Here is a 56,686-nt window from a genome sequence, read left to right as displayed (position 1 = left end):
CGGCTTCACCCACGCCCCCGCGGTCGTTCTCGGAGTCGTCGGCACGGCGGAGGCGCTCGCCCCGGCCACGGTCTTCACGGGCCGGCTCCCGGGCTGCGGCTTCCTGGCCACCCCCGTGGAGAGCCTCGTGGCCGCCTGGGGTCCGGCCGGTGTCCCGTCCCTCGTCTGCGGAGCCGCGGCGCTGACCCTGCTGTTCCACGCGACCCGCACGCTGACCAGGGCCTCGGCCCACGCACGAACGGACCGGCCGTGCTGAACGGGCCGGCCGTGGCGAACGGGCCGGCCGTGGCGAACGGGCCAGTTGTGCCGACCCGAGCCCGCCCCCGCACCTGGCCGCACCTCCGGCGCCCGCCGTCGGCGTCTCGGCCACCGGGTGCGGCGCGAACCCCGCCGCGCCCGGGCCACGCGAGGCACGCGTTCCTCCACCCAGCCGCAGTCCACCGCAACACGCTTGAAGGAGAGACCAGATGACCACCTCCCGATCCGGAGCGACCGGAGATACCGGGGCACCCGGGGTCCCAGGCGCCCCCGCGGTCACAGGAGCAGCCGGAGGAGACGGGGCGACCGGAGCCCCCGTGGCCCCGGCGACTGCCACGGCGCACACCCCGGGAGCCGCACGATGAGGGTCCTGCTGACCGGAGCCAACGGTTACCTCGGTCGTTTCGTCGCCGACCGTCTGCTCGCCGACCCGGCCGTCCAGCTCACCGCGCTCGGCCGCGGCGACGACGCCGACGTCCGCTTCGACCTCGCGTCGGGCAGCCCCGGCGCGCTCACCCGCTTCCTCGACGCGGTCCACCCCCAGGTCGTCGTCAACTGCGCGGGCACCACCCGGGGCGGCGCCCGCGAACTCACCCGGCACAACACGGTCGCCGTCGCCACCGTCTGTGAGGCGCTGCGCCGCAGCGGCTGCGGCGCACGTCTGGTGCAGATCGGCTGCGGCGCCGAGTACGGCCCGAGCCAGCCCGGCTCCTCGACGGCCGAGGACGCCGTGCCCCGCCCCGGCGGCCCGTACGGCGTCAGCAAGCTCGCCGCCACCGAACTCGTCCTCGGCTCCGGTCTGGACGCCGTCGTGCTCCGGGTCTTCTCGCCCGCCGGTCCGGGCACGCCCGCCGGCTCTCCGCTGGGCCGGCTCGCCGAGGCCATGCGCCGCGCCATGCAGTCCGGCGACGGCGAGCTCAAGCTCGGCGGCCTCGGCGTGCAACGCGACTTCATCGACGTCCGGGACGTCGCCCGCGCCGTGCACGCGGCCTCGCTCTCCGCCGCGCAGGGCGTCATCAACATCGGCTCGGGCCGCGCCGTCCGCCTGCGCGACGCCGCCGCGATCCTCGCGCGGGTGGCCGGGTACGGCGGCGCACTGCACGAACTCGACGGGCCGTCCGGCGGCCACCTCAGGGCCGCCATCGGCCACCCCCGGCCCGAGTCGGACCACGCGGGGCCCGTCGCGTACCCGTATCCGGACGGCTGCGGCAGCTGGCAGCAGGCCGATGTGCGCACCGCCCGGGACCGGCTCGGCTGGCGGCCCCGCATCAACCTCGAGGAGTCCCTCGCCGACATCTGGATGGAGGCCGCATGTCGTATCTGACCGGAACTCCGGCGGGCACGGCGAGTGCCGGCACCACCGACGTCCGCACCGGCTTCGGCGTCCCCGGCATCGCGCACCCCCTTCTCGCGCCGACCGAGTGGCGCGAGCTCGCACGTCCCGGCAGACCCCTGCACTGGGTCGTCCTCGACGTCGCCGACGGCCCCGGCGACCGCCCCGACCCGCGCTGTCTGGAAGCCGCGGGCCGACTGCGCAACGCCGGCGTCCGTGTCCTCGGACACCTGGACATCCGTTACGGCGCCCGTCCCTTCGCCGAGGTGATCTCCGACGCACAGCGCCACCTGGACTGGTACCAGGTCGACGGCTTCCTCCTGGACCGGTGCCCGGCCGGGCGCACCGCCCTCCCCGAGCTGCGCCGCACGGTCGGGACGCTCCGCGCCCTCGGCGACGCGCCCCATATCGTCCTCGGCCACGGCGCCCACCCGTACCCCGGCTACGCCGAGCACGCCGACCAGGTGGTCACCTTCTCGGGCTCCTGGAGCGACTACCGCTGGTCGCAGGTGGCCGAGTGGACCGCGGAGCACCCGCCCGAGCGGTTCTGCCACCTCGTGCACGGCGTGCCGCGCGGCCACCTCGACGAGGCGCTGCGCATCGCGCGCTGGCAGGGCGCCGCGACGATCTGGTTCACCGACGGCGCCGACCGCGGCGGCCTCGCCGACCCCTGGGAGACCCTGCCCGGCTACTGGGACGAACTCGTCTCGCGGATCGGAACGGGTGTCTCGGAATGAAGAAGGCCATGGCAGTGTTACGGGGAGAACAACTGTAGTGATCGACCGACCAACGGAGTCCCCGTGTCGCTGCCACCCCTGGTCGAGCCAGCCTCTGAGCTCACCGTAGACGAGGTCCGCAGGTACTCCCGCCACCTGATCATCCCCGATGTCGGGATGGACGGGCAGAAGCGGCTGAAGAACGCCAAGGTGCTCTGTGTGGGCGCCGGCGGCCTGGGCTCGCCGGCGCTGATGTACCTGGCCGCGGCGGGGGTGGGCACGCTCGGCATCGTGGAGTTCGACGAGGTCGACGAGTCGAACCTCCAGCGGCAGATCATCCACAGCCAGGCCGACATCGGCCGCTCCAAGGCCGAGTCCGCCCGTGACTCCGTCCTCGGCATCAACCCGTACGTGAATGTGGTCCTGCACGAAGAGCGGCTCGAGGCCGACAACGTGATGGACATCTTCAGCCAGTACGACCTGATCGTCGACGGCACGGACAACTTCGCGACCCGCTACCTGGTCAACGACGCGTGCGTGCTGCTGAACAAGCCGTACGTGTGGGGCTCGATCTACCGCTTCGACGGCCAGGCGTCCGTCTTCTGGTCCGAGCACGGTCCCTGCTACCGCTGCCTGTACCCGGAGCCCCCGCCGCCGGGCATGGTTCCCTCCTGCGCCGAGGGCGGCGTGCTCGGCGTGCTGTGCGCGTCGATCGGCTCCATCCAGGTCAACGAGGCGATCAAGCTCCTCGCGGGCATCGGCGAGCCGCTGGTCGGCCGCCTGATGATCTACGACGCCCTGGAGATGCAGTACCGCCAGGTCAAGGTCCGCAAGGACCCCGACTGCGCGATCTGCGGCGAGAACCCGACCGTCACCGAGCTCATCGACTACGAGGCCTTCTGCGGCGTCGTCTCCGAGGAGGCCCAGGCGGCGGCGGCCGGCTCGACGATCACTCCCAAGCAGCTCAAGGAGTGGATCGACGACGGCGAGAGCATCGAGATCATCGATGTCCGCGAGCAGAACGAGTACGAGATCGTCTCCATCCCGGGCGCCAAGCTGATCCCGAAGAACGAGTTCCTGCTGGGCACCGCCCTGGAGGGCCTGCCGCAGGACAAGAAGATCGTCCTGCACTGCAAGACGGGTGTCCGCAGTGCGGAAGTCCTCGCGGTCCTGAAGTCCGCGGGCTTCTCGGACGCCGTGCACGTCGGCGGCGGCGTGATCGGCTGGGTCAACCAGATCGAGCCGAGCAAGCCGATCTACTGACCCGGCCGTTCCCCCGGCGCACCGGGAGAACCGGTCCGATCGGCGGGGGCTTCGCGTACCACGAGTGCGCGAAGCCCCCGCCGTCGTCATGAGCAGACCTTGCCGTCCTTCGGCACCGTCCCCTTCAACAGGTACGCGTCCACCGCCGAGTCGACGCAGTCGCTCCCGCTGCCGTACGCACCGTGCCCCTCGCCCTTCCAGGTGAGCAGCACACCGACGCCCTTGCCGAGCTCGTCCGCCATCTTCCGGGCGCCCTCGTACGGCGTCGCCGGGTCCCCGGTGTTGCCGACCAGCAGGATGGGCGCCGCACCCGCCGCGCTCACCTCCGGGGTGTCGTACTGCCCGGCCACCGGCCAGTCGTGGCACCAGCCGGCCGTGTCCCAGCCCAGGAAGTCCCCGAACACGGGCGAGATCTTCTCGAACTCCGGCAGCAGCTTCTTCGTCTCCTCGGCGGTCGGCCGCTGCTTGTCGTCCAGGCACGATATGACCCGCTGCGAGTGGGTCGTCGTGCCGTAGTGCCCCGAGGTGTCCCGCTCGTTGTAGCCGTCGGCGAGCGTCAGCAGTTCGGAGCCGTCCCCGTCCTCCGCCGACTCCAGGGCGCTGGTCAGGCTCGGCCAGCCCTGCTTGCTGTACAGGGGCAGGACGATCCCGGTGACCGCGAGCGTCTGCGTCAGCTTCCGCCCGTCCGACGTGGGCAGCGGGTCGGTGTCGATCCGGTCCAGCAGGGCCGCGATCTTCGCGCTGCCCTTCGCGGGGTCCTGGCCCGTCGACTCGAGGTAGTCGTCGAGGGCCCGCTGGAAGCCGCGTGCCTGGTTCTGCGCGTGGCCCACCGAGTCGGCGCTCGGGTCGACGACCGCGTCGAGGATCAGCCGCCCCACGTTCTTCGGGAACAGGTGGGCGTACACACCGCCCAGTTCGGTGCCGTAGGAGATGCCGAAGTAGTGCATCTTCGAATCGCCGAGGACTTGGCGCATCAGATCCATGTCGCGGGCGGTGTCGGTCGTCGACACATGCGCCAGCAGCTTGCCGGCGGCCTTCTCGCAGCCCTTGCCGAATGCGGTGGCGTCCGTGAAGTACGCCTGTTCCTCGGCGGGGGTGTCCGGGGTGGAGTCGAGGGACTCGGCGGTCTGGATGTCCTTGTCGGCGCGGCAACGGACGCCCTCGCTGGCGCCGACCCCGCGCGGGTCCCAGCTCACGAGGTCGTAGCGCTCGCGGAGCGAGGAGAAGGCGGAGCCGTAGGAGGGGAGCGTCGACACTCCCGAGCCGCCGGGGCCGCCGAAGTTGAACAGCAGCGAGCCGGTCCGCTTGCTCCCCTGGGCGCGGGACTCGGTGCGCACCAGGGCGAGGCCGATCGTGTTGCCGTCTGGCTTCGACCAGTCCAGCGGCACCTTCAGCGTCGCGCACTGCCAGTCGCTGCCCGGCGCGGCGGAGTCCGCGGTGGCCTTGCAGCGTCCCCAGTCGAGCTTCTGCCCGGTCAGCGAAGCGGGCAGCGCGGCCGTCGCGGCGGTCGCTCCGGAGGCGGCGGTGGGCCGTGCGTCGGACGTACCGCCCTTGTCGTCCCCGTCCCCGTCCGACGCGCCGCTGCTACAACCCGTCACCAGCAGTGCGGCGACGGCCCCCAGCGCCGTCCACCGTACGAATCGCGCCATGTGCACTTCCCCCCTCGCAGGCCGTCCGCACTCGGCGGCGCACGGCTGTCAGGCCATATTAGGCGGCGCACGGCCCACCCGTCCGGGCCTGTGGATAACCTTTTGACCTGCGGGTTTCCCGGGAATCTGTGAGGGCGTCAGGAGCAGACGGTCCCCGCGGCCGGCACCTTGCCGTTCAGCAGGTAGCCGTTCACCGCCGTCTGTACGCACTTGTTCTTGCTGCCGTACGCACCGTGCCCCTGCCCTTTGTACGTCAGCTCGACCCCGACCCCGGGGCCCAGCGCCTCCACCATCTTCCGGGCCCCCTCGTACGGGGTCGCCGGGTCGCCGGTGTTGCCCACGACGAGGATCGGCGCCGACCCGGGCGCGCTCACGTCGGGATGGTCGGCCGCGCCGGCGACGGGCCAGTCGGTGCAACTGACCATGCCCCAGGCCAGGAAGTCCCCGAACACGCTGGAGGCGGCCCGGAACTCCGGCAGCCTCTGCTGCACCTGGGCGGTGGAGTAGCGCGGCTTGTCGTCGGCGCAGTTGATGGAGATGTTGGCGGCCGTGATGTTGCTGTACTCGCCGTTCTCGTTGCGGCCGTTCATCAGGTCGGACAGCAGCATCAGGATCTTGCCGTCCCCGGCGTAGGCCTGCTCCAGGCCCTCGGTGAGGTACTCCCAGAAGTCCTTCGAGTACAGCGCCTGCGCGATGCCGTTGGTCGCGGCGCTCTGGGTCAGTTCGCGCGGGAAGATGCCCGGGATCGGCTTGCCGTCGAGGTTCTTGAGGAGCCCCGCGATCCTGTCCTTCACGTCCTGCGCGGTGTCCCCGACGGGGCAGTCCTCCGTCTTGGACGTGCAGTCGTCGGCGAAGTTGTCGAGGGCGAGCTGGAAGCCCTCGGCCTGCCCGAGCGAGCCCTGTTCGGACGTCTGCGTCGGGTCGACGACCGCGTCGAAGACGGCGCGCCCCACGTTCTTGGGGAACAGGTGGGCGTACACGCCGCCCAGTTCGGTGCCGTAGGAGATGCCGAAGTAGTACAGCCGGTCGTCGCCGAGGATCTGGCGCATCAGGTCCATGTCGCGGGCCGCGTCCGTGGTCCGCACGTTCGGCAGCATCTTCGCGGAGTTCTTCTCGCAGGCCGCGTTGAAGTCCTTGGTGTTGTCCAGCAGCGCGGTGCGCTCGGCGGCGTCGTCGGGTGTGCCGTCCTGCTGGAAGTACGCGTCGAGCTGCTGGTCGTTCTCGCAGTGCACCCCGGCGCTGCGGCCGACCCCGCGCGGGTCGAAGCTGACCAGGTCGTAGCGGGTGCGCAAGGCCGCGTACTCCGCACTGAAGGCGGGCAGGGTGGAGACGCCCGAGCCGCCGGGGCCGCCGAAGTTGAAGATCAGGGAGCCGATCCTGCGGCTCTCGTCGCCGCTCGTCCGGGCCCGGATCAGCGCGATGTCGATCGTGTCGCCCTTGGGGTCGTCCCAGTCGCGGGGCGCCTTCATGGTGGCGCACTGCCACTGGTCGCCGTCCGGCAGCGGAGACGGGGCGCTGCCGCCGCCCTCCGCCTGGGAGGGGGCCGGGCAGTCCTTCCAGCTCAGTTTCTGCGCCGTCAGATCCTCGTCCTGCGCATCGTCGCCGCAGCCCGCCACCATGGAGGACAGCAGCAGGGCGGTGGCGGTCACGGCGACGGCGCGCAGGCGGGAGGGGTTCGGCATGATCCCATCCTGCGGTGGTGCCCGGGCACGCGCGCGGGGCGCGGGCCGTACGAGGTACGGGCGCCGGCGCCCTCCTACAGGGCGCCCTTGCGGGTGAGGTGGTTGAAGGCCAGCCAGCCCGGCAACACCGGCAGCCACAGCGTCAGCAGGCGGAAGAGCAGCACCGCGGGAGCGGCGACCTCCTTGGGCAGGCCCACGGCGATCAGACCGACCGTCAGGGTCGCCTCGACGGCGCCGACTCCGCCCGGTGTCGGGGCGGCGGAGCCGAGCGCGTTGCCGGCGAGGAAGACGACGGCGACGCTGGCGATGCTGAGCGAGGTCGACTCGTCGCCGAACGCGCGGATCGACGCGTCCAGGCACATCACGAAGCAGGCGGTGAGCAGGAGCATGCCGCCGATGCCGGTGACCAGCTTCTGCGGCCGCTGGAGCACGTCCAGCATGCGCGGCACGACCCCGGCGAACAGGGACCGCACCCGCGTGACGACGAACTTGCGCAGGAACGGCACCGAGGTGACCACGAGCACGAGCACCGCCACCGTGAGCAGACCCGCGATGACGGTGCGGGACGGCGACAGCGACGGCGTCTTCTCGGTACCGGTCAGATAGCCGAACGACAGCAGCATCAGGATGTGGCAGCCGAGGCCGAACAGCTGCGAGGCGCCGACGCTGGCCACCGCGAGGCCGGGCCGCACCCCCGCGCGCTGGAGGAAGCGGGTGTTGAGGGCGACCCCGCCGACCGCGGCCGGGGCCACGATCTTCACGAACGACCCGGCGACCTGCGCGGCCACGGTCCGCGGGAACGGCACCCGCTCCGGCACGAACCCCAGCAGGGCCATCGCCGCGGCGACGTAGCTCACCGCGGAGAACAGCACGGCCGCGGCCACCCAGCCCCACTCGGCGTTGGCCATGAGCGGACCGAACTCGATGTGGGTGAGCTGCGTCAGCAGGAAGTAGGCGCCGATGGCACCGGCGATGAAACTCATCAGGGTGCGCGGCCGCACCCGCTCCAGCCGGGCCGGCTCGACCGGCGCCTGGGGCCGGATCAGCAGCACCTGGTGCCGGATCTGCGTCAGCAGATCCTCCTCGCGGGCCTCTTCGAGCGCGTCGTCGATGGCCCGCTTCTCGGCCCGTGCCTCCGCGCGTACGGCCTTCTTGTCCGGCTTCTCGAGGACGACGGGTGAGGTGTCGTGCCCTGCCGCCTCCAGGCGGGCCTGCTTGGCCTGCTGCGAGGCCTCCAGGACCGCCTCGCGCTCGCGCTGCGCCCGCTCGCGTGCCAGTCGGCGCAGCGTCGCGCGCGTGGAGCGGGTCAGTGCGATGGGCTGGAGCATCGGCAGACAGTCCGCGACCGCGTCCGGTCCGAGCACGCCCACCGCGGAGGCCACCGCTCGTTCGGCGCCCACCAGCAGGCCGAGGGTCGTCACCAGCTGGGCGACGTCCATGCGCAGCAGCAGGTCGCCGGCCGCGATCTCACCGCCGCGCAGATCGGTGAGGATCACCGTGCCGGAACGATCCACCACAATCGCGTCGCCCGCGAGGCGGCGGTGCGCGATGCGCCGCGACTGGAGTGCCTGCACCTGGTGCCAGGTGTTGCGCAGCAGGTCGTCGGTGATCTCGTCGTCCGCCAGCGAGTCGAGGGTGCGGCCGCCGGTGTGCTCGTAGACGAGCATGACCGCGTCGGGACCGAGCTCGGAGGTCGCGATCAGCTTCGGCGCGTTGGCGCCGGCCGCGATGGCCGCGTAGGCGAGCAGCGCCTCCTGCTCGAGCGCCTGGCGCAGCGACTGGAGGCTGCTGCGGGTGGCGAAGCCGCGCAGGGTCAGATTGCGCCACGCGCGGTAGAAGAACCCCTGGGCCTGCTGTTCCCGGTCGACGACCGTGACGTCGAGCGGTGGACCGTCCTCCAGGGTGACGAAGTAGCGTCTGCCCCGGTCGTTCTCCGCCGCGTCCGGGCTCTCCTCGCGGGCCGCGCTCACCGGGCGGAAGCCGACGTGCCGCAGGCCCGCCATCAGCGTCCGCCCGGTGGGGCGCACGTTCGGGGAGCCGACGGCGTACAGCGTCCCGTAGGCCACCGTCCAGCCGATCAGCACCGTGAGGATGATCGAGAACGGTGTCGTGTAGCCGGTGACGAGCATCGAGAAGGCGTCGAGGAGCAGCACGATCCACAGCACCGAGCGCCAGCGCGGCCGACGGGACATGCCGACGGCCGTCATATAGGCGATGACGGGCGCGAGGTAGCCGTGCACGGGGTCGGTGAGGGCGTGGATGTCACCGGGGGAGGGCTGGGTGAGCGCCTCCTGGATCGAGCTCGGGGCGGCCTTGGCGACCCACAGGTCGGTGGCGAGGGTCACACCGTGGGCGAGGACCGCGGCGAGGACGCCGTCGGCGATGCGCAGCCCGTCGCGCTTGATCAGCCGCTCGATGGCGAACGCGACCGGCACCAGCAGGATCGCGATGCTGGACGCCAGCCCCGCGATCTTGATGAGGAGATCGGGAGCCTGTCCGGTGCCCTTGTTGATGTCCTGTTCGAGGCCGGAGGTCGTCCCGTGCGCGAAGGCGGCGATGCCCAGGAGAAGGACCACGGCGAGCACGCCCACCAGCAGCCGCATCAGGTCGGAAGGGCGGTGCACGCGCGCGGGGAGGAGCGGTTCGTCGCCCTCGACCTCGTCGATGTGCACCTCTTCCCGTGCCTCTTCGGTGATGTCCGGGCGCGGCTCGGCGTCAGAGGTGCCTTCCGCGCCCTCAGGATGCACGCCCTGCTGCTTCATCGTCTCTTCTTGATCTCGTATCACCGGTGTCACCGCCCGCACGATGGTGGCATGCCCCACTGACACACGGGGGCATCAGGGTGCAAATGCGGGGGCGCACAGTCTGCCTGAAGCGCCGCCCGGGGGCGAGGGTCGCCCAGGGTCGCCGGCCCGTCCCATTGTCGGTGCCGTGGGGCAGGATGGGCCGGATGAGCGAGCAGAGCCTTCCGGACGACGCCCGCCCGGAGTACACGGACGCGCTGCCGGAGTACGCCGAGCGGGTCCTCGAGGTCGCGGAGCTGATCCCGCCCGGGCGGGTCATGACGTACGGGGACGTCGCGGAGTGGCTGGAGGAGGGCGGGCCGAGACAGGTGGGCCGGGTGATGGCCCTCTACGGCGGCGCCGTCCCGTGGTGGCGCGTGGTCCGCGCGGACGGGATGCTGCTCCCGGGCCACGAGTTGCGGGCGCTGGACCACTACCGCGCCGAGGGCACGCCGCTGAAACAGGCGAGCAGGGCCGCCCAGGGTCACCTGCCGCGCCTCGACATGAAGCGGGCTCGGTGGGACGGCGGCGGGCGCGCGGAAGGTCACACCTGACAGCTTCCGCCATCGGACGGCGCCGAGGGGATCTTGTGGCTCGTACGGGGGAAACGGCGCAAAGGGGGCACGTCCGCGGCATGGCGTACGTTCGAGGGGCGAGAGACGTGCGCGGCGGGCGGGACGGGAGGGGCGTGAGGGCTGCGAGGGCCTTGAGAGAAGAACCGGAAGCAGTCCTTCCGGACCGCTCGTCGGCGTAGCGTCGGCTGCACGCGTCCCCCTCATCCCGTGATCACCGCCCTCCCCGCGCGGTGCTCCGTCAACCAGTACACCCACCAGGACCGGCGAACCACGTGAGCTCCTCTTTCTCCACCCGGCGCCTGTCGCACCCCCAGGGGCGACAGGGGGACCGTGGCGCTTACCGACTGGTGCGTACTCCGCCTGCCCGCGTGGGTCCCCCCCGTCTGGACGCCGCACAGCGCTCCGTGGTTGACCACGGTGCCGGTCCACTGCTCGTCCTCGCAGGTCCGGGCACCGGCAAAACCACCACCCTCGTCGAGTCCGTGGCGGCCCGGATCGCCCGCGGGGACGACCCCGAGCGCATCCTGGTGCTCACGTTCAGCCGCAAGGCGGCCGTGGAGCTGCGGGACCGGATGGCGCACCGCATGGGAGCCGCCCGCGCGCCCCAGGCCACCACCTTCCACTCGTACTGCTACGCCCTGATCCGCGCCCACCAGGACGCCGACCTCTTCGTGGAGCCCCTGCGGCTGCTCTCGGGACCCGAGCAGGACGTGGCCGTCCGCGAACTGCTCGCCGGCCAGCTCGACCTGCAACGGCTCGGCCTCGCGCATGTGCGCTGGCCGGACGAACTGCGCGCCTGCCTCACCACGCGCGGCTTCGCCGACGAGGTCCGCGCGGTGCTCGCGCGCAGCCGCGAACTGGGCCTCGACCCCGCCGCCCTGGACGCCTTCGCGCACCGCATCGGCCGCCCCGACTGGCGCGCCGCCGCCGCCTTCCTCGCCGAATACCTCGACGTGCTCGATCTGCACGGCGTGATCGACTACGCGGAACTCGTCCACCGCGCGGTCCTCCTCGCCCACCGCCCCGAGGTGGCCGAACGGCTCGCCGCGCGGTACGACGCCGTGTTCGTCGACGAGTACCAGGACACCGACCCGGCCCAGGTACGGCTGCTGCACGCCCTCGCCGGCGGCGGCCGCAGCCTGGTCGCCTTCGGTGACCCCGACCAGTCGATCTACACCTTCCGGGGCGCCGATGTGAACGGCATCCTGGACTTCCCCGAGGACTTCCCCCGCCCCGACGGCCGTCCGGCCCCCGTCGAGGTCCTGCGCACCTCCCGCCGCTCCGGCGCCGCCCTCCTGGCCGCCACCCGACGGCTCACCCAGCGGATGCCCCTGACCCGCCTCCCGGCCGAGAAGGTCCGCGCCCACCGCGAGCTGGCTGCGGCACGCGACGGCGGCCGCGTCGAGGTCTACACGTACCCGACCCCCGGCACCGAGCTGGACAACGTCGCCGACATCCTGCGCCGCGCGCACCTGGAGGACGGCGTCCCCTGGCGCGAGATGGCCGTACTGGTGCGCGCCGGCTCCCGCACGATCCCGACGGTCCGCCGCGCCCTCACCGCCGCCGGCGTCCCCCTCGACATCGACGGCGACGATCTCCCCCTGCGCCACGAACCCGCCGTGGCGCCCCTGCTGACGGCCCTGCGGGCGGTGGCGACGGCGGAGGCCTCCGCGGCGGCACCGGCGGGGGACGAGGACCCCGAGACCGGCGCGGACGCCTGCTGGCTCGACACCGAGACCGCCCTCACCCTCCTCGCCTCCCCGCTGGCCGGCATGGACGCCGCCGATCTGCGCCGCCTCGGCCGGGCCCTGCGCGAGGAGGAGCGCGCCGCGGGCAACGCGCTGCCGCCACCCTCCGACGTGCTGCTGACACGCGCCCTCGCGGAGCCGGTGCGGCTGGTCGCCCACGACCCGACGTACGCGCGCGGCGCCCAGCGCCTCGGCGCGCTGCTGGCGACGGCCCGGGAGGGCCTCGCGCGGGGCGGCACGGCCGAGGAGGCGCTGTGGGAACTGTGGGACGGCACGCCCTGGCCCGCGCGTCTGGAGCGGTCCGCCCGGCGCGGCGGCGCGGCAGGCCGCAACGCCGACCGGGACCTGGACGCCGTGTGCGCGCTCTTCGCCACCGCCGCCCGCGCGGAGGAGCGCACCGGCGGCCGGGGCGCCCTGAACTTCCTGGCCGAGATCGAGGCCGAGGACATCGCCGCCGACACCCTCACCCGGCGCGCCGCGCGCCCCGACGCCGTACGCCTGATGACCGCCCACCGCGCCAAGGGCCTGGAGTGGAGCCTGGTCGTCGTGGCCGGCGTCCAGGAAGGCCTGTGGCCGGACCTGCGCCGCCGTGGCTCCCTCCTGGAGGCCGACCGCATCGGCCGCGACGGACTCGCCGAGCCGCTCAACCCGGGCGCGCTGCTCGCCGAGGAGCGCCGCCTGTTCTACGTCGCCGCCACACGCGCGCGCGAGCGGCTCGTCGTCACCGCCGTGAAGGCGCCCGCCGACGACGGCGACCAGCCTTCCCGCTTCCTCACCGAACTCGGCGTCGAGCCCAAGGACGTCACCGGCCGCCCGCGCCGCCCCCTGGCGGTCGCCGCGCTGGTCGCCGAACTACGCGCCACGACGGTCGACCCGCGCGCCTCCGCCACCCTCCGGGAGGCCGCGGCCCGCCGGCTGGCCCGGCTGGCCGCGCTCGCCGACGAGGACGGCAGGCCCCTGGTGCCGTCCGCCCACCCGTACCGCTGGTGGGGCATGTTCGAGCCGACCGAGAGCAAGGTGCCGCTGCGCGACCGCGACCAGCCCGTCGTGCTCTCCGGCAGCGCCCTCGACCAGCTCGCCAACACCTGCGCCCTCCAGTGGTTCCTGGGCCGCGAGGTGAAGGCCGACGCCCCCGCCACCGTCGCCCAGGGGTTCGGCAACGTGGTGCACGTCCTCGCCGACGAGGTCGCCTCCGGGCACACCCCGGCCGATCTCGACGTCCTCATGGAGCGCCTCGACTCCGTGTGGAACGCCCTCGCCTTCGACGCGCCGTGGAAGTCCGCGCAGGAGAAGGCACACGCGCGCGTGGCGCTCGAACGCTTCTTGAAGTGGCATGTGATGGACCGCACGGGCCGCACCCCGGTCGCCAGCGAGCACGACTTCGACGTCACCCTCGAAGCGGGCGAGTACGAGGTGCGCATCCGCGGCCAGATGGACCGCGTCGAGGCCGACGCCGAAGGCCGTGCCTACGTCGTCGACTTCAAGACCGGCAAACAGGCGCCGACCGCCCGCGAGGTGGAGCGCCACCCCCAGCTCGCCGTGTACCAGCTGGCCGTCCGCGAGGGCGCCGTCGACGAGGCCTTCGACGGCGTACGGCCCCCACCGGGCGGCGCCGAACTCGTCCAGCTGCGTCAGAGCGCCGCCAAGCGGGACGGCGGCGAGAGCCTGCCCAAGGTGCAGGCGCAGGACGCCCTCGAGGGCGCGGCGGGGGAGTGGGTCGGCGACCTGCTCGCCACGGCGGCCGGCAAGGTCCTCGACGAGCGCTTCACCCCGACCGCCGGCCAGCAGTGCACCCACTGCGCCTTCCGCGCCTCGTGCAGCGCCCGGCCCGAGGGACGGCACGTGGTCGAGTGAACGACCCGTGTGACGGACCGCACCACACCTGCTGACCTGGGCTTCTCTCGGTCCCGCCGGGCGATTTGTCATCGACTGTCAGTGCCCGCCGCTAGCCTCTCCCCATGCCCGCCCGTATCAGCGATCCCGAGCAGCTCAAGGAGCTCCTCGGGATCCCCTTCACCCCGGAGCAGACGGCCTGCATCACCGCGCCGCCCGCCCCGCAGGTGATCGTGGCCGGAGCCGGGTCGGGAAAGACGACCGTGATGGCCGCGCGCGTGCTGTGGCTGGTCGGCACCGGCCAGGTCGCCCCCGACCAGGTCCTCGGCCTGACCTTCACCAACAAGGCCGCCGGAGAACTCGCCGAGCGCGTCCGTAAGGCGCTGGTCAAGGCGGGCGTCACCGACCCCGACGTCATCGACCCGGACAACCCGCCGGGCGAGCCGGTGATCTCCACCTACCACTCCTTCGCGGGCCGCCTGCTGACCGACCACGGTCTGCGCATCGGCCTGGAGCCGACGTCCCGCCTGCTCGCCGACGCCACCCGCTACCAGCTCGCCGCGCGCGTGCTGCGCGAGGCCCCCGGCCCCTACCCGTCCCTCACCCGCTCCTTCGCCGACCTGATCAGCGACCTTCTCGCGCTCGACGCCGAACTCGCCGAACACCTCGTCCGGCCCGAGGACCTGCGCGCGTGGGACGCCGGGCTGCTGAGCGGCCTGGAAGGCGCCAGGCTCACCAACGCCGACCTGCGCAAGGTGCCCGAGACGGCCGCCGCCCGGCGCGAACTGGCCGACCTGGTGCTGCGCTACCGGACCGCCAAACGCGAGCGCGACCTGCTCGACTTCGGCGACCAGATCGCCCTGGCGGCCCGGCTCGCCCAGGTTCCCGAAGTGGGCCCGATCCTGCGCGAGGAGTTCCGCGTGGTCCTCCTCGACGAGTACCAGGACACGTCGGTGGCCCAGCGCATCCTCCTGGCCGGCCTGTTCGGCGGCGGCACCGGGCACCCCGTGACCGCCGTCGGCGACCCCTGCCAGGCCATCTACGGCTGGCGGGGCGCCTCCGTGGCGAACCTCGACGACTTCCCCGAGCACTTCGCGCACACCGACGGAAGCAGGGCGCGACGCCAGTCGCTCAGCGAGAACCGCCGCAGCGGCGGCCGTCTCCTGGACCTCGCCAACGGCCTCGCCGAGCCGCTGCGCGCCATGCACGCGGGCGTGGAGGCCCTGCGCCCGGCCCCCGGCGCGGAACGCGACGGAGTGGTGCGCTGCGCCCTGCTGGACACGCACGCCGAGGAGATGGACTGGATCGCCGACTCCGTCGCCCACCTCGTGCGCACCGGCACGGCACCCGGTGAGATCGCCGTCCTGTGCCGCACGGCCACCGACTTCGCGGAGATCCAGGGCGCGCTGGTCGCCCGGGACGTCCCCGTCGAGGTGGTGGGCCTCTCCGGTCTCCTGCACCTGCCCGAGGTCGCCGACCTGGTCGCCGTCTGCGAGGTCCTCCAGGACCCCGGGGCCAACGCCTCCCTGGTCCGCCTGCTCACCGGCCCGCGCTGGCGCATCGGCCCCCGCGACCTCGCGCTCCTGGGCCGAAGGGCACGGCTGCTCGTCACCCACGCGCGCGGGGACGGCGACGACGACCCGAACCGCCGTCTCGCCGAGGCCGTCGAGGGGGTGGACCCGTCCGAGGTGATATCGCTCGCGGACGCCCTCGACACCTTCCTGGAGACGCCCCTGTACGGCGACGGCGGTGGCAGGTCCGGCCACGACGACGGGCTGCCCTTCTCGCCGGACGCGCGCGTGCGGTTCGCGCGACTCGCCACCGAACTGCGCGACCTGCGCCGTTCCCTGGCCGACCCCCTGATGGACGTGCTGCACCGCGTCCTCGCCGTCACCGGCCTGGAGGTCGAACTGTCCGCGTCCCCGCAGGCCCTGGCCGCCCGTCGCCGCGAGACCCTGTCCAACTTCCTCGACATCGCCGCCTCCTTCGCCGCGAGCGAGAGCCAGGCGAGCCTGCTGGCCTTCCTCGGCTTCCTGCGCACCGCCGCCCAGTACGAGAAGGGCCTCGACAACGCCCTCCCGGGCGGCGAGAACACCGTCAAGGTGCTCACCGCGCACAAGTCCAAGGGCCTGGAGTGGGACGTCGTCGTCGTCCCCGGCCTGGTCACCGGAACCTTCCCCAGTGGTCAGGGCCGCGAGAAGTGGACCGCCCAGGCCAAGGTGCTGCCGCACGAGCTGCGCGGCGACGCCGACACCCTCCCCCACCTCGCCTCCTGGGACGCGCGGGGCATGAAGGCCTTCCACGAGGCCATGAAGGACCACCAGCACACCGAGGAACTCCGTCTCGGCTACGTCGCCTTCACCCGCCCCCGCTCCTTGCTCCTCGGCTCCGGCCACTGGTGGGGCCCCACCCAGAAGAGGCCCCGCGGCCCGTCCGACTTCCTCCAGGCGCTGTACCGACACTGCGCCGCCGGGCACGGTGAGATCGAGGTCTGGGCGGACGAGCCGGCGGAGGACGAGGAGAACCCCGTCCTGCACCGGGCGACGGCCGACCAGGTCTGGCCGCTCCCGCTGGACGACGACTCCCTCGCCCGCCGCCGCGCCGCCGCCGAGACCGTCCTCGCCCACCTGGAGGACCTCGCCTCGCAGCAGGACGGCCACCCCGGCGCCACTCACGACCCGGACACCTACGACGACCCGGACTGGCCCGTGCCGCCGGACGAGGACGAGCTCGCCTACGAGCCCGAGTACGACGACCCTCGGTACGACGAGCCTCGGTACGACGACGCCGAGTACGGCGATCCGGGGTACGGCGGCCCCGAGCACGACGAGCCGTCCTACGGCGAGTCCGACCCGTTCGGGGACGCGCCCTTCGAGGGCGCCCGCCTCGCCGTGCCCCACCAGGCCACGGCCCCCGAGCTTCCCGCGACCCGCCCGCGCAGGCCCTCCCTCACCCCCGAGGAGTCCCGCGCCGTCGCCTCCTGGGACCGTGACCTCGACGCGCTCGCCGGCGAGCTGCTGCGCGCCCGCCGGAGCGTCACGGAGGTAGCCCTGCCCACGACCCTGACCGCCTCGCAGGTGCTGCGGCTGGCCGCCGACCCGGACGGCCTCGCGCAGGAACTCGCGCGCCCCATGCCACGCCCCCCGCAACCGGCCGCGCGCCGGGGCACCAGGTTCCACGCCTGGGTGGAGGCCCGCTTCGAGGAGCTGACGCTCCCCCTGCTGGAACCGCACGAGCTGCCCGGCGACGACGCCGAGATCGCCGACGAGCGCGACCTGGAAGCGCTCAAGGAAGCCTTCGAGAGCACCGAGTACGCCCACCGCACGCCGTACCGCGTCGAGGCCCCCTTCCAGCTCGCCCTCGCCGGCCGCGTCGTACGGGGCCGTATCGACGCGGTCTACAAGGAGGGCGACGGAGACACGGCCACCTACGACATCGTCGACTGGAAGACCCACCGGGCCCACACCGCCGACCCCCTCCAGCTCGCCCTCTACCGGCTCGCGTGGGCCGAGCAGCAGGGTGTGCCCGTGGAATCCGTCACAGCGGCGTTCCTCTACGTCCGCAGCGGCGACGTCGTACGACCGGAGGGTCTGCCCGATCGTGCCGCGCTGGAGCGCCTGTTGACCGGGGAGGACGGTGCCGGGGACGACGCCGGCGGACCGGCCGCGCAAGTAAACCCTGCGCAAGGGCCCGGCGAGGATGTCGCTGCGGGCCGATAGGCTCGTGACCATGAGCCATACCGTTGACAGTGCCGTCAGCGCCGTCCGCACGTACATCGAGCAGCACCGCGCCGCCTTCCTCGACGACCTCGCCGAATGGCTGCGCATCCCGTCGGTGTCGGCACAGCCCGACCACGCACCCGACGTACGGCGCAGCGCGGACTGGCTCGCGGCCAAGCTCAAGGAGACCGGCTTCCCGACCGTCGAGGTCTGGCAGACGCCGGGCGCGCCGGCCGTCTACGCGGAGTGGCCCTCCGGTGATCCACAGGCTCCCACCGTCCTGGTCTACGGCCATCACGACGTGCAGCCCGCCGCCCGTGAGGACGGCTGGGACAGCGACCCCTTCGAGCCCGTCGTCCGCGGGAACCGCCTGTACGCGCGGGGAGCGGCCGACGACAAGGGCCAGGTCTTCTTCCACACCCTCGGTGTCCGCGCCCATCTCGCCGCCACCGGCCGCCGGGCCCCGGCCGTCGGCCTCAAGCTGCTGATCGAGGGCGAGGAGGAGTCCAGCTCCCCGAACTTCCGCGCGCTGGTCGAGGAGCAGGCGGAACGGCTCGCCGCGGACGCCGTGATCGTCTCCGACACCGGGATGTGGTCCGAGGACACCCCCACGGTGTGCACCGGCATGCGCGGCCTCGCCGAGTGCGAGATCCGGCTGTTCGGCCCCGACCAGGACATCCACTCGGGCTCCTTCGGCGGTGCCGTGCCCAACCCGGCCACCGCGGCCGCCCGTCTTGTCGCGGCCCTGCACGACGAGCACGCGCGCGTGGCCGTGCCCGGCTTCTACGACGGCATCGTCGAGCTCACCGACCGCGAGCGCGAGCTCTTCGCCGAGCTGCCGTTCGACGAGGACCAGTGGCTGCGCACCGCCAGGTCGCACGCCACCCACGGCGAGGCCGGACACACCACCCTGGAGCGCGTCTGGGCCCGCCCCACGGCCGAGGTCAACGGCATCGGCGGCGGCTACCAGGGCCCGGGCAGCAAGACGATCATCCCGTCCTCGGCCTTTGTGAAGCTGTCGTTCCGGCTGGTCGCCGGACAGGACCCCGACCAGGTGGAGAAGGCCGTCCGTGACTGGGTCGACGCGCAACTGCCCGCCGGGATCGGGCACGAGATCACGTTCAGCCCGGCCACGCGCCCGTGTCTGACCCCGTTGGACCACCCGGCCCTCCAGTCCGTCGTCCGCGCCATGGGCCGCGCCTTCGAAGGGCCCGTCCGCTTCACCCGGGAGGGCGGCTCGGGACCGGCCGCCGACCTCCAGGAGGTCCTCGGCGCCCCCGTGCTCTTCCTGGGCATCTCCGTCCCCTCGGACGGCTGGCACGCGCCGAACGAGAAGGTCGAGCTGGACCTCCTCCTCAAGGGCGTCGAGACCACCGCGTACCTCTGGGGCGACCTGGCCGAGAGCTGGCGCCATGAGCCCTGACGCGCCCGCACGGTCCGGAGGGGGCACGCGCGCGGGGCACACTGGAAAGACCGCTCCGCCCCGCGACACCGCACCCAGACCGGTCGTCGTCTGCCGTACGTCCCGCTGAACCGCCCGCCGAAACAAACCGTTCCACCGGGGGAGTTGGAAGTACCCGTGACCACCTGGACCGACCAGAACGCCGATCGACCCATCTCGCTCACCGCGCCGAGCGGTGTCGACCGGGCTGCCCACCACCGGCTCGACGAGGCCTGGCTCGCCGCGGCGTGGAGCCACCCCACGACGCGTTGTTTCGTCGTCTCCGGCGGCCAGGTGCTCATCGACGAGACGTCCGAAGGCCACACCGAGCTCGTCATGACCCCGTCGTTCGAGGCGCCCCTCACCGAGGCGCACCGCTACTTCCTGGGGACCGACGAGGACGGTGTCAGCTACTTCGCCCTCCAGAAGGACGCGCTGCCCGGCCGTATCGACCAGTCCGCGCGCCCGGCCGGTCTGCGCGAGGCGGGCCTGCTGCTGTCGCCGCGCGAGACGGGACTGATGGTCCACGCGGTGGCCCTGGAGAACTGGCAGCGCCTGCACCGCTTCTGCTCCCGCTGCGGCGAGCGCACGGTGATCGCCGCGGCCGGCCACATCCGCCGCTGCCCCGCCTGCGGCGCCGAGCACTACCCGCGCACCGACCCCGCGGTGATCATGGCCGTCACGGACGAGGAGGACCGCATCCTCCTCGGTCGCCAGGTCCACTGGCCCGAGGGCCGCTTCTCGACCCTCGCCGGCTTCGTCGAGCCCGGGGAGTCCATCGAGCAGTCCGTGCGCCGCGAGGTCTTCGAGGAGGTCGGTGTCACCGTCGGCCAGGTCGACTACATCGCCAGCCAGCCCTGGCCCTTCCCGTCCAGCCTCATGCTGGGCTTCATGGCCCGTGCCACGTCCACCGACATCGACGTCGACGGCGACGAGATCCACGAGGCCCGCTGGTTCTCCCGCGACGAACTCGGCGCCTCCTTCGAGTCCGGCGAGGTGCTGCCCCCCTACGGCATCTCCATCGCGGCCCGTCTGATCGAGCTCTGGTACGGCAAGCCGCTGCCGACCCGCAGCTTCGTCTGACCCACGACGCGAGAAGGGCGGCCCCCCGATCCATCGGGGGGCCGCCCTTCTCGCGTACGGCCGGGGCGCCGAGCGCGGTTACGCGCCGATCTTCTGCTTCACCTGCGCCAGCGACGGGTTCGTCAGCGTGGAGCCGTCCGGGAACAGCACGGTCGGGACCGTCTGGTTTCCGCCATTGGCCTTCTCCACGAACGCCGCGGACTGCGGGTCCTGCTCGATGTTGATCTCGGTGTATCCGATGCCCTCGCGGTCGAGCTGCTTCTTCAGCCGCTGGCAGTAGCCGCACCACGTGGTGCTGTACATCGTCACAGTGCCCAGCATGTCTCTTGTGCTCCTTAGGCGGGTCGGGGGCAGGTGGTCGCAGTGGGAGAACATACGTGAAAGGGCCACCATTCCCGCGGCCATCAATTCCGCCGGGTGCCATGCCCGCGAGGCACAGACCTCCGAGCGTGACACTCGCCGCATTAATACGACTGCGAGGGCCCACCTGTGGACAACCGGCTCGTCCGTCTCCGCCGACCTGGCAGCATGGCCATGTGACAGCAGCAACGCACTCCCCCCTCTTCCCGCGGGTACCGGACTCGGCCGACGCGGTGCTCGAAGGGCTCGACCCCGAGCAGCGCGAGGTGGCCACCGCCCTGCACGGTCCGGTGTGCGTGCTGGCAGGAGCGGGCACGGGCAAGACCCGGGCGATCACCCACCGCATCGCCTACGGGGTGCGCGCCGGCATCGTGCACCCGTCCAGTGTGCTGGCCGTCACCTTCACCAACCGTGCCGCCGGGGAGATGCGGGGCCGGCTGCGCCAGCTCGGTGCCCAGGGCGTCCAGGCCCGTACCTTCCACTCCGCGGCCCTGCGTCAGCTCCAGTACTTCTGGCCGAAAGCGATCGGTGGCTCCCTGCCCCGGCTCGTCGACCGCAAGATCCAGCTCGTCGTCGACGCGGCGGCCGCGTGCCGCATCCGTCTCGACCGGGGCGAGCTGCGGGACGCCACCGCGGAGATCGAGTGGTCCAAGGTCACCCAGACCGTCCCCTCCGACTACGCCCTGGCCGCCGCGAAGGCGGGCCGCGCGATCCCCCGCGACCCCGCCGAGATCGCCCAGCTCTACGCGGCCTACGAGGACCTCAAGCGGCAGCGCGGTGTCATCGACTTCGAGGACGTCCTGCTGCTGACCGTCGCCGTCCTCCAGGACCGGCACGACATCGCCGAACAGGTCCGCGCCCAGTACCAGCACTTCGTGGTCGACGAGTACCAGGACGTCAGCCCGCTCCAGCAGCGGCTGCTCGAGCTGTGGCTCGGCGAGCGGGACAACCTGTGCGTGGTCGGGGACGCCAGCCAGACGATCTACTCCTTCACCGGAGCCACCCCCGACCACCTCCTCGACTTCCGCACCCGCCACCCCGGCGCCACCGTCGTCAAGCTGGTCCGCGACTACCGCTCCACCCCCCAGGTCGTCCACCTCGCCAACGGTCTGCTCTCCCAGGCCCGGGGACGCGCCGCGGACCACCGCCTGGAGCTCGTCTCCCAACGCGGCCCGGGCCCCGAGCCCGGCTACGCCGAGTACCCCGACGAGCCCGCCGAGGCCGAGGGCGCGGCCCGCCGGATCCGCGAGCTCCTCGACGCCGGTGTCCCGGCCTCGGAGATCGCCGTCCTGGTCCGCACCAACGCCCAGTCGGAGACGTACGAGCAGGCCCTCGCCGACCGCGGCATCCCGTACCAGCTGCGCGGCGCGGAGCGCTTCTTCGACCGTCCCGAGGTCCGCAAGGCGGGTGTCGCCCTGCGTGGCGCGGCCCGCTTCGGCGGCAACGACACCCTCCTCGAGGACACCGTCGACCTGCCCTCCCAGGTGCGTGCCGTCCTCTCGGGCGAGGGCTGGACGCCGCAGCCCCCGGCCGGCTCCGGAGCCGTCAGAGAACGCTGGGAGTCGCTGGCGGCGCTGGTCCACCTCGCGCAGGACTTCGCCGCCGCGCAGTCCGGCGCCACCCTCGCCGACCTGGTCGCCGAGCTCGACGAACGGGCGAGCGCCCAGCACGCCCCGACCGTCCAGGGCGTCACCCTGGCGTCCCTGCACTCGGCCAAGGGCCTGGAGTGGGACGTCGTCTTCCTGGTCGGCGTCGCCGAGGGCATGATGCCGATCACCTACGCCAAGACCGACGAGCAGATCGAGGAGGAGCGGCGCCTCCTCTACGTCGGAGTCACCCGGGCCCGCGAGCGCCTGTACGTTTCCTGGGCGCTCTCCCGCTCACCCGGCGGCCGTCCGAGCCGCCGCCCCAGCCGCTTCCTCGACGGTCTGCGTCCCGGTTCGGGCGCAGCCGCCGGCCGCGGAGGCAGCGGCGGAGGCAGCGGAGGCATCGAGCGCGGCTTCACCGGTGCCGCGGTGGCGGGCGCCCCCGTCGAGCGGCGCCGGACCCAGCGGAGCCCGGCCCGCTGCCGGGTCTGCGGGCGCACCCTGACCGACGCCGGCGAGATGAAACTGATGCGCTGCGAGGAGTGCCCGTCCGACATGGACGAGGGGCTGTACGAACGGCTGCGCGACTGGCGAGCGGTCCAGGCGTCGCAGGCGGGACAGCCGGCGTTCTGTGTCTTCACCGACAAGACCCTGATGGCGATCGCCGAGACCGTCCCCGAGGAGGAGGGCGAGCTCGCGCGGATCCCGGGGGTCGGCGTACGCAAGCTCAACCGCTACGGAGCCGATGTCCTGGCCATCTGCGCAGGCCAAGACGTCGGAGGGGACGAGGAGGGGGACTGAGGGCGGATGGCCGGGCAACTGATCCGAACTCGTCGGAAAAATAGTTTGCGCATGCCCCGGCAATCCCCATAGGTTCTTAGACACGGGAACGGCGGCCTTCTCGAAGGCCCTGATTCCGTGCTGTACTTGCATACCCGCCGGACCGGATTCACCCCGGTCCCCCGAGACGCCGAGAGGAGGCGATTCCAGTGATCATCATCAACAGCGGCTCTGTCGCCAAACTGACCGATCCCTCGGTCGTCTCCACGTGCATCCTCGACGCCTCGATCCTGGGCACCGGTCTGTCCGGCATTCGTGCCGACCGGTCGGCGTCCTCCTCCGTTGTCCTCGTGGGTCTTCCCAGCCGAGAGCGCAATGAGCGACCGACCGAGGCACTGGAAGCAGTAGGGGCACAGGCGCACGCCTATGCCTTTACGGCAGCCGGTGCCGGAGACCGGAAGCAGACGACGCAGCACCACCTGATGTGGGCCTTCCGTGGGCCAGAACCCTGGAGTGATCCAGCCTGATCGTCGATCAGGCCGGCGCCTTCAGGGCCGCGGAACCCACCCGGGATCCGCGGCCCTTCTGTTTGCCCCGAACAACGGGGACAGCGGAGTGAAGGGGCCTCGGGACAAGAAAAGAACCCGGTACCCAGCCGACACCCGGTCCTACAGGACCGGACCGACAGACGAGGAAGACGATCCGTGCAACTCGAAGCGCACGCCCCGTCAGTACCGCCTTCCGAAACGATCCCCCCGCCCGGCCTCACGGAGGACTCCACCTTGACCCCGCTCACGGCGCTCACCGCGCTCGACGACGCCATCGAGAACCTCGGCGTACCCGTCCCCTGCCGTTCCTACGACCCGGAGGTCTTCTTCGCCGAGTCGCCGGCCGACGTCGAGTACGCCAAGTCCCTCTGCCGCACCTGCCCGCTGATGGAGGCCTGCCTCGCCGGCGCCAAGGAGCGGCGCGAGCCCTGGGGCGTCTGGGGTGGCGAGCTGTTCGTCCAGGGCGTCGTCGTCGCCCGGAAGCGGCCGCGTGGCCGCCCGCGCAAGAACCCGGTTTCGGTATGAACACCGCAGGAACGATCGACCGCCCCCTCACGCAAGACCCCAAGAAGCAGGCCCCGATGAAGCCGTTCCCCAGCGAGCCCGAAGGCTCCGCGACCGAAGACCTCACCACCACCGGCGCGTACGACTCGCGTCAGAACAGGACACGCGAGATGCAACTCATCCCAGAAGCCCTGGCTCGTGCGCATATGCACGACCGGCTGCACGAGGCCGAGCGGGAACGCCGGGCACTGCGCCTGGCGACCGCTCGCCGGATGCAGCGCCGGGCCGAGCGCGCTTCGCTGCGCGCTCGGCGGGCGCTCGCCATCGCCGTGATGCAGTAACCACGCACACCTGAAGCGGTGGCCTCCCGAACGGGGGAGGCGAAGCTCTTCCCCGCGGGGGCCGGTCCGTCCGAACGGACCGGCCCCCGCGGTGCGTTGTGCGGGCGATCCACCGACGCGGCGTTACCGTCCCGAAGATGACGAGTCCTCGCGGAGACGGTGACCCGGGCGGTTCCCCGACGGAACCCCGCCCCCTCGTGTGCGCCCGCTGCGGCGCCCGGGCCGAGGAGCCCCCGCCCGTCGCCTGGACCTGTTCGGTGGAGAACGGCGTCCGGCGCTACTTCTGCGAGGCCTGCGCCCGCGAGAACCTCCGGGCGATCGAAGGACGACTGGACTCGGAGTGGTGGTGATTCGCGTCACAGGCCGGGGAGGAGGTCCAGTGGCTCACGCCTCCGCTATCGACTCCTTCGCCTCGAAGTCCTCCAGGACGTCCGCCGCGAGGAAACCGGGCAGCCACTTCTCCAGTTCCTCACGCAGCCGCACCGTCGCGCCGAGCTGGCACAGCACGCCGATCGTGCTGAGCGTCACCCGGTGTATCAGCAGATAGGCCGGCGGCAGGTTGAGCTGCTTGCCCAGCTGATGGGCGGGGGAGCGGGGGTCGGCGATCCGGGCCGCCTGGCTGCGCATCCAGCCGCGGCTGAACGTGAACTCCTCCACCTGGGCCGGTTCGATGATCGGCAGGAGGTAGTCGAGGACCGCGTCGGGATCCAGCTCGATGGAGTCCTTGACGAAGCCCTCCGTGCGCAGGAGTTCGTAGACCGCCTCTGCGTCGCCGTCGAGGGTCATGCGCAGGGACTCGCCGATCGGGTCCGGCAAACCGCCCGGGAGCCGGTCCACCGTGCCGAAGTCCAGTACGCCCAGGCGCCAGTCGTCCTCACCGTCCGGTCCGCCGGGCAGCAGACGGAAGTTGCCGGGGTGCGGGTCGGCGTGGAGCAGGCCGGTGCGGGCCGGGCCGGAGAAGAGGAACAGCGACAGCAACTGGCCTGCCCGGTCGCGTTGCTCCTGGGTGCCGTCGGTGATCACCTCGGACAGGGGCACGCCGTCGATCCACTCGGTGACCAGGACCTGGTCGCACTGGTGGACCACCGCCGGGATCACCACGTCGGGATCGTCGGCGAACTCCTCCGCGTGGGCCTGCTGGGCCTGGGCCTCCAGGGCGTAGTCGAGCTCCTCGGAGACCCGGTCCCGGAGTTCGGTGATCAGCGGCTTGACGTCCATGCCCGGGATGAGGGGGCCCAACAGGCGGGCGAAGCGGCTGAGTTGGTTCAGGTCGGACAGCAGGGCCTCACCGGCCCCGGGATATTGGACCTTGACCGCGACCTCCCGGCCGTCGTGCCACACCGCTCGGTGCACCTGACCGATCGAGGCCGCCGCGGCCGGTTTGTCGTCGAACTCCAGGAACAGCTCGGGCCAGTCCTCGCCGAGCCGCTCCGCGAGCACCGCGTGCATCGTGCGGGTGGGCATCGGCGGCGCCGCGTCCTGCAGCTTGGTGAGGGCCGCGCGGTAGGGGCCGGCGACCTCCTCGGGCAGGGCGGACTCGAAGACGGACATGGCCTGTCCGAACTTCATCGCGCCCCCCTTCAACTCGCCCAGCACCTTGAAGAGCTGCTCGGCGGTGCGCTGCTGTAGCTCGCGGCTGACGATCTCCGCGGACTCGCCCACGATCCGCTTACCCAGACCCCAGGTCGCCCGCCCGGCGAAGCCGAGCGGGAGCGCGGCGAGTTTGGCGGTCCGGGTGACCGCCTTCCGGGGAAGATCAGACATGCGCCCTCCAAGTACCGGCCAGCCGCGCCGCGTCTGTCGTACGGCGAAACTCCTTCGAATGCTGCCTTGCCATTGTCGCGTGCGTTACCCGCTCCTCGGAGATGTGTTCCTGCTTACCTTTCTCCGCGGCCCCGCACGGGCACGCGGAATGGGGTCGTACCGGTCGGGAGTGCCACTGGAGGGCGGGGGTGGAGACCTCCCAGCGGGCGCCGGCGCTCGACGGGGTCCGGCCGTCGAGGAAGGTGAGCGCGTGGGCGGCCGCCAGCCCGGCGACGGTCGTGGCCAGCGTGAGGTCGCAGGCGCGTGCCGCGCGCCGTCTCCCGGAGTGCCACTGGGCGACCAGCCGCGGCCAGGCCGGGTCCCGGTCGGTGCGCTCCTGATGCAGACAGCCCGCGCAGCCCGTTTCACCCGGCAGCACGAGCGGACCGACGATGCCCGTCCCCTCCACGACCCCGGCGTAGAGATGCGGCGTGCCCGAGGCGATCAGAGGCTCCGCCGCCGAGGGGGCGGGCGCGTGCACGCACACGTCGTCCCGCGGGGCGATGATCACCAGGGAGAAGCCCGGGGCCTCCGTCCCGGCCGGTGACCGAGGGCTCCTGCGGGGTGCGCGGCCCGGGGCGGCCCGGCGTACGGCGCGGCGGGCCGACTCGTCCCGGCGCTCGCCGACCGCCTCGGCGAGCAGACCGCCCGGTGCGATGTCCCCCGGCTCGACCCGGCCGCCGTCCCGCACGTCCACCTCGCCGACCCCCGCGCCCGAGAGCAGCGCCGCCAGCACCGCCCCGACCCGGCCCGCGCCCCGCACCTGGACCCGCAGCCGGCGTCGGACGGTCAGCTGCTCGATCGCGTCGCCCGGTTCCGAGGTGAGGAGGGACAGCGCGGCGAGGTCGGGCCGCAGCCGGTCCAGGACCTCTTTGCGCTCCCGCAGATCGGCGGCTTCCGGCCCGCCGCCGCGTGCGTCGTCGAGCAGCCCGGCCCGCGCCAGCCGCTCCACCAGCCGGTCGACATGACCGTCCGGCAGGTCCATTCGGCGGCCCTCCTCCCGCAGCAGCGCCAGTCCGCGGGTGCCGTCCAGCAGGTCGAGAAAACTGCCCGTCGCCGTGTCCACCGGGCCGAGCGTCAGCGCGTGCGCCGGTGTCATCCCGAACTGCACGGTGTTGAGGTCACGCCAGCCGCGCCGCAGCGCGGGCTTCACCATCGGATGCATCAAAGGCCCCCGTATGCCTGGAAACTCCCCGTCACATCGGCGGAGCGGGGGCGTGGGGGTGTCCCCGCTCCGCCGACGAGTGCCAGCATGCCCGGACCCGCCCGAGCGTGCCGAAAGTTGTCCACAGGCAGGGGCGTTCATCGTACAAATCCATCGTACGAGGCAAATGCGGCAGGGCGGATCGGAACCGAACCGTCCCGGAGGCGGGACTTCCCCCGTGTGCAGCGGGTAACGTCGGGGCGTGTCCGCCGACCCACTGCACCGCGCCGGAACACCACCGCGCAGCACGACGAGCCAGCCGCCCAGCGGCTCACGGGCGAGCGCGATCGAGGTCCGCAGGAGCGCCCGTCGACGTCGGACGGTCTCCGCGTACCGCGAGGGCGATCGCACCATCGTGCTCATCCCTGCCCGGATGTCCGAGGCCGAGGAGCAACGCTGGGTGAGCGTCATGCTCGACAAGCTCGCCGCCCAGGAGAGCCGGCGCGTCCCGGGCGACGCGGAGTTGGCCGAGCGCGCCGAGCGGCTGTCGGCCCAGTGCTTTGGCGGCCGGGCCCGGCCCGCCTCGGTCCGCTGGGTGACCAACCAGAACACCCGCTGGGGCTCGTGCACACCGGCCGAGGGCAGCATCCGTCTGTCGCACCGGCTGAAGGGCATGCCCGAGTACGTCATCGACTACGTCCTCGCCCACGAGCTCGCGCATCTGCTCGTGCCCGGTCACGGCCCCGACTTCTGGCGGCTGCTGGAGGCGTACCCGCGCACCGAGCGCGCCCGTGGCTACCTTGAGGGCGTCGTCGCGGCCGAACGGCTGCCCCACCTGCCCGTCGCGGGCGAGGAGTGACCTGCGGCGTACGCGCTGAACCCGTCTCCCGTCGCGTGACGCCGGTTGTGTACCGGGTCTGTACCGACATCGTGCGTTGTCCGACTTTGCCGTTAGCCTGACGCGACGCATTCACAATCGGGATGGGGGACGGTCGTTACGCATGCCCAGGGAATTCCAGCGCGGCCACAAGGCCAAGATCAGTGACCTCACCGCGGGCACCGATCTGTACGTAGGCGTGCAGATCACCGCCCCCGGCCTGACCTTCGACATCAGCTGTTTCGGCCTCGACGCCGACGAGCGGCTCTCGGACGACCGTTACTTCATCTTCTTCAACCAGCCGAAGTCCCCCGAGGAGTCCATCCAGCTCCTGGGCGCCCAGGCGGGCGACACGGAGTCCTTCCGTATCACCCTCGACCGGATTCCGCCGCAGATCCAGAAGCTGTCCTTCACGGCGACCCTCGACGGCGCCGGGCAGATGTCGCAGATCAACCCCGGCTATCTCCGCATCGTCGCCGGTGGCGAGGAAGTGGCCCGCTACGCGTTCAGCGGCTCCGAGTTCTCCAGCGAGCGAGCCGTGATGCTGGGCGACTTCTACCTGAAGGACGTCTGGCGGTTCGCGGCCGTCGGACAGGGCTTCGACGGCGGTCTGGACGCGCTGCTGAAGAACTTCGGCGGCGAGGTCGCGGAGGAGGAGGCGCCCGCCGCGCCGCAGCAGCCGCAGCAGCCGCAGGCCGGTGCCGCCGCTCCCGGCTTCGCCCCGCCCGCGTTCGGCGCACCGTCCGCGCCCGCCCCGGCTCCGGCGCCCGCTCCGGTGCACCCGCAGCCCGCCGTGCAGGGCTTCGCGCCCCCGCCCGCGCCGGCGCCCGTGTCCTCGGTGCACGCCGCGCCGACCATCATCGCGCCCCTGACCCCGCCCGGCGGCGGCCAGGTGCCGCCACCCTCCCCGGCCCCGGCGCCCTACGGTCAGCCGCCCCAGCAGCAGCCGTACGGTCAGGGTCCCGCGCCGACCGCGCCCATGCCCCCCGGCTACGGCCAGCAGCCCCAGGCGCCCCATGCCCCGCAGGCCCCGCCCGGCTACGGTCAGCCGCCGCAACCGCCCGGCTACGGCCAGCAGCCCGCGTTCGGGCAGGTCCCGGGCCAGCAGGCGTACGGCGCACTGCAGGGCGCGCCCCAGGGCGGTGCCGGAGTGGCCGCGGCGCTCCAGCAGTTCAAGGAGACGCCCACCGGACAGCGCTGGACCCAGCAGAACAGGAAGCTGGTCCGCGTCGACCTCGGGATGGGCGGCCAGCCCGTGCTCGCCCGACAGGGCAGCATGGTCCTCTACCAGGGCAAGGTCGACTTCAGCTACAAGGGCGCCGGGTTCGCCGGCCGGATCGTCGGCAACGCCACCGGTCAGGAGATGCAGCTGATGCGCTGCACCGGCCAGGGACAGGTGTTCCTCGCCGAGAACTCCACGATGCTGCACCCCATCGAACTCCAGGGCGACGGCATCTGCGTCTCCGCGGAGAACGTCCTCGCCTTCGACGAGAGCCTCCAGTACGAGGTCCGCCGTATCGAGGGGCACGGCATCCCCGGCGGCGCCCTGTTCACCATGCAGTTCACGGGCACCGGCACGATCGTCGTCAAGACGCACGGGACGCCCGTCGTCCTGCCGGTCACCCCCACCACGTTCGCCGACTGCAACGCCGTCGTCGCCTGGTCGTCCGCCGCCCAGGTGGTCGTCTCCAGCCAGGTCCGGATGCGCCGCAACGCCTACCCCGGCGACACCGGCGAGAGCGTGAACCTCCAGTTCCGGGCCGCTCCCGGCAACTTCATCGTCGTCCAGCCGTACGAGGTCTGAGGGAGCCCGTCATGAACCAGCCACTCGCGGGCTACGCCCCCGCACCCGTCACCGCCCGTATGGAGAACCACGGCAACCACATGCTGAAGGTCGCCCTCCAGACCGGGAACGACCTTCTCGCGCGCGTGGGCTCGATGGTCGCCTACGAGGGCTTCGTGCAGTACGAGCCCAACCCGCCGGCCGTGCGCCAGATCGCGCGCGACTGGATGACCGGCGAGGGCGCGCCCCTGATGAAGTGCTCGGGCGACGGCCTGCTCTACCTCGCCGACTACGGCGCCAACGTCGTCGTGATCAACCTCAACGGTGACGGAATCTCCGTCAACGCCACCAACCTGCTCGCCTTCGACGCGCACCTCACCTGGGGTGTCGAGCGCGTCAAGGGCCTCGCGAAGTTCGCCGGTCAGGGCCTGTGGAACACCAAGATCTCCGGGCAGGGCTGGGTCGCGCTGACCTCCCGGGGCAAGCCGATCGTCGTCGACTGCGGCGGTGGCGAGGACGAGACGTACGTCGACCCCGACGCGCTCGTCGCCTGGTCGCCGAACCTCAAGGTGAAGGGCAAGCGCAGCTTCAAGGCGCAGTCGCTCATCGGCCGGGGCAGCGGCGAGGCCTACCAGATGGCCTTCTCCGGCCAGGGCATCGTCGTCGTCCAGCCCAGTGAGGACAGCACCGACCGCCTCCGGGTCCGGGGCTGAGGGGGAGCCAGAAACGCCATGCAGAGCTCACTTTTCGCGCACAACGACTCGCAGACCCAGGAGCGCTGGAGTCTTCAGAACAAGCAGATGCTCCGGGTCAGCCTCGAAGGCCACGACGACATCCTCGCCCGCAAGGGCACGATGGTCGCCTACCAGGGCCTGATGGAGTTCGACGCCGAGTACCAGAACAACCAGCAGGGACGCGCGCGTGCGCACACGGGCGAGGGTCTGGACCTGATGCGCTGCCACGGGCAGGGCACGGTGTACCTCGCCAACCTCGCCCAGCACGTCCACGTCATGGACGTGGAGCAGGACGGCCTGACCGTGGACAGCAGCTACGTCCTGGCCATGGACTCCTCGCTGCACCACGAGGTCATCGCCGTCGACAGCCTCTACGGGATCTCCGGCTCCGGGAAGTACCAGCTCAACATCACCGGCCGCGGCAAGGTCGCCCTGATGACCTCGGGCGCGCCGCTGATGATGCAGGTCACGCCGGACAAGTACGTCAACTGCGACGCCGACGCCATCGTCGCCTGGTCCACCGGGCTGCGGGTGCAGATGCAGGCCCAGACGCACTCCTCCGGAGTGTGGCGCCGACGCGGCAACACCGGTGAGGGCTGGGAGCTCAGCTTCATGGGCACCGGCTACGCGCTCGTCCAGCCCAGCGAGCTGCTGCCGCCGCAGAACGCCCAGATCGGCTCCGGTCTGGCCGCCCAGTACGGCATGGGACAGCAGGGCGTACGGCAACAGAACCAGGGCAACGCCTGGAGCTGACCGTCCGGAAAGCAGACGTAAGGGGCGGCCACCCTTGAGGTCGCCCCTTACCCGTTCCGGCTCACCGCCGCCCGCACACTCACCCGTCGGCTCACAGCCGCGCGCGAGTCGCTTCCAGCAGCCGTACGACCGACTCGTCGGCCACGCCCCCGACCTCGTCATAGGGGAACCAGCGCAGGTCGAGGGACTCGTCGCTGATGGCCTCCACGGCCCCGGCCGGAGCGAGCGCCGCGTACTGGACGTCGTAGTGCCACGCGCACGGCGTGTGATGCTTGTCCAGGCGCACCGGGCCGCCGGAGAGCAGCGTCAGCCCCCCGATGCCGGACTCCTCGGTCGCCTCGCGCAGTGCGGCGGACCGCAGGGTCTCGTCGACCGGCTCGCAGTGGCCCCCCATCTGGAGCCACATCCGCATCTTCTTGTGCAGGGTCAGCAGCACCCGGCCCCGCTCCGGGTCGATCACCAGCGCGCTCGCCGTGATGTGCCCGTCCCGGCAGGCCTTCCATAGGCCGTCCGGGTGCGCCCCGAGATGGTCCAGGTAGGCCTGGCGCAGCTCTTCCTGGCCCTCGTACCCCTTCAGGACGAGGACCGCGTCGTCGTACAGGCTCACTCGGTGTCGTCGTCCTTCGGGTCGGTCCCGTCGGCGTCCTTCTTCAGGTTCGGCTTGTCGCCGGAGCCGCCGCTCGCCGCCTCGCCGAGCATCTTGTCCAGCTCGGAGAAGTCCAGCTGCTCGCGGTGTACGAAGCCGTCCGGGTCGTCCAGGTCGGACGCCGTGGGCAGCATGTCCGGGTGGGCCCACAGGGCGTCCCGGCCGTCGACCCCGCGCGCGTCCGTGAGGGACGCCCACAGGCGGGAGGCGTCACGCAGGCGGCGCGGACGCAGCTCCAGGCCGATCAGCGTCGCGAACGTCTGCTCCGCGGGACCGCCCGAGGCACGCCGGCGGCGCAGCGTCTCGCGCAGGGCGTCCGCGGACGACAGACGCGGTTTCGCGGCCGCGTGCACCACCGCGTCCACCCAGCCCTCCACGAGCGCCAGGGCGGTCTCCAGACGGGCCAGGGCGGCCTTCTGCGCCGGGGTGTCCTCCGGCTGGAACATGCCCTGCTGGAGCGCGTCCTGCAGCTGCTCCGGGTTCTGCGGGTCGAACTGGCCGACCACGTCCTCCAGCTTGGCCGTGTCGACCTTGATCCCGCGCGCGTAGCCCTCGACCGCCCCGAACAGGTGCGAGCGCAGCCACGGCACATGCGCGAAGAGGCGCTGGTGGGCGGCCTCGCGCAGCGCGAGGTAGAGCCGCACCTCGTCCTTCGTCACGCCCAGGTCCTTGCCGAACGCCTCGATGTTGACCGGCAGCAGCGCGGCACGCCCGGCCGGGCCGAGGGGCAGGCCGATGTCGGTCGAGCCGACGACCTCGCCCGCGAGCACGCCCACGGCCTGGCCGATCTGCGAGCCGAACATCGCGCCGCCCATGGAGCGCATCATGCCGATCAGCGGGCCGGCCATGGCCTGCATCTCCTCCGGCAGGACATCGCCCATGGCCGCGCCGACGCGCTCGGCGACCGGGTCGACGAGCTCCTTCCACGCGGGCAGGGTCGCCTCGACCCACTCCGCGCGGGACCACGCCACCGCGGAGGCCGCGCCGGACGGCAGGGAGGTCGCGTCGTCCAGCCACAGGTCGGCCAGGCGTACGGCCTCCTGGACCGCGGTGCGCTCGGACGGGCCGACGCTGGCGTCCTTCACACCGTCGGCGGTGCCCTGGGCGACCGTCTGGCGGGCGATCTGCTTGGCCATGTCCCAGTTCACCGGGCCGCCCTCGTAGGAGAGCATCTGGCCCAGCTGCTGGAAGGCGGCTCCCAGGTCGTTGGGGTTCAGGGACCCGAACATCGCGGCGAGCGGGTTGTCCGCACCGGGGGCGCCAAAGCCTCCGGCGCCGGGCAGCCCGCCGAAACCGAACGGGTTGGCCGGTCCCTGACCACCGCCGCTCTGCGGGTCCTTCTTGCCCTCGTCGCCGTCTTCCGGCTCCTCCGGCGGAAGGCCGAATCCGAATGGGGTGTCACTCACGGGGTTCCTCGGCTGGTAAGGCCACCGGTTATCGGCCGGCGGCGACTGCCCTGCAACACCACCCAGCGTAGACACCCCGGCTCGATCGGGCCTCGGTGCTTCGCCGACTCCTGGCCTGCGGCAGGATGGATGCCACCTGGTACGTACGCTTCACTCGCGCCCGTATGCCAAGACAACCGCTGGAGACACCTGGTGAGTTCCCCAGATCCGCAGGTTCGCGCAGCGCGAAACCACTCAACCCCGGGCGGCGCGCGCGGGCCCGTCGTCGCCGTGACCGGCGCCGCGACCGGGATCGGCGCGCTGCTCACCGAGCGGCTCGCCGCGTCGGAGGAGGTCAAGCAGGTCGTCGCCATCGACGAGCGTCGGGGTGAGTGCGACGCGGCTCAGTGGCACATCCTCGACGTCCGTGACCCGGCGATCGCCGACAAGCTGCGCGGCGCGGACGTCGTGGTCCACCTCGCGCTCGACCTCGACCTGGGGAGTGAAGCCGCCGCCCGGACGGCCTACAACGTGCGCGGTACGCAGACCGTGCTGACGGCCGCCGCGGCGGCCGGGGTGCACCGCGTGGTGCTGTGCACCTCCGCGATGGTCTACGGCGCGCTCGAGGACAACGAGCTGCCCCTCTCGGAGGACGCCGAGCTGCGGGCCACGGCGGAGGCGACCGGCGTCGGGGACCTCCTGGAGATCGAACGGCTGGCCCGGCGCGCGCCCCGGGCGCATCCGGGGCTCAACGTCACCGTGGTGCGGCCCGCGGTGCTGGTCGGCGGCACGGACACCGCGCTGACGCGGTACTTCGAGTCGCCGCGGCTGCTGGTCGTCGCCGGGTCACGGCCGGCCTGGCAGTTCTGCCATGTCGAGGACCTGGTGAGCGCCCTGGAGTACGCCGTCCTGGAGAAGGTGGACGGCGAGCTGGCCGTCGGCTGCGACGGATGGCTGGAGCAGGAGGAGGTCGAGGAGCTCAGCGGGATCCGGCGCATGGAGCTGCCGTCGGCGGTGGCGCTGGGCGCCGCCGCCCGGCTGCACCGGATCGGGCTGACGCCGTCGCCGGCCGGCGACCTGGCCTACACGATGTACCCCTGGGTGGTGAGCGGGAGTCGGCTGCACGACGCGGGGTGGCGGCCGCGGTGGACCAATGAGGAGGTCCTGGCGCAGCTGCTGGAGGAGGTGGCCGGGCGGCACACCGTCGTCGGTCGGCGGCTCGGGCGCAAGGACGCCACGGCTGCGGGGGCGGCAGGGGCGACGGTCGCTCTGCTGGGCGCGGCGGCTGTGGTGCGGCGGGCCCGGAAGGCCCGGCGGCGGTGAGCCACGGGGTGGCGGCCGTTTTTTCGCCCCCGCCGCCCCTTTCCGTCCCGCCGCTTCCCTTCCCGACCCCGTCCCTTCCCGTCTCTGGGGGCTGTGCCACAGGCCCCCCGTTCGGCCCTGCAAGGGCCTCGTCCTCAAGTTCCCCCAGAGGGGGTACCCCCGGACGGGCTCTTTTTTTGGAGGTCGCTCCAAAGCGGCACGCGCGTGTGCCGGGTGATCACGCTATTTCGCCTGCTTCCCGGGGTGCGGCACGATGGGGGCATGGCAGCCATCGACGACCATCCCGGCGAGCGGGCAGCGCAGGATCCCATCAAGCTGATCGCCGTCCGTGACACCGCGCTCTCCCTGGACGAGGTCTTCAAGGCCGTAGGGGACGACGCGGCGGGCGGGACCGCACTGTTCGTGGGCACGGTGCGCAACCACGACGGGGGCGCCGACGTCGACGCCCTCGGGTACTCCTGCCATCCCGGCGCGGAGGCGGAGATGCGGCGGGTCGCGGAGAAGGTCGTCGCCGAGTACCCGGTGCGGGCGCTGGCCGCGGTGCACCGGGTCGGGGACCTCGCGGTCGGTGATCTCGCCGTGGTGGTCGCCGTCTCGTGTCCCCACCGCGGGGAGGCCTTCGAGGCCTGCCGGAAGCTGATCGACGATCTCAAGCACGAAGTGCCCATCTGGAAGCACCAGAAGTTCTCCGACGGTACCGACGAATGGGTCGGCGCCTGCTGAAATCTCTTCCGGTTGCGTAACCGGACCCCTGCCGTGAGCGTTGTCGGAGCAGATGGTTAATCTGCTGATCAGTCAGTTGTGGTGGCTCATAGGGGTTGGGAGGTCGGCATGGCGGCACTCGCCTGGTTGCTGATTCCGCTTGTCGCCGCCATCGGCGCCGGTCTGTGGGGGACTTGGGCCAACCGGACCCGGAAGGCCCGCAGCGACGGCCCCGAGCTGGATGGATACGCCCGCTTCCGGGCGGCCATGGAGAAGCCCCACTCCCGTACGTGACCCGGGTGGCAGCCCTGACGGTGCGCCGACAGAAGCGTCCCGTAGTGTCGAGTCATGCCACGCCGCACCGCGACGATGCTCGCCTCCACCCTGATGCTGATCGCGCTCCTGTGTGCGGGCGTACTCATCCCCGTGCCGTACGCGGAGATGTCCCCCGGGCCGACGGTGAACACCCTCGGCGATCACGCCGGCGAGCCGGTGCTTCAGATCTCCGGGCGCAAGACCTATACGACCAGCGGTCACCTGAACATGACCACCGTGCGGGTCACCAGCGCCGACTACCGGATGAACCTCGTCGAGGCCGTCTACGGATGGCTCGCGCACGACAACAAGGTCGTGCCGCACGACACGCTGTACCCGGACGGCAAGACCGAGGAGCAGTCCACCCAGGAGAACGCCGAGGAGTTCAGCCAGTCCCAGGAGAGCGCCAAGGTCGCCGCCCTGAAGGAGCTGGACATCCCCGTGACGTCCTGGGTGATCGTCTCGACGGTGGTGAAGGGGTCCCCGGCGGAGGGCCGGCTGCACGCCGGTGACGTGATCAAGGCCGTGGACGGCACCGCGGTGAAGGAGCCGGGCGACGTCGCGAAGCTGGTGACCAAGCACAAGCCGGGGGAGAAGGTCGTCTTCCGCATCGTTCCCGCGAAGGAGCAGGCGGCCGCCGAGAAGGCGAACAAGACGGTGACCAAGACCCAGGACGTCACCATCACGACCGCGACCTCCGACGACAGCGGCGAGAAGCGGGCCATCGTCGGGATCTCGGCCGGGACCGACCACACCTTCCCGTTCACCATCGACATCAAGCTCGCCGACGTCGGCGGGCCGAGCGCCGGTCTGATGTTCGCGCTCGGCATCTACGACAAGCTCACCCCGGGCAGCCTCACCGGCGGCAAGTTCGTCGCCGGCACCGGGACCATCGACGACGCCGGCAAGGTCGGGCCGATCGGCGGCATCGAGATGAAGACGGTCGGCGCGCGCAGTCAGGGCGCCCAGTACTTCCTGACCCCCGCGGAGAACTGCGCGGCCGCCGCCACGGACACCCCCTCGGGGCTCAGGCTCGTCAAGGTGAACACCATCGACGACGCCCTCGACGCCCTCAAGGACATCCGCGGCGGCGACACCGCGGACCTGCCGAAGTGCACGAAGTAGCCGGAAGGGCTACTCCGCGAACGTCACCTACTCCGCGAACGTCACCGACAACGCCTCGGCGAGGCCCGGCACCAGGCCCGCGCCGGTGAGGACCTCCGTCGGGGCGTCCTTCTGGCGCAGCCGGAGGGCCGAGTCACGGGTGCCGTCACGCAGCACGCCGACCGTCATCCGGACCTCCTGACGGTCGGGGTGCTCGGCGACCCACTTCGCGAGCTTCTTGTCGCTCAGGCCCTGCGGAACCTGGGCCTCGGCGGACGGGGGCAGCATCAGACGCTCCACGGTGAGGGCGCAGCCGACCACGGAGTCGGGCCAGGCGATCGTGGCGAGGAACTCGTCGAGCGGCTTGTCCGTTGGCACTTCGTCCTGCTCGATCGGGGTGAGACCGGTGGTCTCGGACTCGTCCTGAAGGCCGAGCTGGGCGGCGAGCGACGGTTCCTGGGTTCGCAGCCGAGCGGTGTCTACGAGGGCGAAAAGGCGGGCGGGCTGGTCCCAGCCGAGGCCGGAGGCGTACTCGTCGATCTCGAGTACGGCCCGGGTGAGCGGGCTCGCCGCCATGGGAGTGTTGGACATGGTCACAATCCTGCCTCGTTCAGGGGTGGAATCGGGAACCGAGTAAACGGTGAGTAAGTTGCATAGGTGTGGGCCCACGATCACGGGGGGCCACGAAAGGTCCACGAACACGCGGGCCTGACGGATCAACTGCGACTTTCGAGGTGCGCACCTTGGCTTTCCAGATGCCGGACCGCGGCGGAGGCCCCACGGGGCCGCGGATCAGAGTGGGCCGCCCGTCCCGGCGCGTCCGGACCCTGCTCATGACGCTGGGCGTCCTAGCCGTACTCGGCATGGCGTTCACGATGTTCGCGGGATTCTGGACGGACTGGCTCTGGTACCGGTCGGTGAACTACTCGTCGGTCTTCACGACCACACTGTGGACCAAGATCGGGCTGTTCTTCGTTTTCGGCCTGCTGATGGCCCTCGCGGTCGGCTTCAACATCTGGCTGGCGCACCGGCTGCGGCCACCGCTCAGCGCGATGTCGGTGGAGCAGCAGAGCCTCGACCGCTACCGCATGGGCATCGCGCCGTACAAGACATGGCTGCTGCTCGGCATCACCGCCCTCGTCGGCCTGATCGCGGGCGCCTCGGCGGCGGGTCAGTGGCGGACCTGGCTGATGTGGGTCAACGGCGTGCCCTTCCACCAGAAGGACCCGCAGTTCCACCTCGACGTGTCCTTCTTCGCGTTCGACCTGCCCTGGTACCGGTTCCTGCTCGGCTTCGGCTTCGCCGCCACGATCCTCTCGCTGATCGCCGCCGCGCTCACCCACTACCTGTACGGCGGGTTGCGCGTCACCAGCCCGGGCGCGCGCGCCACCGCCGCGGCCACCGGCCACCTGTCGGTGCTGCTGGGCATCTTCGTCACGCTGAAGGCGGTCGCCTACTGGCTGGACCGTTACGGCCTGGCCGTGAAGTCCAGCGACTTCAAGGCGACGGACAACTGGACGGGCCTGCGGTACGTCGACGCCAACGCCTATCTGCCGGCCAAGACGATTCTGTTCTGCATCGCCGTCATCTGCGCCCTGCTGTTCTTCGCCACCCTGTGGCGGCGCACCTGGCAGCTGCCGGTGATCGGCTTCGGCCTGATGGTGCTCTCGGCGATCCTCATCGGCGGGCTGTACCCGGCGATCGTCCAGAAGTTCCAGGTCCAGCCGAACGAGCAGGCCAAGGAAGCCCCGTACGTCGAGAAGAACCTCAAGGCGACACGCGAGGCGTACGGCATCGACGGCGCGCAGGTCACCGACTACTCGGGGACGAGCGCCACCAAGGACAAGACGACGCTGCGCGACGACGTCGACGCCACGGCGAGCATCCGCGTCCTGGACCCGAACATCGTCTCCCCGACGTACCAGCAGCTCCAGCAGATTCGGAAGTACTACGCGTTCCCGACCAACCTGGACGTGGACCGCTACAACGTGAACGGGGCCGACCAGGACACCGTCATCGGTCTGCGTGAGCTGAACCTCGCGGGCGTCGACAAGCAGAACTGGATCAACAACCACTTCCGCTACACCCACGGCTATGGCGTGGTCGCCGCCAAGGGCACCACCGCCGACGCCGAGGGCCGACCGCTCTTCACCGAGTCCAACCTGCCCTCCGTGGGCGACCTGGGCACGTACCAGCAGCGGATCTACTACGGCGAGAAGACGACCGCGTACTCGATCGTCGGCGGTCCCCAGAAGGAGATCGACTACTCCGACGACGCCGGTGAGAAGACCACCAGCTACACCGGCAAGAGCGGGGTCAACCTCTCCAACCCGGTCAACCGGGCCGCGTACGCGGTGGCGTTCGGCGAACCGCAGATCCTGTACTCCGGGGCCATCGGCGAGGGTTCGCGGATCCTGTACAACCGCACGCCAAAGGAGCGCGTCGAGGCGGTCGCCCCGTGGCTGACCATCGACGGCGACGCCTACCCGGCCGTGGTCAACCACAAGATCCAGTGGATCGTCGACGCGTACACCACGACGAACGGCTACCCGTACGCCTCCCGTACGACCCTCGGCGACACCACGGCCGACTCGCTGACCGCGACCAACGACAACCGCGCGGTGGTGGCCCAGCAGAACCAGGTCAACTACATCCGCAACTCGGTGAAGGCGACCGTCGACGCGTACACCGGCGAGGTCAAGCTCTACCAGTGGGACACCGAGGACCCGGTCCTGAAGACCTGGATGAAGGCGTTCCCCGGCACGGTGAAGTCCAAGTCGTCCATCTCGGCCGACCTGATGGCCCATCTCCGCTACCCGCAGGACCTGTTCAAGGTCCAGCGCGAACTGCTCACCCGCTACCACGTGAAGGACGCGACGACGTTCCTCAGCGGCAGCGAGGTGTGGCAGGTGCCGGACGACCCGTCCAACAAGTCGGGTGACGCGGTGCCGCCGTACTACCTGAGCATGAAGATGCCCGACCAGAAGGCGCAGGCGTTCTCGCTGACGACGACGTTCACGCCCAACGGCCGGGACAGCCTCAGCGCGTTCATGGCGGTCGACTCCGAGGCGGGCACGCCCGACTACGGCAAGATCAGAGTGCTGAAACTGCCGACCAGCACGACCGTCGACGGACCCAAACAGGTGCAGAGCCAGTTCAACTCCGAACAGGACATCGCCGAGTCCATCAGGCTTCTGAAGGGCGGCGACTCCGACATCGAGTACGGCAACCTGCTGACGGTGCCACTCGACGGCGGTCTGCTGTACGTGGAGCCCGTCTATGTGCGCGGTGGCGGACTCAAGTACCCGCTCCTGAAGAAGGTGTTGGTGACCTACGGCGGCAACACCGCCTTCGAGGACACCCTGGACGAGGCGCTCAACAAGGTCTTCGGCGCGGAGGGCACGACCCCACCGCCGGTGGACGAGGGCGACGGCACGACCCCACCGCCGACGTCCACCAACCCGACGGTCCGCGAGGCGTTGGCCGACGCCCAGAAGGCCTTCACGGCCGGCCAGGAGGCTCTGAAGAAGCCCGACTGGGACGCGTACGCCAAGGCGCAGAAGGACCTCGAAGCCGCGCTGAAGCGGGCCGAGGACGCGCAGGCCGAGGCCGACAAGGGCGCCAAGGCGAGCAGCAGTCCGAGCCCGACGAGTTCGGCGAGCCCGAGCGGTGGCTCGGGAGGCGGCGCCAGTAGCAGTCCGAGTCCCAGCCCCAGCAGCGGCTGATCTTGCCCGCCCCGCGTCGTGATACGGTTGTAGAACACGACGCGGGGTGGAGCAGCTCGGTAGCTCGCTGGGCTCATAACCCAGAGGTCGCAGGTTCAAATCCTGTCCCCGCTACTGAATACGAAGGCCCGGATCCTGAAAAGGATCCGGGCCTTCGTGGTGTGCGAACGCATGTGCCGGGGGGACTGGTGGCCGCGCCGCAGTGGGGAGTTGGGCGATCCGTGTTTGACTTGTCTCTCTGTGGGCATGTCGACAAAACGCTGAAGTGACCTTACGGGCCGCGGTATACCAGGTATACCCGGGTTGCGGGTGGTGCGACGATGGACGTTATGGGGGACAAGGCAACTCTGTTCGAGACAGGGCGGTTTGTGCAGCCTTCCGGTGAGGAAGCGACCCCGGACGAGAGCCGGGACGAGACGGCGGACGCCGTCGAGACGGGGGAGGCCGTCGAGGAGATGAGCCTGCGGCTCGCGGCGCAAGCCGGCGATGTCGAGGCCGTCAGCGTCCTCGGGGCCATGTTGCTGCGCCGCGGTGACCTCGACGGAGCCGAGCCCCATCTGCGTGCCGCCACCGCGGAGGGCGACCGGGCCGCCGCCAACAACCTGGGCGTCCTCCTCCACCAGCGCGGTTACCCCGACGAGGCCGCCGGCTGGTGGCGGGTCGCCGCCGTCGCCGGCTCCGCCGCCGCCGCGCACGCCCTGGGCCGCCACCGCCGCGAGTGCGGCGACGAGCCGGCCGCCGAGTACTGGCTGCGCCAGGCCGCCGAGCAGGGGCACGCGCTGGGCGCGTACGCCCTCGCCGACCTGCTGGAACACCGTGGGGACCCCGGGGCCGAGCAGTGGATGCGGGCCGCCGCCGAGCGGGGGCACCGGGAGGCCGCCTACCGGCTGGCCCGGGCCCTCGACCACCAGGAGTGCGGGGACTCCCGCGCGGACGGCGAAGCGGACGAATGCGGGCATGACAACGGTGTCATCGTGCGGGCGGAAGCCGAGCAGTGGTACCGCCAGGCCGCCGCGCGCGGACACCGGCGGGCCGCCCTGCACCTCGGGACGATCCTGGAGCGGCGCGGCGACCTGAAGGAGGCCGGGCGCTGGTACATGACGTCCGCCAAGGACGGCGAGGCGCGGGCCGCCTGCGCGCTCGGGTTTCTGCTGCGCGACGCCGGCGACACCGAGAACGCGGCCATCTGGTGGCTGCGGGCCGCCCAGGAGGGCGACGGCAACGCGGCGAACGCGCTGGGCGCGCTGCACGCCGAGCGGGGACAGACCCAGACCGCCGAGCGGTGGTACCGGGCCGCGATGGACGCCGGTGACGACAACGGCGCCTACAACCTCGCCCTGCTCTGCGCCGAGCAGGGCCGCACCGTGCAGGCCGAGCAGTGGTACCGGCGCGCCGCCTACGCAGGGCACCGGGAGGCGGCCAACGCGCTCGCCATCCTGTTGCTCCAGGGCGGCGACACGGCCGGGGCCGAGCCCTGGTTCTCCAAGGCGGCGGAGGCGGGCAGCGTCGACGCCGCGTTCAACCTCGGGATCCTGTTCGCGGGGCGGGGCGAGGACGCCGTCGCGCTGCGCTGGTACGAGCGGGCGGCGGCCGCCGGACACACCGAGGCGGCGCTCCAGGTCGGCATCGCGCGCCTGCGCGACGGGGACGAGCGGGAGGCCGAACGGCATCTGCGGTGCGCGGCCGGCGGCGGGAGCGCGGAGGCGGCCTACCGGCTGGCGGCCGTGCTGGACGCGCGGCGACCGCAGCAGCCCGCGCACGAGCTCGGCGAGATCGTGCACGAGAAGACCGAGTGCGAGGAGTGGTACGAGCGGGCGGCGACCCAGGGGCATCGGCGGGCGCAGGTCCGGGTCGGGATGCTGGCCGCCGCGCGCGGGGACGTCGTCGAGGCGGCGCGGTGGTACCGGACGGCCGCGGAGGCCGGGTCGCGCAACGGCGCCTTCAACCTCGGACTGCTGCTCGCGAGGGAGGGGAGCGAGCCCGAGGCGGCTGTGTGGTGGACGCGGGCGGCCGACGCGGGGCACGGGCGGGCGGCGTTGCGGCTCGCCCTGGTCTACGCGCGTCGCGGTGAGCTGGCCGAGGGGCAGCGGTGGGCCGACCGGGCGGTGTCGCTGGGGCCGGGAGAGGTGGCCGAGCGGGCGGCTCGGCTGCGGGACGCGCTGCGGGAAGAGCTGTCTGCCTGACGGCGCCGGTTCGGAGGCGGGGCGGGAGAGGGACCGGCGCTGGGCCCCCGGTTTCGGCTCTCAGCGGGCCTCGTCCTCGGGCGCCGGACCGGCTGACACGCCCTGACCTGCGTCAACAGGTGCCGAGTAATGGATTTGCCTTTGCCCTTCGCCTTCACGTAACGTTGCATTCAACGGCGCGGGGTGGAGCAGCTCGGTAGCTCGCTGGGCTCATAACCCAGAGGTCGCAGGTTCAAATCCTGTCCCCGCTACTAAAGGCCGAGGGCCGGAATCCGAAAGGGTTCCGGCCCTCGGTCGTTTCTCGTCGCGGCGGGGCCGTCAGGGCCGTCACGGTTCATGGCCCACGGCCTCCTCGTACAGGCGCCGGTCCACCGTTCTCGACTCCGGGAGCGGAGACGTCGATTCCGAGGTGACCCCCTGGGCCTCGTAGGCGGCTTGCAGGCGGTCGGTCGTGCCGGCGCGGATCTCCCAGTCCATCCGGAGCGAGGGCGTGGACTCCAGGATCGCCTCGTCGATCTTCAGCAGCTTCGCGAGGTACGTGACGAACGCGGCGTCCTTCTTGTAGTCCGCGACGAAGTACGTGTTCACGGTGCGGAGGTAGGCCCGCAGCAGGGCCACCCCCGCGTCCATGTCGTCGGCGAGCAGACTCGGGCCGTACAGCAGGCCGCCCAGGGGTTCGCCGGGAGGCTGGCCGCCGAGGAAGGCGTACCCCGGCTTGTCGTCGACCCTGCGCCAGACCGGGTCGAGCAGCCAGGCCGAGTCGACGCCGCCGTTCTCCAGGGCGATGAGGACATCGGCGGAGCCGAGCTGCTGATACTGGATCCGGGCCAGGTCGCCGCCGTGCCGTCGCAGGGCCTTCTCCATGGGGTAGGCGATCACCGAACCCTTGCCGATCATCGTGCCCAGCCGCCTGCCCGACATCTTGACGTCGGCCGCGCTCTCGCCGTCCTTCAGCCGTACCCACAGACCGCTCTTCGAGCCGGGGCCGGGCGAGAAGTTCCCCGCCACCCAACGGATGTCGAAGCCGCCCCGGACGCCGTTCATGACCGCCGCCTCCGGGGCCGCCCACAGGGCGTCGACGTCCCCCTTGGCCAGCAGGGGCAGCGCGTCGGGCGTGGGCAGCACCCTGAGGGTGACGTCCAGGCCCTCCCGCGCGAACTCGCCCTTGTCGAGGGCGACCTCCAGCGGGGCCACGTACTCCGCGCTCAGCGTGCCCGTCGCGATCGTGATCCCGCGGCGCTCGGAGAGGGGCACGGGGGGTGGGGCTCCCGGTTGGCAGCGGGCGAGGGTCCGGTCGGCGGAGAGGTCCGCCGGGTCCGTCCAGGAACTGGTGCCGCAGCCCTCCACCGGACGGATCGCGCGCGTCGCGCCCTCGGACCGCGCCCGCGCGTCGGCGTCGTCGCCCGCGTAAGGCGACGAGCACGCCGTCGCCGTCAGCGCCGTCAGCAGGGCGGCCACGGCCAGTGCGACCGGCACCGTCGGCGCGAACCCCTGGAAACGTCTCCTCATGTCTGCCCCCGGCCCCGGTCCCGCGGCGCCCACGGCGTGAGCAGCCGTCCCACGATGCGCACCAGCTCGGAGAAGACCACCCCGAGCGCCGCCACACAGACGATCCCGACGAACATCACGTCGTTCTCGAACAGCGCGCGTGAGTCGAAGATCAGGTGGCCCAGCCCGTCCGCCGCGGCGATCTGCTCCGAGGCGACGATCACGAGGACCGCCACGCCCGCCGCAATCCGCGCGCCCACCAGGACGGCGGGCAGCGAGGCCGGGAGCAGGACATGGCGGAACATCTGCCACGGGGAGGCGCCGAAGACGCGGCCCGCGTCACGATGACCGGCGGGGATCGCGAGCACCGCGGACATCGTCGAGATCCACACGAAGAAGAAGACCGTCGTCGCCACCAGGGCCACCTGCGGGCCCTCGCCCAGGCCGAACATGTTCAGGAAGACCGGCAGGAGGGCCAGTTTCGGGACGACGTACAGGGCGTCCAGGAGCGGTTCCAGGGCCGCCCGGACCAGCGTCAGGGAGCCCATCAGCAGGCCCAGCGCGTAGCCTGTCGCCGTGCCGAGCGCGTAGCCGCCCAGGACGCGCTTCAGTGTGGCCCACACGTCCGGCCACAGTTCGCCGGCCGCCGCCCGGTCCCAGCCGTCGGCGAGGATCGTGGACGGGGCCGGGTAGACGCGGTCGTCGATCCAGCCGCGGACGGCCGCCAACTGCCACAGCAGGACCAGCAGCAGGGGGACCGCGACCGCCAGGGACAGTTCCAGGGCCCTGCGGCGGCGGTGGGTGCGTACGGGGTGCAGCTCCTCGGGGCCGGGGCGGCGGACCAGGACCGGTTCCGCCGGATCCGGGTCGGCGCCCGGGCCCGAGTTCTTCAGCAGGGTGCTCACGCGGGTACGGCCTCCCTCCGCAGCAGGTCCCACAACTCGCCCTTCAGGGCCGTGAACTCGGGTGTCGCACGGATGTCCCCCGTGCGCGGGCGCGGGAAGGGCGGCCGGTGCTCGGCGATGATCCGGCCGGGGCGGGCGGACATCACCAGGACGCGGTCGCCCAGGACGATCGCCTCCTCGAGGCTGTGCGTGATGAAGAGGGTGGTCGTGCGGGTGGCCTGGGCGAGGTCGAGGAGCTCGTCCTGGAGGATCGTGCGGAGTTGGGCGTCCAGGGCGGCGAAGGGCTCGTCCATCAGCAGTACTTCCGGTTCGACGGCCAGGGCGCGGGCGATGGCCACCCGCTGACGCATACCGCCCGAGAGGGTCGCGGGGTAGGCGTCCGCGAAGTCCGTCAGGCCCGTGCGGGCCAGCCAGTCGTCGGCGCGGGCGTTCGCCTCGCGGCGGGGGACGCGCTGGACGTCCAGGCCGAAGCGGACGTTGGCGCGGACCGTCTTCCAGTCGTAGATCCCGTAGTCCTGGAAGATCATCGCCGCGGGCCGGGGGCTCGCGGTGCGGATCTCCAGCGTGCCGGTGCTCGGGCGCAGCAGACCCGCGGCGATCCGCAGCAGGGTGGACTTGCCGCAGCCCGAAGGGCCGACGACGCAGGTGAACTCGCCGGGGGCGACGGTCAGTTCGAGGGGGCCGAGGGCAGCCACCGCGCCCGGGCCCCGGCCGAAGGTTCGGGTCAGATCACGTGCGCTGAGTTTCGGATACGGAACTCCCACAGCCCCTGACGATATGACGACCCGTCAGATTCGGGAACCCCACGTGCGGGGGAGGGGGCGTGGGGAGGGGGCGCGGAGGGCGGGGCCGGAGGCGGGAGTTACGCCGCCGCGCAGTCCGGGCAGATCCCGCGGTACGTCACCTCGACGTCCGAGACCGCGAAGCCGAAGCGCTCCGAGTCGGGGAGGTCGGCCAGCGGGTTGCCGCCCGGGTGGACGTCCTTGATCGCCCCGCAGCGGGCGCACACCAGGTGGTGGTGCGGGCGGTGCGCGTTCGGGTCGTACCGCTTGGCGCGCTTGTCGGTGGCGACCTCGAGCACCTCGCCGAGGGAGACCAGCTCGCCGAGCGTGTTGTAGACGGTCGCCCGGGAGATCTCGGGCAGCCGGACGACGGCCCTGGAGTGCACCTCGTCGGCGGTCAGGTGGACATGGTCGCCGTCGAGCACCTCGGCCACGACACGCCGCTGCGCGGTCATTCGCCATCCGCGTCCGCGCAGCCGTTCCAGAAGGTCGCTCATGGAATCAGCCTAGCAGCTAATGGGACCAGGTCCCGAACAGGTGTGACTTTAGATCCTGGATTGAATTGGATGAAGTCCATTGTAGGATCAAGCGCACGGAATCCGCGGTGAGCGGCTGAAGGTCGCGGTCCAGGACCTGCGCGGCCGACGGCACTGGACCGCTCGTCGTGGGCGAACGGGCCGGGTCTCCCTCACGGGGCCCGGCCCGTTCGCGCGCTCAGACGGGTACCTGCTGCCGCGCCGGCGCCCAGCAGCGGATGATGTCGCGGACCGAGACGATGCCGGCCGGTTCGTCGCGGTCGAGGACGATCAGGTGCCGGAAGCCGCCGTGGGCCATCGCCCGGGCCGCCTCCTCCAGGGTCCAGCTCGGGGCGGCGAAGACGACGTCGTTGGTGGTGTGGGCGTGGGTGCGTTCCGTGTCCGGATCCTGTCCCAGGCCCACGGAGTTGAGGATGTCCCGCTCGGTGAGGATGCCGATGCCGCCGGCGTCCGGGTCGAGGACGATGGCCGCGCCGACGCGGCGGGCGGCCATCAGGGCGGCGGCCTGACGGAGGGTGTGTGCGGGGCCGATGGTGAGGACCACCGTGCTCATGGCGTCGCGGACGAGCATGGCTGGAGCCACCTCCTTTGAATCCACGGTTGTTCATGGATTCACAAGTTCACAAGTGGGGGGTGCTGTCAGCGTGGCAGGTAAAGCGGGGGTCAACAAGAGGGCGCGCGCAGCCAATTGAGGGCGCGCGCGCTCATCTGTGAAGCCCGGGCGGGCTTTTCAGTGGCGTTCGTTGAGATAGCCGAGCAGCTCCTCGTGGAGCAGTCCGTTCGACGCGGCGGCGTTCCCGCTGTGCGGACCCGGGCGGCCGTCGAGACCCGTGAAGGTGCCGCCGGCCTCCGTCACGACGATCGCCGTGGCCGCCATGTCCCAGAGGGACAGCTCGGGTTCGGCGCACAGGTCGACCGAGCCCTCGGCGACCATCATGTACGGCCAGAAGTCGCCGTACGCGCGCGTGCGCCACACCTCGCGGGTCAGGTCGAGGAAGCCGTTCAGGTGTCCGCGCTCCTCCCAGCCGGTCAGCGAGGAGTACGCGAAGGAGGCGTCCGAGAGCTCCGAGACCCGGGAGACGCGCAGGCGGGACGCGGAGGTCAGGCTGCGCCCGGTGAAGGCGCCGTGCCCCTTCGCCGCCCACCAGCGCCGGCCCAGCGCCGGGGCCGAGACGACGCCGACCACGGGCTGGTAGCCCCCCTCGGCCGCCTCCGTCAGCGAGATGAGGGTGGCCCAGACGGGAACGCCCCGTACGTAGTTCTTCGTGCCGTCGATCGGGTCGATCACCCAGCGGCGGGGGCCGGTGCCCTGGACGCCGTACTCCTCGCCGAGGATCGCGTCGCGCGGACGGGCCCGCTGGAGCTGACCGCGGATGAGCTCCTCGGCGGCCTTGTCGGCCTCACTCACCGGGGTCATGTCCGGTTTGGTCTCGACCTTGAGGTCGAGGGCCTTGAAACGGTCCATGGTCACGGCGTCGGCGGCGTCCGCGAGGACGTGCGCGAGTCGGAGGTCGTCGTGGTAGTCCGGCATGGGACGAACCGTATCCGCCGAAGGTGAGAACGGGCCACAGGGGACCGCGGGATGGACGGGTGGAGCAGCCGCGGACGCGGCCGGTGGACCGTCGGCCGCCCCGCGAACCCTTGACAGTGCCCCCGTCCGCGTCAAACCTGGGCGCAGAGCCGCTCGCCCCAGGGAGGCGATGATGCCTGCAGCGCGGGAATCCCTACTGGACGCCGCCTTCAGGGCGCTCGCACTACGGCCGTGGGCCGCGGTGCGGATGGTGGACGTCGCCGCGGCGGCCGGGGTGTCCCGGCAGACGCTGTACAACGAGTTCGGCAGCAAGGAGGGCCTGGCCCGGGCGCTCGTGCGGCGCGAGGCCGACGGTTACCTCGCCGGGGTCGAGCGGGCGCTGGCCGCGCACGGCGACGCCCGGGAGAGACTCGTCGCCGCCGCCGAGTGGACCACCGCCGCCGCCCGCGACAACGTCCTCGTACGGGCCGTCCTCACCGGATTCTGGAGCGAGCGCCTGCCCTCGCCGACGCTCTCGGCGGTGCCGTCCTCCTCCGCCGTGCCGGCCCAGCGGCGGGCGGACGGGCCGCTGCCCTCGCCCGGTGACCTGGTGGGCGCCGTCCGCGACCGGGCCGTGGCCGTGCTCTCCGGTCCCGGCGCCGTCCGGGCCGAGGCCGCCGACCTGGCCCGCTCCTGCGAACTGGCCGTCCGGCTCGCCCTGTCCTGTGTGGCCGCGCCCGTGGCGGGAGAGGGCGGGGTCGCGGAGCTGGTGCGGGGGGCGCTCCAGCGGCATCCGGCCGACCGGTCGGGTCAGTGAGCCGACCCCGACAGCTGGAGCCCGATCACTCCTATGATCACCAGGCTGATCGAGACGAGCTTCAGGACCGACACCAGGTCGCCGAGGAAGATCATGCCGTAGATCGCGGTGCCCGCCGCGCCGATGCCCGTCCACACGGCGTAGGCGGGGCCCACGTCGAGCTTCTTCAGAGAGAGCGTCAGCAGACCGAAGCTCCCCAGCGCGAAGGCGCAGAAGGCGATGGTGGGCCAGAGCCTCGTGAAGCCGTGGGACAGCTTGAGGCATACGGCGAAACCGGTCTCGAGCAACCCGGCCACGACGACCAGCAGCCACGCCATGTGCTGTCCCTCCGTCCGCCCGGCCCGGTCCGGCTCCGGCTCGGTGCGATTATGCACTTACCGAGCCCGGGCGGACGCAAACAACGCGATGGTCAGCAGGTGGATCAGCCGGTGGATCAGTCTGCGGATCAGCCGGTGGATCAGTCGCCTTCCGTGCGTTCACGGGTGGCCAGCAGCCGGCGCAGGGAGTACAGCCGCGCCGGATCGGCGTGCCCCTCGGCCACCCACGCGTCCAGCGCGCAGTCCTTCTCGTCGTGGCTGCACGCGCGCGGGCAGCCCTCCGTGCCCGGCACCAGGTCGGGGAAGGCGAGGACCACCCGGGACGGGTCGACGTGGTGCAGGCCGAAGGACCGCACGCCGGGGGTGTCGATCACCCAGTCGTCCGTGCCCGCCAGGGGCAGGGCCAGCGCCGACGTCGTGGTGTGGCGGCCGCGGCCGGTCACCGCGTTCACATGGCCGGTCACCCGTCGTCGCTCCTCCGGGACCAGCGCGTTGACCAGGGTGGTCTTTCCGACGCCCGAATGACCGACGAACGCCGTGATCCGCCCGGCCAGGAACGCGCGCACCCGGTCCGCCGCGTCGCCGTTCTCCAGCTCGTCGCGGCTGGTGACGACGTACGGGATGTCGAGATGGCCGTACAGCTCCAACAGCTTGTCCGGCGAGGCCAGGTCCGACTTCGTCATGACCAGCAGGGGGGTGAGGCCGGCGTCGAAGGCCGCCACCAGGCAGCGGTCGATCAGCCGCGGGCGGGGCTCGGGGTCGGCGAGGGCGGTGACCACGGCGAGCTGGTCGGCGTTGGCCACGACGACGCGCTCGTAGGGGTCGTCGTCGTCCGCGGTACGGCGCAGTGCCGAGGTGCGCTTCTCGATGCGGACGATGCGGGCCAGGGTGTCCTTCTTGCCGGACAGGTCCCCGACGATCGCGACCCGGTCGCCCACGATCGCGGCCTTGCGGCCCAGCTCGCGGGCCTTCATCGCCATCACGATCCGGTCGTCGACCAGACAGGTCAGCCGGCCCCGGTCCACGGTGAGGACCATGCCCTCGGCGGCGTCCTCGTGCTTGGGCCGGATGTGCGTCCGAGGCCGGTTGCCCTTGCGGTTCGGGCGGCTGCGGATGTCGTCCTCGTCGGTGTTCTTGCTGTAGCGGCGCATGGCGAAAGTCCCTATACCCCGAGCATCCCGGTCCACAGTTCCGGGAAGTCCGGCAAGGTCTTGGCCGTCGTCGCCACGTTCTCGATCTGCACGCCCTCCACCGCCAGGCCGATGATCGCGCCGGCCGTCGCCATGCGGTGGTCGTCGTAGGTGTGGAAGATCCCGCCGTGCAGCCGGCGCGGGCGGATGTGCAGACCGTCGGCGGTCTCCGTCACATCGCCGCCGAGCTCGTTGATCTCCTTCGTCAGCGCGGCCAGCCGGTCCGTCTCGTGCAGGCGCAGATGGGCCACGCCCCGCAGGGTGGACGGGGAGTCCGCGAGGGCGGCGACGGCCGCGATGCCCGGGGTCAGCTCGCCGACGTCACCGAGATCGACGTCGATGCCGTGGATCGAGCCGGAGCCGGTGAAGACCAGGCCGTAGTCGGCCAGTTCGCAGGAGCCGCCCATCTCGGTGAAGATCTCGCGCAGCCGGTCACCCGGCTGGGTGGTGCGGGCCGGCCAGTCCGGGATCAGCACCCGGCCGCCCGTCACCAGCGCCGCCGCCAGGAACGGCTGGGCGTTGGACAGGTCGGGCTCGATCGTCAGGTCCCGGCCCAGCAGGGCCCCCGGGGTGACCCGCCAGACGTTCGGCTCGCCGCCCGACTCCGGGGTGTCCACCTGCGCGCCGACCGCGCGCAGCATGTCGACCGTCATCCGGATGTGCGGTACGGAGGGCAGCGTGGAGCCGGTGTGGCGGACCTCCACGCCCTGGTTGAAGCGGGGGCCGGAGAGGAGCAGGGCCGACACGAACTGGGACGAGGACGAGGCGTCGATCTCCACCGTCCCGCCGTCCAGCGCACCCCCGCCGTGCACGGTCAGCGGCAGCGCGCCGCGGCCGTCGTCGTCGATCCGGGCGCCGAGGACACGCAGCGCGTCGACGACGCCGTTCAGGGGACGCTCGTACGCGCGCGGGTCGCCGTCGAAGCGGACGGGGCCGTCGGCGAGGGCGGCGACCGGCGGCAGGAAGCGCATCACCGTGCCCGCGTTGCCGACGTCGACCGTGGCCGGTCCGCGCAGCCCCGCGGGGAGGATCCGCCAGGCCTCGCCGGTGCCGTCGGGGCTCCCGGCGCCGGAGGAGCTCGACGACACGGTCTCCTCGATGCCGACGCCCATCTCGCGCAGGGCGGCCGCCATCAGCAGCGTGTCGCGGGAGCGCAGCGGGCGGCGCAGCCAGCCGGGCTCGGAGGCGAGGGAGGCGAGGACGAGGGCACGGTTGGTGACGGACTTCGACCCCGGGACGTGGACCGTCGCGGCGACGGCCTCGCCGGCGTGCGGGGCGGGCCAGAGGGCGGTGTGGGCGGGGTTCGGAGCCATGGGCCCCACTTTAGTGGTCGGCCGTCCTTCGGGTGCCGCGCCGTCGGGGCCGGCGGCGCCCCGCGACGAAGCCGTGGACGTCACCTCCGGCACCCCTGCGACGCGCCGCTTCGGGACTGCGTCACAGCCCCAGCAGCCACCTGCCCCCGCCCAGCAGGGCGCACAGGCTCACCGCGTGGAACAGGAACAGCCACAGGCCCGCCGGTACATGGGTCAGACGGGACAGCTGGTCCGCGTCCGAGTCGCCCGCGCCCGCGCGCGAGCGCTTCGCCTGGAGCTCGAAGGCGGGCCGTACGCCGCCCAGCAGGAGGAACCACACCACCGCGTACGCGAAGGCCGCCTGTACCTGCGGCCCCGCCAGCCAGGACACCAGCAGGAAGGTGCCGCCGGTGAGGACCACCGTGAGGACGCCGTACGCGTTGCGGATCATCACCAGCATCACGACCAGCAGCGCCGTCGCCACCCACAGCAGCAGGGTGATGCGGCCGGCGCCGAGGAGGGAGGCCCCGCCCAGGCCGAGCAGTGGGGGAGCGGTGTAGCCGGCCGCCGCGGTGAGGATCATGCCGAGGCCGTGCGGCTTGCCCCGGCTGAGGGTCAGGCCACTGGTGTCGGAGTGCAGCCGGATCCCGGTCAGCTGGCGGCCGGTCAGCAGCGCGACCAGGCCGTGACCACCCTCGTGGGCGATGGTGATCGCGTTGCGGGATATCCGCCACAGGGTGTGCGGCACGACGACCGCGAGGGCGGCGACCGCGGTGGCCACCACCACCCACAGGTCGGGGTCGGGCTGGGTGCCGACGAGACGGTCCCACAGGTCGGGCAGCGCGAGGGCGGCGGTGCTCTCCATGTTTTCTGGTGGCTCCCTTTCGGCTCAAGGAGTCTGGCAGTGTGGCACGTATGTGCGGACGGTATGCAGCGAGTCGCAGGCCCGAGGATCTCGCAGGAATCTTTGAAGTCGACAAGTGGGAGCCCGAGGAGGCCCTGGAGCCCGACTACAACGTGGCGCCGACCAAGGAGGTCTACGCCGTCCTCGACCGTCCGGTGAAGGACGCCGACGACAAGCGCCCGGTTCGGCAGCTGCGGAAACTGAAGTGGGGACTGGTCCCCTCCTGGGCGAAGACCCCCGAGGGCGGCGCGCGGATGATCAACGCGCGTGCCGAGACCGTCCACGAGAAGCCCTCCTTCCGCCGCGCCTTCACCAGCCGGCGCTGCGTCCTGCCCGCCGACGGCTACTACGAGTGGGTCACCGGCGTCCAGGAACGGGACCTGGAGGTCGAGGGGAAGAAGAAGCGGCCGCGCAAGCAGCCCTACTTCGTGCTCCCGGCCGACGGCACGGTCTTCGCGATGGCCGGGCTGTACGAGTTCTGGCGGGACCGGACCCTGCCCGACGACCATCCGCAGGCCTGGTGGGTGACGTGCTCGGTGATCACGACCGAGGCGGAGACCTCCCCGCTCGCCGTGGCCCCCGCCGACGGCCCGCACGCCCTCGCCGACATCCACCCCCGGATGCCGTTGATGCTCACCCCGGACCGCTGGGACGCCTGGCTGGACCCGGCGCGGACGGACGTCGACGACCTCCGCTCCCTCCTCGAACCCCCACCGGCCGGACTGATGCGCGCCTACCCGGTGTCCACGGCCGTCAGCAGCGTCCGCAACAACGGCCCGGAGCTGCTGAAGGAGCTGGAGGGGCCCGAGGAGGGCACACTCTTCTGACGTGAGCAGCGAAACAGTGGTGAGCACCGAAACGGTGGAGACCGACGCGGGTACCGCCCGCGTCACCTGGCACCACGCCGAGAAGCCGCGGCTGGTCCTCGCCGTCAGCCATGGCGCCGGGGGCGGTGTCGAGGCCCGGGACCTTCGGGCGCTCGCCGCCGTGCTGCCCGGACACGGGGTGAGCGTCGCCCTCGTGGAGCAGCCCTGGCGGGTGGCGGGCAAGAAGGTCGCGCCCGCGCCGAAGACCCTCGACGTCGGCTGGCGCGGGATCTGGCCGGCCGTCGTCGCGCCCGGGCTGCCGGTGATCTCGGGCGGCCGGTCGGCGGGCGCGCGGGTGGCCTGCCGCACGGCCACCGAGCTCGGTGCGCACGCCGTGCTCGCGCTGAGCTTCCCGCTCCACCCGCCGGGCAGACCGGAGAAGTCCCGCGCCGACGAGCTGCTCGGGGCGGGGGTGCCCACCCTCGTCGTCCAGGGCGGCAACGACCCCTTCGGCAGACCGGACGAGTTCCCCGCGGGCGGGTACGCCCTCGTGGAGGTGCCGTACGGCGACCACGGGTTCGCCGTGCCCAAGCGGGCCGGGGTCACCCAGGAGGAGACGCTGGAGGTCGTCACCGCGGCAGTCGTCGGGTGGGTCGCTTCACTCGGGTGAGGTGACGGGTGGGGAATGCGGAGGAGCCGGGCGCTGTTGAGGCGGACAGAAGTGCTGAACAACCGGCACCGAAGTCAGTGGGAGAGGAAGTCCGCCGCATGGGTTCGACCATCTGCCCGAGTCGCAGCAGCCGCGCCGATCTGGACTGGACGGTACTGCACGCGGCCAGGACCGCTCCTATTGGAGCGGCGGCAGGCGCGGGTAGTCGTCTATCCTCCGATTCGAGTGGGATCGCTTTCGGTCCTACCCGCGATCTTGAGGAGGTGGGTCCGGTCACCGGTACCGACGCAGGGACCGACAACGGCCAGGCGGAGCTGCCCGAGGGCCAGGGCGTGAGCCAGGAGACGGGCGCGGAGTCCACCGCCGAGCGCAGCGCGCGCTTCGAGCGGGACGCGCTCGAGTTCCTCGACCAGATGTACTCGGCCGCGCTGCGCATGACGCGTAACCCGGCCGACGCCGAGGACCTGGTGCAGGAGACGTACGCGAAGGCGTACGCGTCCTTCCACCAGTTCCGCGAGGGCACCAACCTCAAGGCCTGGCTGTACCGGATCCTGACCAACACCTTCATCAACTCGTACCGCAAGAAGCAGCGTGAACCCCAGCGCAGCGCGGCCGAGGAGATCGAGGACTGGCAGCTGGCGCGTGCCGAGTCGCACATGTCCACCGGTCTGCGCTCCGCGGAGTCGCAGGCGCTGGACCACCTGCCCGACTCGGACGTGAAGGCGGCGCTCCAGGCCATCCCCGAGGAGTTCCGGATCGCCGTGTATCTCGCGGACGTAGAGGGCTTTGCGTACAAGGAGATCGCGGACATCATGGGGACACCCATCGGTACGGTGATGTCCCGGCTGCACCGGGGCCGCCGTCAACTGCGCGGCATGCTCGAGGACTACGCCCGTGAGCGAGGGCTGGTCCCGGCCGGTGCCGGAGAGTCGAACGAAGCGAAAGGTTCGGGCTCATGAGCTGCGGAGATCCGCACGAGACGGACTGCGGTGAGGTCCTCGACCACCTGTACGAGTACCTCGACAGCGAGATGCCTCCGCTGGACCGGGACAAGTTCCAGCACCATTTCGAGGAGTGCTCCCCCTGCCTGGAGAAGTACGGGCTGGAGGAGGCCGTGAAGAAGCTGGTCAAGCGGTGCTGCGGGAGTGACGACGTGCCGACCGACCTGCGCGCCAAGGTCATGGGCCGGATCGATCTGATCCGCTCCGGCCAGGCCGTCCCCGAGCATGACGTGACGGCGACGGTCCAGGAGAGCTGACCCCCTTCTCTGGAGGCCCGCTCCGAAGGGGGCCAGGCGGCCCGCTCCGAAGGCGGCCAGGCGGCCCGTTTTCGGGAAGCCGTTTCCAGAAGCGTTGCCGTCACTCGAATGTGCTAATCAGCGGGTGATACGCCCGCGGACCCGCCCCCGGCCGTCCTAGGCTCCTGAGCCCGGACAGGTACGGCTGGGGGAGGCGTCATGGAGGGGACCGCGGCGCGGGCGCGCGTCTACGCCGCCTGTGTCGCCCTCGGCGCCCTGCTGTGCACGCTCCCCTCGCTACCCGGCGCGCGTACCCCCTGGTGGGCCGTCGCCCTGCTCGCCGCCCTGTACGCCGGCGGCGAGCGGATCGCCCGGCGCAGGTTCGCCGGCACCCTCCACCCCGTGCTGCTGGCCGGGGCGTTCCTGCTCACGCAGGCCGCGGCCGCTCTCGTCCCGCTGCCCGGGGCGCTGTTCTCGCACGTCGAGCGGCGCCCCTTGCTGCTGCGCCGGGTCTGGCGGGCCGCCCACTCCTCGCTCGCCGTGTGGGCCGCCGCCCGCGTGCACGCCGCGCTCGGCGGGCGGGACGCCGTGGCCGGCTCCGACGTGCCGTGCGCGCTGCTGCCGGCGGGCGCGGCCGTGCTGGTGTTCTGCGCCGCGCTCGCCCTGCTGGACGGCGGGATGCTGGCGCTCGCCGAAGGGCTGCCGCTGCGGCGGGTGTGCCGGGGGCTGTTCCTGCGCTCCCTGGCGCCGCTGGCCGTGCACGGGCTCGGCGGGCTGATGATGGCCGTGCTGTGGCAGAGCCCGTACGGGCCGGTGGCCGCCTTGCTCGTGCTGTTCCCGATGGCCGTGTCGTGGTGGGTGTTCGCGCAGTACCACCGCGAGCGCGCCGCCCACCAGGCGACCATCCGCGCCCTGGTGCAGGCCGTCGACATCAAGGACGGCTACACACGCGGACACAGCGAACGCGTCGGCCAGGCCTCGGTGCTGATCGGGCGCGAACTGGGGATGGACGAGAGCCGGATCGACATGCTCCGCTTCGCCGGGATCCTGCACGACGTCGGCAAACTCGGCGTCCCCACCCGGCTGTTGCGCAAGGACGGGCCGCTGACACCGCAGGAGCGGCGCGTGATCGAGCTGCACCCCGAGTACGGGCACGAGATCACCCGCGGGATCTCCTTCCTCGGCGAGGCCCGCTCGGCGATCCTCCACCACCACGAACGCATCGACGGCAAGGGCTATCCGTACGGGCTGGTGGGCAGCCAGATCCCGGAGCCGGCCCGGGTGGTCGCCGTCGCGGACGCCTTCGACGCCATGACGTCCACCAGGTCCTACAGCAGGGCCCGGCCGGTGCACGTCGCCCTGGAGGAGCTGCGGCGGTGTGCGGGCGCCCAGTTCGACCCCCGGATGGTCGCGGCGCTGGCGCACGTCATCGCCCGGGACGGCTGGCATCCGGTCGTGACCGCCGAGGAGGACCGGCCGGCCGTGCCCGCGCAGGCCCCCGACGACCGGTCCGGGGTGCGGCGATGACCGTCCGCCGCTCGCACGTCGCCCTT

General features: G+C 71.9%; 50 protein-coding genes and 2 tRNA genes (2 of these 52 only partly in view). 33 read left to right on the top strand and 19 right to left on the bottom strand.

Going from position 1 to position 56,686, the window contains the following annotated elements; genetic code table 11:
- The 4 genes from ACIRPU_RS26905 to moeZ all read left to right on the top strand — a co-directional run.
- Positions 1-256, top strand: partial view of a hypothetical protein gene (locus ACIRPU_RS26905; protein ID WP_403871717.1) — the final stretch only. The gene continues 971 nt to the left of window position 1, outside the view; 256 of the gene's 1,227 nt are visible here — the last part of the coding sequence; its start codon lies beyond the left edge, outside the window; its stop codon occupies positions 254-256.
- Positions 257-619: 363 nt separating this feature from the next.
- Complete coding sequence (locus tag ACIRPU_RS26900; protein ID WP_385569615.1) at positions 620-1,582, top strand: NAD-dependent epimerase/dehydratase family protein; 963 nt, start codon at positions 620-622, stop codon at positions 1,580-1,582.
- A complete protein-coding gene (locus ACIRPU_RS26895) occupies positions 1,570-2,328 on the top strand; it encodes a spherulation-specific family 4 protein (protein ID WP_403871715.1) in 759 nt (252 codons plus the stop codon). Before ACIRPU_RS26900 ends, ACIRPU_RS26895 begins: the two co-directional genes overlap by 13 nt.
- 63 nt (positions 2,329-2,391) lie before the next feature.
- A complete protein-coding gene (gene moeZ / locus ACIRPU_RS26890; RefSeq protein ID WP_355709556.1) occupies positions 2,392-3,570 on the top strand; it encodes an adenylyltransferase/sulfurtransferase MoeZ in 1,179 nt (392 codons plus the stop codon).
- 86 nt (positions 3,571-3,656) lie between these two features.
- On the opposite strand, the gene ACIRPU_RS26885 is transcribed toward moeZ, so the two are convergent.
- The 3 genes from ACIRPU_RS26885 to ACIRPU_RS26875 all read right to left on the bottom strand — a co-directional run bounded on the left by ACIRPU_RS26885 (position 3,657) and on the right by ACIRPU_RS26875 (position 9,663).
- Positions 3,657-5,219 carry an alpha/beta hydrolase gene (locus ACIRPU_RS26885; RefSeq protein WP_403871712.1) on the bottom strand — a complete coding sequence of 521 codons (1,563 nt, stop codon included), beginning with the start codon at positions 5,217-5,219 and terminating at the stop codon, positions 3,657-3,659.
- A 137-nt stretch (positions 5,220-5,356) separates the two neighbouring features.
- Positions 5,357-6,901: an alpha/beta hydrolase gene (locus ACIRPU_RS26880; protein ID WP_403871710.1), complete on the bottom strand. Its 1,545-nt coding sequence runs from the start codon at positions 6,899-6,901 to the stop codon at positions 5,357-5,359.
- A 74-nt stretch (positions 6,902-6,975) separates the two neighbouring features.
- Entirely contained in the window at positions 6,976-9,663 is a 2,688-nt protein-coding gene (locus ACIRPU_RS26875) for a lysylphosphatidylglycerol synthase domain-containing protein (RefSeq protein ID WP_403871708.1), read from the bottom strand.
- A gap of 188 nt (positions 9,664-9,851) precedes the next feature.
- On the opposite strand from ACIRPU_RS26875, the gene ACIRPU_RS26870 reads away from it, so the two are divergent.
- The 5 genes from ACIRPU_RS26870 (at position 9,852) to nudC (ending at position 20,083) form a co-directional block, all read left to right on the top strand.
- Positions 9,852-10,238 carry an MGMT family protein gene (locus tag ACIRPU_RS26870; RefSeq protein ID WP_403871706.1) on the top strand — a complete coding sequence of 129 codons (387 nt, stop codon included), beginning with the start codon at positions 9,852-9,854 and terminating at the stop codon, positions 10,236-10,238.
- 293 nt (positions 10,239-10,531) lie between these two features.
- Positions 10,532-13,861, top strand: coding sequence for an ATP-dependent helicase (locus ACIRPU_RS26865; protein WP_403871704.1), 3,330 nt, complete (start codon positions 10,532-10,534; stop codon positions 13,859-13,861).
- 104 nt (positions 13,862-13,965) lie between these two features.
- Positions 13,966-17,559: a UvrD-helicase domain-containing protein gene (locus tag ACIRPU_RS26860; protein WP_403871702.1), complete on the top strand. Its 3,594-nt coding sequence runs from the start codon at positions 13,966-13,968 to the stop codon at positions 17,557-17,559.
- Positions 17,560-17,569: 10 nt separating this feature from the next.
- The gene (locus tag ACIRPU_RS26855) at positions 17,570-18,982 is read left to right on the top strand and encodes a dipeptidase (RefSeq protein WP_403871700.1); all 1,413 of its coding nucleotides are present in this window, start codon (positions 17,570-17,572) and stop codon (positions 18,980-18,982) included.
- Between the two features lie 156 nt (positions 18,983-19,138).
- Positions 19,139-20,083, top strand: a complete 945-nt coding sequence (gene nudC / locus ACIRPU_RS26850; RefSeq protein ID WP_351761144.1) for an NAD(+) diphosphatase — start codon at positions 19,139-19,141, stop codon at positions 20,081-20,083.
- Positions 20,084-20,161: 78 nt separating this feature from the next.
- Here the strand turns inward: nudC and ACIRPU_RS26845 are convergent, their stop codons facing one another.
- On the bottom strand, positions 20,162-20,404 hold the full coding sequence (locus tag ACIRPU_RS26845; RefSeq protein WP_020130808.1) for a mycoredoxin: 243 nt from the start codon (positions 20,402-20,404) through the stop codon (positions 20,162-20,164).
- A 101-nt stretch (positions 20,405-20,505) separates the two neighbouring features.
- Between ACIRPU_RS26845 and ACIRPU_RS26840 the strand changes: the two genes are divergently transcribed.
- The 5 genes from ACIRPU_RS26840 to ACIRPU_RS26820 all read left to right on the top strand — a co-directional run bounded on the left by ACIRPU_RS26840 (position 20,506) and on the right by ACIRPU_RS26820 (position 24,552).
- Positions 20,506-22,830, top strand: coding sequence for an ATP-dependent DNA helicase UvrD2 (locus ACIRPU_RS26840; protein WP_403871697.1), 2,325 nt, complete (start codon positions 20,506-20,508; stop codon positions 22,828-22,830).
- 188 nt (positions 22,831-23,018) lie between these two features.
- The gene (locus tag ACIRPU_RS26835) at positions 23,019-23,336 is read left to right on the top strand and encodes a hypothetical protein (protein WP_403871695.1); all 318 of its coding nucleotides are present in this window, start codon (positions 23,019-23,021) and stop codon (positions 23,334-23,336) included.
- A 177-nt stretch (positions 23,337-23,513) separates the two neighbouring features.
- Positions 23,514-23,882, top strand: a complete 369-nt coding sequence (locus ACIRPU_RS26830) for a WhiB family transcriptional regulator (RefSeq protein WP_384125478.1) — start codon at positions 23,514-23,516, stop codon at positions 23,880-23,882.
- Entirely contained in the window at positions 23,879-24,202 is a 324-nt protein-coding gene (locus ACIRPU_RS26825; RefSeq protein WP_355703982.1) for a hypothetical protein, read from the top strand. Before ACIRPU_RS26830 ends, ACIRPU_RS26825 begins: the two co-directional genes overlap by 4 nt.
- Before the next feature lie 137 nt (positions 24,203-24,339).
- Complete coding sequence (locus ACIRPU_RS26820; protein WP_403871693.1) at positions 24,340-24,552, top strand: hypothetical protein; 213 nt, start codon at positions 24,340-24,342, stop codon at positions 24,550-24,552.
- Positions 24,553-24,586: 34 nt separating this feature from the next.
- Here the strand turns inward: ACIRPU_RS26820 and ACIRPU_RS26815 are convergent, their stop codons facing one another.
- Both ACIRPU_RS26815 and ACIRPU_RS26810 read right to left on the bottom strand, forming a co-directional pair.
- Entirely contained in the window at positions 24,587-25,966 is a 1,380-nt protein-coding gene (locus ACIRPU_RS26815) for an ABC1 kinase family protein (protein ID WP_403871691.1), read from the bottom strand.
- Positions 25,959-27,170: a TOMM precursor leader peptide-binding protein gene (locus tag ACIRPU_RS26810; RefSeq protein WP_403871689.1), complete on the bottom strand. Its 1,212-nt coding sequence runs from the start codon at positions 27,168-27,170 to the stop codon at positions 25,959-25,961. Before ACIRPU_RS26810 ends, ACIRPU_RS26815 begins: the two co-directional genes overlap by 8 nt.
- A 241-nt stretch (positions 27,171-27,411) precedes the next feature.
- Between ACIRPU_RS26810 and ACIRPU_RS26805 the strand changes: the two genes are divergently transcribed.
- The 4 genes from ACIRPU_RS26805 to ACIRPU_RS26790 all read left to right on the top strand — a co-directional run bounded on the left by ACIRPU_RS26805 (position 27,412) and on the right by ACIRPU_RS26790 (position 31,296).
- The gene (locus ACIRPU_RS26805; protein WP_355703986.1) at positions 27,412-28,008 is read left to right on the top strand and encodes a M48 family metallopeptidase; all 597 of its coding nucleotides are present in this window, start codon (positions 27,412-27,414) and stop codon (positions 28,006-28,008) included.
- A 142-nt stretch (positions 28,009-28,150) separates the two neighbouring features.
- Positions 28,151-29,830: a TerD family protein gene (locus tag ACIRPU_RS26800; RefSeq protein WP_403871687.1), complete on the top strand. Its 1,680-nt coding sequence runs from the start codon at positions 28,151-28,153 to the stop codon at positions 29,828-29,830.
- A gap of 11 nt (positions 29,831-29,841) precedes the next feature.
- Positions 29,842-30,522: an AIM24 family protein gene (locus ACIRPU_RS26795; protein WP_020130800.1), complete on the top strand. Its 681-nt coding sequence runs from the start codon at positions 29,842-29,844 to the stop codon at positions 30,520-30,522.
- A gap of 18 nt (positions 30,523-30,540) precedes the next feature.
- Entirely contained in the window at positions 30,541-31,296 is a 756-nt protein-coding gene (locus tag ACIRPU_RS26790; protein WP_355703988.1) for an AIM24 family protein, read from the top strand.
- 91 nt (positions 31,297-31,387) lie between these two features.
- Here the strand turns inward: ACIRPU_RS26790 and ACIRPU_RS26785 are convergent, their stop codons facing one another.
- Both ACIRPU_RS26785 and ACIRPU_RS26780 read right to left on the bottom strand, forming a co-directional pair.
- A complete protein-coding gene (locus tag ACIRPU_RS26785; protein ID WP_403871684.1) occupies positions 31,388-31,903 on the bottom strand; it encodes an NUDIX hydrolase in 516 nt (171 codons plus the stop codon).
- Complete coding sequence (locus ACIRPU_RS26780; RefSeq protein WP_403871682.1) at positions 31,900-33,348, bottom strand: zinc-dependent metalloprotease; 1,449 nt, start codon at positions 33,346-33,348, stop codon at positions 31,900-31,902. Before ACIRPU_RS26780 ends, ACIRPU_RS26785 begins: the two co-directional genes overlap by 4 nt.
- Positions 33,349-33,540: 192 nt before the next feature.
- Between ACIRPU_RS26780 and ACIRPU_RS26775 the strand changes: the two genes are divergently transcribed.
- The 4 genes from ACIRPU_RS26775 (at position 33,541) to ACIRPU_RS26760 (ending at position 36,792) form a co-directional block, all read left to right on the top strand.
- Positions 33,541-34,650, top strand: a complete 1,110-nt coding sequence (locus tag ACIRPU_RS26775) for an SDR family oxidoreductase (RefSeq protein WP_385561857.1) — start codon at positions 33,541-33,543, stop codon at positions 34,648-34,650.
- Positions 34,651-34,911: 261 nt separating this feature from the next.
- Positions 34,912-35,373, top strand: coding sequence for a molybdenum cofactor biosynthesis protein MoaE (locus ACIRPU_RS26770; RefSeq protein WP_355703992.1), 462 nt, complete (start codon positions 34,912-34,914; stop codon positions 35,371-35,373).
- Between the two features lie 108 nt (positions 35,374-35,481).
- Complete coding sequence (locus tag ACIRPU_RS26765; RefSeq protein WP_385561852.1) at positions 35,482-35,646, top strand: hypothetical protein; 165 nt, start codon at positions 35,482-35,484, stop codon at positions 35,644-35,646.
- A 54-nt stretch (positions 35,647-35,700) separates the two neighbouring features.
- Positions 35,701-36,792, top strand: coding sequence for a PDZ domain-containing protein (locus ACIRPU_RS26760; RefSeq protein ID WP_384118627.1), 1,092 nt, complete (start codon positions 35,701-35,703; stop codon positions 36,790-36,792).
- 27 nt (positions 36,793-36,819) lie between these two features.
- On the opposite strand, the gene ACIRPU_RS26755 is transcribed toward ACIRPU_RS26760, so the two are convergent.
- Positions 36,820-37,362 carry a PPA1309 family protein gene (locus ACIRPU_RS26755; protein ID WP_355703994.1) on the bottom strand — a complete coding sequence of 181 codons (543 nt, stop codon included), beginning with the start codon at positions 37,360-37,362 and terminating at the stop codon, positions 36,820-36,822.
- Positions 37,363-37,526: 164 nt separating this feature from the next.
- Here ACIRPU_RS26755 and ACIRPU_RS26750 point away from each other — a divergent pair, with 164 nt between their 5' ends.
- From ACIRPU_RS26750 to ACIRPU_RS26735, 4 genes are all read left to right on the top strand, one after another.
- Entirely contained in the window at positions 37,527-40,496 is a 2,970-nt protein-coding gene (locus ACIRPU_RS26750; RefSeq protein ID WP_403871736.1) for a UPF0182 family protein, read from the top strand.
- Between the two features lie 40 nt (positions 40,497-40,536).
- A tRNA-Met gene (locus tag ACIRPU_RS26745) sits at positions 40,537-40,610 on the top strand.
- A 206-nt stretch (positions 40,611-40,816) separates the two neighbouring features.
- A complete protein-coding gene (locus ACIRPU_RS26740) occupies positions 40,817-42,679 on the top strand; it encodes a tetratricopeptide repeat protein (protein WP_403871679.1) in 1,863 nt (620 codons plus the stop codon).
- Positions 42,680-42,856: 177 nt separating this feature from the next.
- Positions 42,857-42,930: transfer RNA gene (locus ACIRPU_RS26735), tRNA-Met, on the top strand.
- A gap of 76 nt (positions 42,931-43,006) precedes the next feature.
- Here the strand turns inward: ACIRPU_RS26735 and ACIRPU_RS26730 are convergent.
- The 6 genes from ACIRPU_RS26730 to hisN form a co-directional block, all read right to left on the bottom strand.
- A complete protein-coding gene (locus ACIRPU_RS26730; protein ID WP_403871677.1) occupies positions 43,007-44,188 on the bottom strand; it encodes an ABC transporter substrate-binding protein in 1,182 nt (393 codons plus the stop codon).
- Positions 44,185-45,072, bottom strand: a complete 888-nt coding sequence (locus ACIRPU_RS26725) for an ABC transporter permease (RefSeq protein WP_403871675.1) — start codon at positions 45,070-45,072, stop codon at positions 44,185-44,187. Before ACIRPU_RS26725 ends, ACIRPU_RS26730 begins: the two co-directional genes overlap by 4 nt.
- Positions 45,069-45,836: an ABC transporter ATP-binding protein gene (locus ACIRPU_RS26720; protein ID WP_385561833.1), complete on the bottom strand. Its 768-nt coding sequence runs from the start codon at positions 45,834-45,836 to the stop codon at positions 45,069-45,071. Before ACIRPU_RS26720 ends, ACIRPU_RS26725 begins: the two co-directional genes overlap by 4 nt.
- A gap of 98 nt (positions 45,837-45,934) precedes the next feature.
- Positions 45,935-46,351 (bottom strand): Fur family transcriptional regulator, encoded by a 417-nt coding sequence (locus ACIRPU_RS26715; protein WP_351761087.1) that lies wholly within the window; start codon positions 46,349-46,351, stop codon positions 45,935-45,937.
- A 217-nt stretch (positions 46,352-46,568) separates the two neighbouring features.
- Positions 46,569-46,961, bottom strand: coding sequence for a cyclic nucleotide-binding/CBS domain-containing protein (locus ACIRPU_RS26710; RefSeq protein ID WP_384118635.1), 393 nt, complete (start codon positions 46,959-46,961; stop codon positions 46,569-46,571).
- Between the two features lie 159 nt (positions 46,962-47,120).
- The gene (gene hisN, locus ACIRPU_RS26705; protein WP_384118636.1) at positions 47,121-47,921 is read right to left on the bottom strand and encodes a histidinol-phosphatase; all 801 of its coding nucleotides are present in this window, start codon (positions 47,919-47,921) and stop codon (positions 47,121-47,123) included.
- A 169-nt stretch (positions 47,922-48,090) separates the two neighbouring features.
- Between hisN and ACIRPU_RS26700 the strand changes: the two genes are divergently transcribed.
- Complete coding sequence (locus ACIRPU_RS26700) at positions 48,091-48,717, top strand: helix-turn-helix domain-containing protein (protein ID WP_355704001.1); 627 nt, start codon at positions 48,091-48,093, stop codon at positions 48,715-48,717.
- On the opposite strand, the gene ACIRPU_RS26695 is transcribed toward ACIRPU_RS26700, so the two are convergent.
- The 4 genes from ACIRPU_RS26695 to ACIRPU_RS26680 all read right to left on the bottom strand — a co-directional run bounded on the left by ACIRPU_RS26695 (position 48,711) and on the right by ACIRPU_RS26680 (position 52,381).
- Positions 48,711-49,034, bottom strand: a complete 324-nt coding sequence (locus ACIRPU_RS26695) for a multidrug efflux SMR transporter (RefSeq protein ID WP_351761078.1) — start codon at positions 49,032-49,034, stop codon at positions 48,711-48,713. The genes ACIRPU_RS26700 and ACIRPU_RS26695 overlap by 7 nt on opposite strands.
- 140 nt (positions 49,035-49,174) lie before the next feature.
- Entirely contained in the window at positions 49,175-50,185 is a 1,011-nt protein-coding gene (gene rsgA / locus ACIRPU_RS26690) for a ribosome small subunit-dependent GTPase A (protein WP_020130784.1), read from the bottom strand.
- A gap of 11 nt (positions 50,186-50,196) precedes the next feature.
- Positions 50,197-51,537: a 3-phosphoshikimate 1-carboxyvinyltransferase gene (gene aroA / locus ACIRPU_RS26685; protein ID WP_384118638.1), complete on the bottom strand. Its 1,341-nt coding sequence runs from the start codon at positions 51,535-51,537 to the stop codon at positions 50,197-50,199.
- A 121-nt stretch (positions 51,538-51,658) separates the two neighbouring features.
- Complete coding sequence (locus ACIRPU_RS26680; RefSeq protein ID WP_403871670.1) at positions 51,659-52,381, bottom strand: M50 family metallopeptidase; 723 nt, start codon at positions 52,379-52,381, stop codon at positions 51,659-51,661.
- A 50-nt stretch (positions 52,382-52,431) separates the two neighbouring features.
- Between ACIRPU_RS26680 and ACIRPU_RS26675 the strand changes: the two genes are divergently transcribed.
- The 6 genes from ACIRPU_RS26675 to ACIRPU_RS26650 all read left to right on the top strand — a co-directional run.
- On the top strand, positions 52,432-53,247 hold the full coding sequence (locus ACIRPU_RS26675; protein ID WP_403871734.1) for an SOS response-associated peptidase: 816 nt from the start codon (positions 52,432-52,434) through the stop codon (positions 53,245-53,247).
- Position 53,248: 1 nt separating this feature from the next.
- Positions 53,249-53,896 (top strand): alpha/beta family hydrolase, encoded by a 648-nt coding sequence (locus ACIRPU_RS26670; protein WP_403871668.1) that lies wholly within the window; start codon positions 53,249-53,251, stop codon positions 53,894-53,896.
- Positions 53,897-53,994: 98 nt separating this feature from the next.
- Positions 53,995-54,855: a sigma-70 family RNA polymerase sigma factor gene (locus tag ACIRPU_RS26665; RefSeq protein WP_403871666.1), complete on the top strand. Its 861-nt coding sequence runs from the start codon at positions 53,995-53,997 to the stop codon at positions 54,853-54,855.
- On the top strand, positions 54,852-55,154 hold the full coding sequence (gene rsrA, locus ACIRPU_RS26660; RefSeq protein ID WP_355704008.1) for a mycothiol system anti-sigma-R factor: 303 nt from the start codon (positions 54,852-54,854) through the stop codon (positions 55,152-55,154). Before ACIRPU_RS26665 ends, rsrA begins: the two co-directional genes overlap by 4 nt.
- A 198-nt stretch (positions 55,155-55,352) precedes the next feature.
- The gene (locus ACIRPU_RS26655) at positions 55,353-56,660 is read left to right on the top strand and encodes an HD-GYP domain-containing protein (protein ID WP_403871664.1); all 1,308 of its coding nucleotides are present in this window, start codon (positions 55,353-55,355) and stop codon (positions 56,658-56,660) included.
- Positions 56,657-56,686 carry the 5' portion of an HD-GYP domain-containing protein gene (locus tag ACIRPU_RS26650; RefSeq protein ID WP_403871662.1) on the top strand. The gene runs 1,236 nt beyond the window's last position, so the window shows 30 of its 1,266 coding nt (coding positions 1-30); it begins with the start codon at positions 56,657-56,659; its stop codon lies off the right edge, out of view. Before ACIRPU_RS26655 ends, ACIRPU_RS26650 begins: the two co-directional genes overlap by 4 nt.

Source organism: Streptomyces sp. NPDC102259, assembly GCF_044766465.1.
Classification (GTDB): Bacteria; Actinomycetota; Actinomycetes; order Streptomycetales; family Streptomycetaceae; genus Streptomyces.
The sequence above is the reverse complement of the archived record's forward strand: the minus strand, read 5'-3'. Positions and strand labels throughout refer to the sequence as shown.

Coding starts and splice junctions, on each gene's coding strand:
- ACIRPU_RS26900 (WP_385569615.1), top strand. CDS start 620: ATGAGGGTCCTGCTGACCGGAGCCAACGGTTACCTCGGTCGTTTCGTC.
- ACIRPU_RS26895 (WP_403871715.1), top strand. CDS start 1,570: ATGTCGTATCTGACCGGAACTCCGGCGGGCACGGCGAGTGCCGGCACC.
- ACIRPU_RS26885 (WP_403871712.1), bottom strand. CDS start 5,219: ATGGCGCGATTCGTACGGTGGACGGCGCTGGGGGCCGTCGCCGCACTG.
- ACIRPU_RS26880 (WP_403871710.1), bottom strand. CDS start 6,901: ATGCCGAACCCCTCCCGCCTGCGCGCCGTCGCCGTGACCGCCACCGCC.
- ACIRPU_RS26875 (WP_403871708.1), bottom strand. CDS start 9,663: ATGAAGCAGCAGGGCGTGCATCCTGAGGGCGCGGAAGGCACCTCTGAC.
- ACIRPU_RS26870 (WP_403871706.1), top strand. CDS start 9,852: ATGAGCGAGCAGAGCCTTCCGGACGACGCCCGCCCGGAGTACACGGAC.
- ACIRPU_RS26860 (WP_403871702.1), top strand. CDS start 13,966: ATGCCCGCCCGTATCAGCGATCCCGAGCAGCTCAAGGAGCTCCTCGGG.
- ACIRPU_RS26855 (WP_403871700.1), top strand. CDS start 17,570: ATGAGCCATACCGTTGACAGTGCCGTCAGCGCCGTCCGCACGTACATC.
- ACIRPU_RS26845 (WP_020130808.1), bottom strand. CDS start 20,404: ATGCTGGGCACTGTGACGATGTACAGCACCACGTGGTGCGGCTACTGC.
- ACIRPU_RS26840 (WP_403871697.1), top strand. CDS start 20,506: ATGCCCGCGAGGCACAGACCTCCGAGCGTGACACTCGCCGCATTAATA.
- ACIRPU_RS26825 (WP_355703982.1), top strand. CDS start 23,879: ATGAACACCGCAGGAACGATCGACCGCCCCCTCACGCAAGACCCCAAG.
- ACIRPU_RS26820 (WP_403871693.1), top strand. CDS start 24,340: ATGACGAGTCCTCGCGGAGACGGTGACCCGGGCGGTTCCCCGACGGAA.
- ACIRPU_RS26815 (WP_403871691.1), bottom strand. CDS start 25,966: ATGTCTGATCTTCCCCGGAAGGCGGTCACCCGGACCGCCAAACTCGCC.
- ACIRPU_RS26810 (WP_403871689.1), bottom strand. CDS start 27,170: ATGCATCCGATGGTGAAGCCCGCGCTGCGGCGCGGCTGGCGTGACCTC.
- ACIRPU_RS26800 (WP_403871687.1), top strand. CDS start 28,151: ATGCCCAGGGAATTCCAGCGCGGCCACAAGGCCAAGATCAGTGACCTC.
- ACIRPU_RS26795 (WP_020130800.1), top strand. CDS start 29,842: ATGAACCAGCCACTCGCGGGCTACGCCCCCGCACCCGTCACCGCCCGT.
- ACIRPU_RS26790 (WP_355703988.1), top strand. CDS start 30,541: ATGCAGAGCTCACTTTTCGCGCACAACGACTCGCAGACCCAGGAGCGC.
- ACIRPU_RS26770 (WP_355703992.1), top strand. CDS start 34,912: ATGGCAGCCATCGACGACCATCCCGGCGAGCGGGCAGCGCAGGATCCC.
- ACIRPU_RS26765 (WP_385561852.1), top strand. CDS start 35,482: ATGGCGGCACTCGCCTGGTTGCTGATTCCGCTTGTCGCCGCCATCGGC.
- ACIRPU_RS26760 (WP_384118627.1), top strand. CDS start 35,701: ATGCCACGCCGCACCGCGACGATGCTCGCCTCCACCCTGATGCTGATC.
- ACIRPU_RS26755 (WP_355703994.1), bottom strand. CDS start 37,362: ATGTCCAACACTCCCATGGCGGCGAGCCCGCTCACCCGGGCCGTACTC.
- ACIRPU_RS26750 (WP_403871736.1), top strand. CDS start 37,527: ATGCCGGACCGCGGCGGAGGCCCCACGGGGCCGCGGATCAGAGTGGGC.
- ACIRPU_RS26740 (WP_403871679.1), top strand. CDS start 40,817: ATGGACGTTATGGGGGACAAGGCAACTCTGTTCGAGACAGGGCGGTTT.
- ACIRPU_RS26730 (WP_403871677.1), bottom strand. CDS start 44,188: ATGAGGAGACGTTTCCAGGGGTTCGCGCCGACGGTGCCGGTCGCACTG.
- ACIRPU_RS26715 (WP_351761087.1), bottom strand. CDS start 46,351: ATGAGCGACCTTCTGGAACGGCTGCGCGGACGCGGATGGCGAATGACC.
- ACIRPU_RS26710 (WP_384118635.1), bottom strand. CDS start 46,961: ATGCTCGTCCGCGACGCCATGAGCACGGTGGTCCTCACCATCGGCCCC.
- hisN (WP_384118636.1), bottom strand. CDS start 47,921: ATGCCGGACTACCACGACGACCTCCGACTCGCGCACGTCCTCGCGGAC.
- ACIRPU_RS26700 (WP_355704001.1), top strand. CDS start 48,091: ATGATGCCTGCAGCGCGGGAATCCCTACTGGACGCCGCCTTCAGGGCG.
- ACIRPU_RS26695 (WP_351761078.1), bottom strand. CDS start 49,034: ATGGCGTGGCTGCTGGTCGTCGTGGCCGGGTTGCTCGAGACCGGTTTC.
- rsgA (WP_020130784.1), bottom strand. CDS start 50,185: ATGCGCCGCTACAGCAAGAACACCGACGAGGACGACATCCGCAGCCGC.
- aroA (WP_384118638.1), bottom strand. CDS start 51,537: ATGGCTCCGAACCCCGCCCACACCGCCCTCTGGCCCGCCCCGCACGCC.
- ACIRPU_RS26680 (WP_403871670.1), bottom strand. CDS start 52,381: ATGGAGAGCACCGCCGCCCTCGCGCTGCCCGACCTGTGGGACCGTCTC.
- ACIRPU_RS26675 (WP_403871734.1), top strand. CDS start 52,432: ATGTGCGGACGGTATGCAGCGAGTCGCAGGCCCGAGGATCTCGCAGGA.
- ACIRPU_RS26665 (WP_403871666.1), top strand. CDS start 53,995: ATGGGTTCGACCATCTGCCCGAGTCGCAGCAGCCGCGCCGATCTGGAC.
- rsrA (WP_355704008.1), top strand. CDS start 54,852: ATGAGCTGCGGAGATCCGCACGAGACGGACTGCGGTGAGGTCCTCGAC.
- ACIRPU_RS26655 (WP_403871664.1), top strand. CDS start 55,353: ATGGAGGGGACCGCGGCGCGGGCGCGCGTCTACGCCGCCTGTGTCGCC.